The 56,496-nt window shown below is 73.5% G+C and carries 52 protein-coding genes and 2 pseudogenes; 20 read left to right on the forward strand and 34 right to left on the reverse strand.

The window, feature by feature from the left end:
• Both ACFQE5_RS16505 and ACFQE5_RS16510 read right to left on the reverse strand, forming a co-directional pair.
• The coding region (locus ACFQE5_RS16505; RefSeq protein ID WP_379586112.1) for a cbb3-type cytochrome c oxidase subunit I at positions 1 to 672 on the reverse strand (672 nt) is incomplete at its 3' end.
• Positions 673 to 804: 132 nt separating this feature from the next.
• Positions 805 to 1,203, reverse strand: coding sequence for an STAS domain-containing protein (locus ACFQE5_RS16510; RefSeq protein WP_379586114.1), 399 nt, complete (start codon positions 1,201 to 1,203; stop codon positions 805 to 807).
• Positions 1,204 to 1,346: 143 nt separating this feature from the next.
• Here ACFQE5_RS16510 and ACFQE5_RS16515 point away from each other — a divergent pair.
• From ACFQE5_RS16515 to galK, 3 genes and pseudogenes are all read left to right on the forward strand, one after another.
• Positions 1,347 to 1,577, forward strand: a pseudogene (locus ACFQE5_RS16515) (ChaB family protein); the annotation flags it as partial.
• 70 nt (positions 1,578 to 1,647) lie between these two features.
• Complete coding sequence (gene galT / locus ACFQE5_RS16520) at positions 1,648 to 2,691, forward strand: galactose-1-phosphate uridylyltransferase (RefSeq protein WP_379586116.1); 1,044 nt, start codon at positions 1,648 to 1,650, stop codon at positions 2,689 to 2,691.
• The gene (galK, locus tag ACFQE5_RS16525) at positions 2,691 to 3,863 is read left to right on the forward strand and encodes a galactokinase (RefSeq protein WP_379586118.1); all 1,173 of its coding nucleotides are present in this window, start codon (positions 2,691 to 2,693) and stop codon (positions 3,861 to 3,863) included. Before galT ends, galK begins: the two co-directional genes overlap by 1 nt.
• Before the next feature lie 53 nt (positions 3,864 to 3,916).
• Here the strand turns inward: galK and ACFQE5_RS16530 are convergent, their stop codons facing one another.
• The 8 genes and pseudogenes from ACFQE5_RS16530 to ACFQE5_RS16565 all read right to left on the reverse strand — a co-directional run bounded on the left by ACFQE5_RS16530 (position 3,917) and on the right by ACFQE5_RS16565 (position 12,855).
• A complete protein-coding gene (locus ACFQE5_RS16530) occupies positions 3,917 to 4,105 on the reverse strand; it encodes a DUF1918 domain-containing protein (protein ID WP_379586120.1) in 189 nt (62 codons plus the stop codon).
• Between the two features lie 132 nt (positions 4,106 to 4,237).
• Complete coding sequence (locus ACFQE5_RS16535) at positions 4,238 to 5,347, reverse strand: sigma-70 family RNA polymerase sigma factor (protein WP_379586283.1); 1,110 nt, start codon at positions 5,345 to 5,347, stop codon at positions 4,238 to 4,240.
• 171 nt (positions 5,348 to 5,518) lie between these two features.
• Positions 5,519 to 5,872 (reverse strand): annotated as a pseudogene (locus tag ACFQE5_RS16540) (phosphotransferase enzyme family protein); the annotation flags it as partial.
• A gap of 176 nt (positions 5,873 to 6,048) precedes the next feature.
• Positions 6,049 to 8,322 (reverse strand): bifunctional salicylyl-CoA 5-hydroxylase/oxidoreductase, encoded by a 2,274-nt coding sequence (locus tag ACFQE5_RS16545; RefSeq protein WP_379586122.1) that lies wholly within the window; start codon positions 8,320 to 8,322, stop codon positions 6,049 to 6,051.
• A 4-nt stretch (positions 8,323 to 8,326) separates the two neighbouring features.
• Positions 8,327 to 9,976: an AMP-binding protein gene (locus ACFQE5_RS16550; RefSeq protein ID WP_379586124.1), complete on the reverse strand. Its 1,650-nt coding sequence runs from the start codon at positions 9,974 to 9,976 to the stop codon at positions 8,327 to 8,329.
• Between the two features lie 188 nt (positions 9,977 to 10,164).
• Positions 10,165 to 10,734 carry a class I SAM-dependent methyltransferase gene (locus ACFQE5_RS16555; RefSeq protein WP_379586126.1) on the reverse strand — a complete coding sequence of 190 codons (570 nt, stop codon included), beginning with the start codon at positions 10,732 to 10,734 and terminating at the stop codon, positions 10,165 to 10,167.
• Between the two features lie 70 nt (positions 10,735 to 10,804).
• Entirely contained in the window at positions 10,805 to 11,488 is a 684-nt protein-coding gene (locus tag ACFQE5_RS16560; protein WP_379586284.1) for an ArsR/SmtB family transcription factor, read from the reverse strand.
• A gap of 113 nt (positions 11,489 to 11,601) precedes the next feature.
• A complete protein-coding gene (locus tag ACFQE5_RS16565; RefSeq protein WP_379586129.1) occupies positions 11,602 to 12,855 on the reverse strand; it encodes an MFS transporter in 1,254 nt (417 codons plus the stop codon).
• Between the two features lie 212 nt (positions 12,856 to 13,067).
• Here ACFQE5_RS16565 and ACFQE5_RS16570 point away from each other — a divergent pair, with 212 nt between their 5' ends.
• From ACFQE5_RS16570 to ACFQE5_RS16595, 6 genes are read left to right on the forward strand one after another with little or no spacing between them, the layout of a single operon-like run.
• Complete coding sequence (locus ACFQE5_RS16570) at positions 13,068 to 14,618, forward strand: ABC transporter substrate-binding protein (RefSeq protein ID WP_379586131.1); 1,551 nt, start codon at positions 13,068 to 13,070, stop codon at positions 14,616 to 14,618.
• A gap of 6 nt (positions 14,619 to 14,624) precedes the next feature.
• Positions 14,625 to 15,593, forward strand: coding sequence for an ABC transporter permease (locus ACFQE5_RS16575; protein ID WP_379586133.1), 969 nt, complete (start codon positions 14,625 to 14,627; stop codon positions 15,591 to 15,593).
• The gene (locus ACFQE5_RS16580) at positions 15,590 to 16,462 is read left to right on the forward strand and encodes an ABC transporter permease (RefSeq protein ID WP_379586135.1); all 873 of its coding nucleotides are present in this window, start codon (positions 15,590 to 15,592) and stop codon (positions 16,460 to 16,462) included. The genes ACFQE5_RS16575 and ACFQE5_RS16580 overlap by 4 nt, the downstream gene beginning before the upstream one ends.
• Positions 16,459 to 18,003: an ABC transporter ATP-binding protein gene (locus ACFQE5_RS16585; RefSeq protein WP_379586137.1), complete on the forward strand. Its 1,545-nt coding sequence runs from the start codon at positions 16,459 to 16,461 to the stop codon at positions 18,001 to 18,003. Before ACFQE5_RS16580 ends, ACFQE5_RS16585 begins: the two co-directional genes overlap by 4 nt.
• Before the next feature lie 29 nt (positions 18,004 to 18,032).
• The gene (locus tag ACFQE5_RS16590; RefSeq protein ID WP_379586139.1) at positions 18,033 to 18,602 is read left to right on the forward strand and encodes a GNAT family N-acetyltransferase; all 570 of its coding nucleotides are present in this window, start codon (positions 18,033 to 18,035) and stop codon (positions 18,600 to 18,602) included.
• Entirely contained in the window at positions 18,599 to 19,861 is a 1,263-nt protein-coding gene (locus ACFQE5_RS16595; protein ID WP_379586141.1) for an MFS transporter, read from the forward strand. Before ACFQE5_RS16590 ends, ACFQE5_RS16595 begins: the two co-directional genes overlap by 4 nt.
• A 12-nt stretch (positions 19,862 to 19,873) precedes the next feature.
• On the opposite strand, the gene ACFQE5_RS16600 is transcribed toward ACFQE5_RS16595, so the two are convergent.
• Together ACFQE5_RS16600 and ACFQE5_RS16605 are read right to left on the reverse strand one after the other, a co-directional pair.
• Complete coding sequence (locus ACFQE5_RS16600; RefSeq protein ID WP_379586286.1) at positions 19,874 to 20,266, reverse strand: RidA family protein; 393 nt, start codon at positions 20,264 to 20,266, stop codon at positions 19,874 to 19,876.
• 92 nt (positions 20,267 to 20,358) lie between these two features.
• On the reverse strand, positions 20,359 to 20,835 hold the full coding sequence (locus tag ACFQE5_RS16605; RefSeq protein ID WP_379586143.1) for a hypothetical protein: 477 nt from the start codon (positions 20,833 to 20,835) through the stop codon (positions 20,359 to 20,361).
• Between the two features lie 290 nt (positions 20,836 to 21,125).
• On the opposite strand from ACFQE5_RS16605, the gene ACFQE5_RS16610 reads away from it, so the two are divergent.
• The gene (locus tag ACFQE5_RS16610) at positions 21,126 to 23,774 is read left to right on the forward strand and encodes a LuxR C-terminal-related transcriptional regulator (protein ID WP_379586145.1); all 2,649 of its coding nucleotides are present in this window, start codon (positions 21,126 to 21,128) and stop codon (positions 23,772 to 23,774) included.
• Here ACFQE5_RS16610 and ACFQE5_RS16615 read toward each other — a convergent pair.
• Positions 23,735 to 24,469, reverse strand: a complete 735-nt coding sequence (locus tag ACFQE5_RS16615) for an SDR family NAD(P)-dependent oxidoreductase (RefSeq protein ID WP_379586147.1) — start codon at positions 24,467 to 24,469, stop codon at positions 23,735 to 23,737. The two genes, ACFQE5_RS16610 and ACFQE5_RS16615, sit on opposite strands and share 40 nt — an antisense overlap.
• A gap of 214 nt (positions 24,470 to 24,683) precedes the next feature.
• Here ACFQE5_RS16615 and ACFQE5_RS16620 point away from each other — a divergent pair, with 214 nt between their 5' ends.
• Positions 24,684 to 25,052 carry a CDC27 family protein gene (locus ACFQE5_RS16620; RefSeq protein ID WP_379586149.1) on the forward strand — a complete coding sequence of 123 codons (369 nt, stop codon included), beginning with the start codon at positions 24,684 to 24,686 and terminating at the stop codon, positions 25,050 to 25,052.
• A gap of 6 nt (positions 25,053 to 25,058) precedes the next feature.
• Here the strand turns inward: ACFQE5_RS16620 and ACFQE5_RS16625 are convergent, their stop codons facing one another.
• The 4 genes from ACFQE5_RS16625 to ACFQE5_RS16640 form a co-directional block, all read right to left on the reverse strand.
• Entirely contained in the window at positions 25,059 to 25,568 is a 510-nt protein-coding gene (locus tag ACFQE5_RS16625) for a mycothiol transferase (RefSeq protein ID WP_379586151.1), read from the reverse strand.
• 22 nt (positions 25,569 to 25,590) lie between these two features.
• Positions 25,591 to 26,121, reverse strand: a complete 531-nt coding sequence (locus ACFQE5_RS16630) for a copper chaperone PCu(A)C (protein ID WP_379586153.1) — start codon at positions 26,119 to 26,121, stop codon at positions 25,591 to 25,593.
• 123 nt (positions 26,122 to 26,244) lie between these two features.
• The gene (locus ACFQE5_RS16635; protein ID WP_379586155.1) at positions 26,245 to 26,577 is read right to left on the reverse strand and encodes a hypothetical protein; all 333 of its coding nucleotides are present in this window, start codon (positions 26,575 to 26,577) and stop codon (positions 26,245 to 26,247) included.
• A gap of 96 nt (positions 26,578 to 26,673) precedes the next feature.
• Entirely contained in the window at positions 26,674 to 26,952 is a 279-nt protein-coding gene (locus ACFQE5_RS16640) for a hypothetical protein (protein ID WP_379586157.1), read from the reverse strand.
• Between the two features lie 337 nt (positions 26,953 to 27,289).
• Here ACFQE5_RS16640 and ACFQE5_RS16645 point away from each other — a divergent pair, with 337 nt between their 5' ends.
• Complete coding sequence (locus ACFQE5_RS16645; RefSeq protein ID WP_379586288.1) at positions 27,290 to 27,712, forward strand: STAS domain-containing protein; 423 nt, start codon at positions 27,290 to 27,292, stop codon at positions 27,710 to 27,712.
• A 42-nt stretch (positions 27,713 to 27,754) separates the two neighbouring features.
• Here ACFQE5_RS16645 and hppD read toward each other — a convergent pair whose 3' ends face one another.
• The gene (gene hppD / locus ACFQE5_RS16650; RefSeq protein ID WP_379586159.1) at positions 27,755 to 28,942 is read right to left on the reverse strand and encodes a 4-hydroxyphenylpyruvate dioxygenase; all 1,188 of its coding nucleotides are present in this window, start codon (positions 28,940 to 28,942) and stop codon (positions 27,755 to 27,757) included.
• 228 nt (positions 28,943 to 29,170) lie between these two features.
• Between hppD and ACFQE5_RS16655 the strand changes: the two genes are divergently transcribed.
• Complete coding sequence (locus ACFQE5_RS16655; protein ID WP_379586161.1) at positions 29,171 to 29,926, forward strand: VOC family protein; 756 nt, start codon at positions 29,171 to 29,173, stop codon at positions 29,924 to 29,926.
• 15 nt (positions 29,927 to 29,941) lie between these two features.
• Here ACFQE5_RS16655 and ACFQE5_RS16660 read toward each other — a convergent pair whose 3' ends face one another.
• The 3 genes from ACFQE5_RS16660 to pgm all read right to left on the reverse strand — a co-directional run bounded on the left by ACFQE5_RS16660 (position 29,942) and on the right by pgm (position 33,732).
• Positions 29,942 to 31,231, reverse strand: coding sequence for a sensor histidine kinase (locus tag ACFQE5_RS16660; RefSeq protein WP_379586163.1), 1,290 nt, complete (start codon positions 31,229 to 31,231; stop codon positions 29,942 to 29,944).
• A gap of 108 nt (positions 31,232 to 31,339) precedes the next feature.
• Entirely contained in the window at positions 31,340 to 32,095 is a 756-nt protein-coding gene (gene ppgK / locus ACFQE5_RS16665) for a polyphosphate--glucose phosphotransferase (RefSeq protein ID WP_379586165.1), read from the reverse strand.
• A complete protein-coding gene (gene pgm / locus ACFQE5_RS16670) occupies positions 32,092 to 33,732 on the reverse strand; it encodes a phosphoglucomutase (alpha-D-glucose-1,6-bisphosphate-dependent) (protein ID WP_379586167.1) in 1,641 nt (546 codons plus the stop codon). Before pgm ends, ppgK begins: the two co-directional genes overlap by 4 nt.
• A gap of 217 nt (positions 33,733 to 33,949) precedes the next feature.
• Between pgm and ACFQE5_RS16675 the strand changes: the two genes are divergently transcribed.
• From ACFQE5_RS16675 to ACFQE5_RS16685, 3 genes are read left to right on the forward strand one after another with little or no spacing between them, the layout of a single operon-like run.
• Positions 33,950 to 34,861: an alpha/beta hydrolase gene (locus ACFQE5_RS16675; protein ID WP_379586169.1), complete on the forward strand. Its 912-nt coding sequence runs from the start codon at positions 33,950 to 33,952 to the stop codon at positions 34,859 to 34,861.
• 34 nt (positions 34,862 to 34,895) lie between these two features.
• Positions 34,896 to 35,273: a hypothetical protein gene (locus tag ACFQE5_RS16680; RefSeq protein ID WP_379586171.1), complete on the forward strand. Its 378-nt coding sequence runs from the start codon at positions 34,896 to 34,898 to the stop codon at positions 35,271 to 35,273.
• A 38-nt stretch (positions 35,274 to 35,311) separates the two neighbouring features.
• Positions 35,312 to 36,271, forward strand: coding sequence for a ribonuclease Z (locus tag ACFQE5_RS16685; protein ID WP_379586173.1), 960 nt, complete (start codon positions 35,312 to 35,314; stop codon positions 36,269 to 36,271).
• Between the two features lie 19 nt (positions 36,272 to 36,290).
• On the opposite strand, the gene ACFQE5_RS16690 is transcribed toward ACFQE5_RS16685, so the two are convergent.
• The 8 genes from ACFQE5_RS16690 to ACFQE5_RS16725 form a co-directional block, all read right to left on the reverse strand.
• Positions 36,291 to 37,256 (reverse strand): hypothetical protein, encoded by a 966-nt coding sequence (locus ACFQE5_RS16690; protein ID WP_379586175.1) that lies wholly within the window; start codon positions 37,254 to 37,256, stop codon positions 36,291 to 36,293.
• 181 nt (positions 37,257 to 37,437) lie between these two features.
• Entirely contained in the window at positions 37,438 to 37,971 is a 534-nt protein-coding gene (locus ACFQE5_RS16695; RefSeq protein WP_379586177.1) for a YbhB/YbcL family Raf kinase inhibitor-like protein, read from the reverse strand.
• A 106-nt stretch (positions 37,972 to 38,077) separates the two neighbouring features.
• The gene (locus tag ACFQE5_RS16700; RefSeq protein ID WP_379586179.1) at positions 38,078 to 39,766 is read right to left on the reverse strand and encodes a formate--tetrahydrofolate ligase; all 1,689 of its coding nucleotides are present in this window, start codon (positions 39,764 to 39,766) and stop codon (positions 38,078 to 38,080) included.
• A complete protein-coding gene (gene metK, locus ACFQE5_RS16705) occupies positions 39,763 to 40,992 on the reverse strand; it encodes a methionine adenosyltransferase (protein WP_379586181.1) in 1,230 nt (409 codons plus the stop codon). The genes ACFQE5_RS16700 and metK overlap by 4 nt, the downstream gene beginning before the upstream one ends.
• A complete protein-coding gene (locus ACFQE5_RS16710) occupies positions 40,989 to 42,053 on the reverse strand; it encodes a hypothetical protein (RefSeq protein WP_379586183.1) in 1,065 nt (354 codons plus the stop codon). The genes metK and ACFQE5_RS16710 overlap by 4 nt, the downstream gene beginning before the upstream one ends.
• A 2-nt stretch (positions 42,054 to 42,055) precedes the next feature.
• A complete protein-coding gene (locus ACFQE5_RS16715) occupies positions 42,056 to 43,537 on the reverse strand; it encodes an SAM-dependent methyltransferase (RefSeq protein ID WP_379586185.1) in 1,482 nt (493 codons plus the stop codon).
• Complete coding sequence (locus ACFQE5_RS16720; RefSeq protein ID WP_379586187.1) at positions 43,527 to 44,513, reverse strand: methylenetetrahydrofolate reductase; 987 nt, start codon at positions 44,511 to 44,513, stop codon at positions 43,527 to 43,529. Before ACFQE5_RS16720 ends, ACFQE5_RS16715 begins: the two co-directional genes overlap by 11 nt.
• Positions 44,510 to 45,022 carry a methylenetetrahydrofolate reductase C-terminal domain-containing protein gene (locus tag ACFQE5_RS16725; protein WP_379586189.1) on the reverse strand — a complete coding sequence of 171 codons (513 nt, stop codon included), beginning with the start codon at positions 45,020 to 45,022 and terminating at the stop codon, positions 44,510 to 44,512. The genes ACFQE5_RS16720 and ACFQE5_RS16725 overlap by 4 nt, the downstream gene beginning before the upstream one ends.
• 527 nt (positions 45,023 to 45,549) lie before the next feature.
• Here ACFQE5_RS16725 and ACFQE5_RS16730 point away from each other — a divergent pair.
• From ACFQE5_RS16730 to ACFQE5_RS16745, 4 genes are all read left to right on the forward strand, one after another.
• Complete coding sequence (locus ACFQE5_RS16730) at positions 45,550 to 46,725, forward strand: 5-methyltetrahydropteroyltriglutamate--homocysteine methyltransferase (protein ID WP_379586191.1); 1,176 nt, start codon at positions 45,550 to 45,552, stop codon at positions 46,723 to 46,725.
• Between the two features lie 85 nt (positions 46,726 to 46,810).
• On the forward strand, positions 46,811 to 47,374 hold the full coding sequence (locus ACFQE5_RS16735; RefSeq protein ID WP_379586193.1) for a cyclodeaminase/cyclohydrolase family protein: 564 nt from the start codon (positions 46,811 to 46,813) through the stop codon (positions 47,372 to 47,374).
• Between the two features lie 109 nt (positions 47,375 to 47,483).
• Complete coding sequence (gene fabG, locus ACFQE5_RS16740; protein WP_379586195.1) at positions 47,484 to 48,242, forward strand: 3-oxoacyl-ACP reductase FabG; 759 nt, start codon at positions 47,484 to 47,486, stop codon at positions 48,240 to 48,242.
• Positions 48,243 to 48,297: 55 nt separating this feature from the next.
• Entirely contained in the window at positions 48,298 to 48,969 is a 672-nt protein-coding gene (locus ACFQE5_RS16745) for a helix-turn-helix domain-containing protein (protein ID WP_379586197.1), read from the forward strand.
• 16 nt (positions 48,970 to 48,985) lie between these two features.
• On the opposite strand, the gene ACFQE5_RS16750 is transcribed toward ACFQE5_RS16745, so the two are convergent.
• The 5 genes from ACFQE5_RS16750 to ACFQE5_RS16770 all read right to left on the reverse strand — a co-directional run bounded on the left by ACFQE5_RS16750 (position 48,986) and on the right by ACFQE5_RS16770 (position 56,470).
• A complete protein-coding gene (locus tag ACFQE5_RS16750; RefSeq protein WP_379586199.1) occupies positions 48,986 to 50,353 on the reverse strand; it encodes a hypothetical protein in 1,368 nt (455 codons plus the stop codon).
• 161 nt (positions 50,354 to 50,514) lie between these two features.
• A complete protein-coding gene (gene cydC / locus ACFQE5_RS16755) occupies positions 50,515 to 52,272 on the reverse strand; it encodes a thiol reductant ABC exporter subunit CydC (RefSeq protein WP_379586201.1) in 1,758 nt (585 codons plus the stop codon).
• Positions 52,265 to 53,944 (reverse strand): thiol reductant ABC exporter subunit CydD, encoded by a 1,680-nt coding sequence (gene cydD, locus ACFQE5_RS16760; protein ID WP_379586203.1) that lies wholly within the window; start codon positions 53,942 to 53,944, stop codon positions 52,265 to 52,267. Before cydD ends, cydC begins: the two co-directional genes overlap by 8 nt.
• 7 nt (positions 53,945 to 53,951) lie before the next feature.
• A complete protein-coding gene (gene cydB, locus ACFQE5_RS16765; RefSeq protein WP_379586205.1) occupies positions 53,952 to 54,995 on the reverse strand; it encodes a cytochrome d ubiquinol oxidase subunit II in 1,044 nt (347 codons plus the stop codon).
• An 8-nt stretch (positions 54,996 to 55,003) separates the two neighbouring features.
• Complete coding sequence (locus tag ACFQE5_RS16770) at positions 55,004 to 56,470, reverse strand: cytochrome ubiquinol oxidase subunit I (protein ID WP_379586207.1); 1,467 nt, start codon at positions 56,468 to 56,470, stop codon at positions 55,004 to 55,006.
• Positions 56,471 to 56,496 lie beyond the last annotated feature (26 nt).

The following is a 56,496-nucleotide window of genomic DNA, read 5'->3' on the forward strand; positions in this document are numbered from 1 at the left end:
CAGTGGCGGGAAGGCCAGTAGCACCAGGAACCCGGTGACCAGGATGTTCCAGGTGAAGATCGGCATCCGGAACATGGTCATCCCGGGCGCGCGCAGACAGACGATCGTGGTGATGAAGTTGACCGCGCCCAGGATCGTGCCCAGCCCGGCGATGATCAGGCCCATGGCCCACAGGTCGCCACCCACCCCGGGGGAATGGGTTGCGTCGTTCAACGGGGCGTAGGCCGTCCAGCCGAAGTCCGCGGCCCCACCCGGAGTGGCGAACCCTGAGATCACCATCAGCCCGCCGAACAGGAACAACCAGTAGGAGAACGCGTTCAGTCGTGGGAACGCCACGTCCGGGGCGCCGATCTGCAGCGGCACGATGTAGTTGGCGAAACCGAACAAAATGGGCGTCGCGTACAGCAGCAGCATGATGGTGCCGTGCTCGGTGAACAGTTGGTTGTACTGTTCGTTCGACAGGAACTGCAGTCCGGGTACGGCGAGTTCGGCGCGCATCAGCATCGCCATCAGCCCGCCGGCCATGAAGAACCCGAACGACGTGACCAGGTACAGGATCGCGATGTCCTTGGGGTCGGTCGTTCCTAACATCCACAGCAACCGGCTGCCCTTGCGCACCGGCCGGGCCGGGTACGGGCGGGTGGTGATCGGCTTCGGTGCGACTGCCGTCATGAGCGCCCTCCTCGCGGAGAAAAGCGGGTCGACCATTCGCGGGCGGCCCGCACGGGGATTGTTTCACCCCGTTGATTCGCTCGCCAGAGTGCGCGAAACCGTCCGGCGCGTCGCGGATACCATTCGCGTCGATCAGCCCGCTGAGGGGGACGCGCCATCGTCGCGACAGACGACGCTGCGCGCCAGCTCCCGCACGGCGAGGGCCCGCGAGGGCAGGCAGGGGACCACCGCGCTCAACCCGCATATCCGCAGCACGGTCTCGGTGGCGGGACCGGTCACGACGGCGAGCCTGCGCCCGCGCGCCTGCGGCTCGAGGAGCACACCGACACCTGCCGAGGCCAGAAACGTCAGCTCGGCGAGATCGACGACGACGTCGGGGCCCAGGTCGAACGCGGCGTCGAGGTAGCCGCGTAGCTGGGCGGCGTTGCTCATGTCCACCTCGCCGCGCACGGCGCAGATCACCGTCCCGGACGCGTCGGTGATCAGCTCGGCGGCGAGCATCTCGCCGCCGGCACTCGCTGCGGGACACACGCGGCCGACCCTACAACCCTTCGGAGCGGTCCGAGGGCGCCAACTCGGGGACAACCGGGCCAGGGCGGATTCCGGAGAGGGTGGCAGGCGCGGACCGGTGGGTGCCCGCGGGTAGCCGCGGCCGGGTGCGGGTATTCACCGACATGCCTGCACGCGAAGAGCTACCCGGCACGCTCACCCGCTCCGACGAGAAGGCCCAGCGCACCTGGCTGAAGGCGCACGACTCCGCCGTGGAGACCTATGGTGAAGGTCAGCGTGCCCACCGCACCGCCTACGCCGCGCTCAAGCACACCCATGAGAAGGTTGGCGATCACTGGGAGCCCAAGGACCGGCCCGGACCACCGCGAAGAGCCGCTCGGGGCGAGCGGGCTAGGCTGCCCACAGCCGTTCACCCGCCGGTCCGGCGGTACGACGGGAGGTCGGGAGCGCCGGGGTGACGTCGCGGTGAAGCGGACCGAGGGTGTGCTGTCGGACGGTCGACGCATCATCTGGTTCGACGAGAGCGACGACGCGGCCCGCGACGCGGTCGATCGGCGCGGTCTGCCCCGGCTGGTCTCGGCGTCGCAGCTGCGGTTCGACCCGCTGCTCGGCGAATGGGTCGCCATCGCCACGCATCGGCAGGACCGCACCTTTCTGCCACCGGCCGAGGAATGTCCGCTGTGTCCCACCGTCGCGGGCCGGCACTCGGAAATCCCCACCTCCGATTACGACGTCGTCGTGTTCGAGAACAGGTTCCCCGCGTTCGGCGGGGCCGACGCCGCGGGCGGGCGCTGCGAGGTCGTCTGCTTCACCAGCGACCACTCCTCGTCGTTCGGCGCGCTCAGCCCCGCCCGCGTACGGCTGGTCGTCGACGTGTGGGCCGACCGGACCGCGGAGCTGGGCGAGTTGCCCGGTGTGCGGTACGTGTTCCCGTTCGAGAACCGGGGCGCCGAGATCGGTGTGACCGTGCCTCACCCGCACGGCCAGATCTACGCGTACCCGTACGTGCCGCCGCTGCCCGCCCGGATGCTCGCCATGGCCAGGGCGCACGCCGAGGCCACCGGCCGCAACCTGTTCGCCGACGTACTCAGCGCGGAGCGGGAGGCGGGGGAGCGGGTGGTGCTCGCCGGGCGGTACTGGACGGCGTTCGTCCCGCGGGCCGCCCGCTGGCCGGTGGAGGTGCATCTCTACCCGAACCGGCGAGTCCCGGATCTGGCGGCGCTCCAGGACGCCGAACGCGACGAGTTCGCCGATCTCTACCTCGATGTGCTCGGCCGCCTCGACGCGCTGTACGACGCTGCGCTGCCCTACGTGGCGGCGTGGCAGCAGGCCCCGGCTCGTCCGGACCGCGACGGCGACCGAGAACTGGCCCATCTGCATCTGCGGGTGTTCTCCATCCGGCGCGCGCCGGACAGGCTCAAGTACCTCGCCGGGTCGGAGAGTGGCGCCGGGGCGTTCATCAGCGACGTGCTGCCCGAGGCGGTCGCGCAGCGTCTGCGCGGCGCGTGATGAGCGGGGCCGTCCCGCTGTTCCGGCGCTGTTTCGGCACCGATCCGCAGGTCGGGTGGCGCGCGCCGGGCCGGGTGAACCTCATCGGCGAGCACACCGACTACAACGACGGATACGTACTGCCGATCGCGCTGTCGCTCGGCGTCACGGTCGCCCTGGCGCGCAACGGGTCCGATCGGCTGCGCCTGGTCTCGGCGCAGCACGGCCAGGACGTGGCGACCGTCGCGCTCGACGCCCTGGAGCCCGGCGCGCTATCGGACTGGACGGCCTATCCGGCCGGCGTCGTGTGGCAGCTGCGGCGCAGCGGCCTGGACGTCGGGCGGCACGGCGGCGGCCTGGACATCGCGGTCGACGGCGACCTGCCCGGTGGGGCCGGCCTGTCCTCCTCGGCCGCGCTCGAATGCGCGGCGGCGATGGCGCTGGACGAGCTGCTGCACCTCGGCCTGACCCGCCCGCAGGTCGCCGCCCACGCGCGGGCCGCGGAGCACGACTTCGTCGGCATGCCGTGCGGGGTGATGGACCAGTACGCGTCGCTGCTGTGCACCCAGGGGCACGCGCTGTTCCTCGATACCCGCACGATGACCACCGAGCAGGTTCCACTCGACTTCGCCGCGGCGGGCCTGCACCTGCAGCTCATCGACACCCGCGCCCCGCACCGGCTGGTCGAGGGCCACTACGCCGAGCGCCGCCGCAGCTGCGCCGAGGCCGCCGCGGCGCTGGGCGTCCCGGCGTTGCGCGATATCGACCGGGCCGCGCTCGGGGGCGCGCTGGCCCGCCTGAGCGACGCGACGGCGCGGCGCCGGACCCGTCACGTCGTCACCGAGAACATCAGGGTGCTGGAGACGGTTCGCCTGCTGCGTGACGGCAGACCGGACCGGATCGGCCCCCTGCTCACCGCGTCGCACGCCTCGCTGCGCGACGACTACGAGGTCAGCTGCCCCGAACTCGATCTCGCGGTGGACGCCGCCCTGGGCGCCGGAGCCCTGGGGGCGAGGATGACCGGGGGTGGCTTCGGTGGGAGCGTGATCGCACTCAGCGTTGCCGAGGACGCCGACGCCATCGCGGCTGCGGTGTGCGAAGCCTTCGCCGAGCACGGGTTCGCCGCCCCGATCCGGCTGGACGCCCACCCTGCCGCGGGCGCCGCGCGGATCACGGTCCCGCCCAGGCGATGACCGGGACCGATCCGGCGCACCGTCCGGTACCGCCCGGGATGCGGGACGAGCGGCTAGGTGTCGTGCGGTACGACCTGAGAGTCCGGGCCGGGGTAGTAGATCGACTCGTGTCCGTCCTGCCAGCGCACGCGGTAGTGCGCCGTATCAGCCGAGCCGAGCACCTCGAGGACCTCACCCCGGCGCGGAGGCACATCGAGAACCGAGGTGTTGATCACGATGTGGTCGCCGACGTCGGCATGCATCTGCTCGCTCCTCTCGACAGCGGGGGCTTCCGCCGCTTCCTGCGTCCGGCGGCCCTCCAGGCTACCGGCGCGCGAAGATCAGCGGCAGGGCCGGAAGCCTCCGGGCGCGGTCGTTCGGCGCGTCGGCCGGGCTCAGCCGTCGAGATGCGGCGGCAGCCCGAACAACGCGAACAGCTCGCCGCCGAGAAAGTGGGTGATGCCGGTGATCCGGCCGTCGGCGATCTCCGGGAGCTGGATCGCGAACGGCTCGCGTCGCCCATCCGGCCCGCTGGGCCTGTAGGACGCGAACCCCATCGCTCCGTTCACCGCGACCGGCAGCAGCCGGGAGCCGCGGCATCCGCTGCCCGGGCCGAGCATCCAGGCGCCGATGTCGTCGCGGCCGCGCAGCCACAGCTCGTACGGCGGCATGGTCTGCACCGCGTCCTCGTGCAGCAGGGCGACGAGCGACTCGACATCGAACCGTTCGAAGGCGTCGACGTACCGGTCGAGCAGCGCGCGGTGCTCCTCGTCGAGCGGGTCGGCCGGGCGGCCGGCCCCCAGGTCGCGGGCCGCGAGCGTGGCGCGGGCCCGCTGCAACGCGCTGTTGACGGACGCGACCGAGGTGTCGAGCAGTTCGGCGCTCTCGCTCGCCGACCAGCACAGCACGTCGCGCAGGATCAGCACGGCGCGCTGCCGTGGCGGCAGGTGCTGCAGCGCGGCCACGAACGCCAGCCGGACCGACTCGCGGGCCACGGCCGTCTCGGCCGGGTCGCCGGGGCCGGGCAGCACCCGGTCGTCCTGGATCGGCTCCACCCAGGCGCGGCCCTCCAGCGGGGCGCCGAGGGCGGCCTCGGTAGGCGCGCCCGAGGGCGAGAGGTCCATCGGAAGGGCCCGCCGCGTGCGGCCCTTGAGCATGTCCAGGCAGACGTTCGTGGCGATGCGGTAGAGCCACGAGCGCAGTGACGAGCGGCCGGCGAAGCCGTCGAGGCCGCGCCAGGCGCGGATCATCGTCTCCTGCACCGCGTCGTCGGTCTCGAACGCCGACCCGAGCATCCGGTAGCAGTACCCGGCCAGCTCCCTGCGGTGTTGCTCCAGCCGCGGGTCCAGCTCCGCGGTGCGCGCAGTCGTGGTTCCTCCGACAAGACCGGTCATCAGGGTCCCCCCTCGGCGGCGGTTCAGGTGCCCGGCGAACCGGACGCGGGCCAGGATAGGGAGCCGCACCGACAGTTCGCGAAGCGTCGCTCGCGACCGGGCGACGCGCATCGCGCGAACGTAGCGGCTCGCCGCTGTCGCCGTCACGTCGACGATCTGCGCCACGGACTCCGGGAGCGGCACACCTGGGTGGGTGGCCGACCAGCCGAGCAGCAGCAGCCGTCGCAGCAGGACGAAATCGTGCAGGTGCTCGAGGTCGAGCGAGGTGAGGTCGGCTTCGCGCCGGTAACCGTGCACCCACGCGTCGACCAGCTCGTCGGTCGCGTCACCGTCCGGCACGAACTGCAGCGGTGCCCCGATGTCGAACATCAGCCAGCTGTACCCACAGTCGTCGTAGTCGATGGACCAGAGGTCGTCTCCGTCGCGCATGAGGTTGAGCAGGTGGAGGTCACCATGGATGAGTCCGTGTCGCCCGCCGGAGCGGTCGTAGGCACGCAGTCGACGTATCAGCCGCTGCTCGGCGTTCAGCAGCGCTCGGGCCTCCGGGGGGCGCAGGTCGGGGTGGTGCCGCCATTGGCCGAACCGGGCCCGCTCGCCGAGGATGTCGGGCAGATACCAGTCGAAACGGCGAAAACCCGGGGGAAGCTCACAGAACCGGCGAGGACCGAGGCCGCCCGGACAGGGTCACGATCGACGGTTGCTCGGTGTCGAGGTGCCCGCCCGCGGGCTGCGCACTCCCAGCGAACTGCCTGCTCAGCACCCACCGTGAGTGCGTAACAGTGTTCTAACACTGTTACGCACTCACGGGTGCGTCAGCGCGGCCGGCCGGTCTGCGGGGGCCTGCTGCCGGCGGCGAACGGGTCGGGCCAGACCGCTCCGGGGCCGCTGTACCCCTGCTCGGCCGCGGCGTGCAGCGTCCACTGCGGGTCGTAGAGGTGCGGGCGGCCCAGGGCGCACAGGTCGGCCCGCCCGGCCAGCAGGATCGAGTTGACGTCGTCCCACGACGAGATCGCCCCGACCGCGATCACTGCGACGCCGAGCTCGCGGCCGACCTCGTTGCGGATCCGGTCGGCGTACGGCGTCTGGTAGCTGCGCCCGAACTCCGGCCGCTCGGCCTTGACCACCTGCCCCGTCGAGACGTCGATGCCCGCGGCCCCGTGCTGGGCGAACGCCCGCGCCACCTCGACGGCGTCGTCGACGTCGGTGCCGCCCTCGTACCAGTCCGTGGCCGAGATCCGCACGGTGATCGGCCGCCCCGCCGGCCACGCCGCCCGCACCGCGTCGAAGACCTCCAACGGATAGCGCAGCCGGTTCGCCAGGCACCCGCCGTATCGGTCGGTGCGGGTGTTGGACAGCGGGGAGATGAACGAGGAGAGCAGGTAGCCGTGCGCGCAGTGCAGTTCCAGGACGTCGAACCCGGCACGGGCGGCCCGCCGCGCGGCGGCGGCGAACTGCTCCTTGATGGTGGCCATCTCCTCGACGGTGAGTTCGCGGGGCACCTGGTTGGCAGGGGAGTAGGGGATCGGCGAGGGCCCGACCACCTCCCAGCCGCCCGCGGGCAGCGGATCGTCCATGCCCTCCCACATCAGCCTCGTGGAGCCCTTGCGGCCGGAATGCCCGAGCTGGACACCGATCCTCGCGCCGGTGTGGCCGTGCACGAACTCCACGATCCGGGCCCACCCGGCCTCCTGCTCCGCCGTATACAGCCCGGTGCAGCCCGGGGTGATCCGCCCGGTGGGCGAGACGCAGACCATCTCGGTCATCACCAGCCCGGCCCCGCCCAGGGCCTTACTGCCCAGATGCACCAGGTGAAAGTCGGTGGGCAGCCCGTCCCGGGCGCGGTACATGTCCATCGCCGAGACGATGACCCGGTTGCGCAGCGGTAGCCCGCCGAGGCGGAACGGCTGGAACATCGGTGGGCACCGCTCGTGGTTCCCGGTGAACCAGGTCTCCACCCGGGCGACGAACCCGGGGTCGCGCAGTCGCAGGTTGTCGTAGGTGACCCGGCGACTCCGGGTGATGATGTTGAACGCGAACTGGACCGGGTCCTGGTGGGTGTAGTGACCGATGTCCTCGAACCAGGTCTGGCTGGCCGTGGCCGCCCGCTGGGTGGAGGCCACCAGCGGGCGCCGCTGCTGTTCGTAGGCGGTGAGCGCCGCGTCGAGGCCGGGCTGTTCGTGCAGGCACGCGGCCAGCGCCAGGGCGTCCTCCATCGCGAGCTTGGTGCCCGAACCGATCGAGAAGTGAGCGGTGTGCGCGGCGTCGCCGAGGAGCACCAGGTTGCCGTGCCGCCAGGACTCGGTGCGCACGGTCGGAAAACTCAGCCATCTCGAGTTGTTGCCGATCAGCTGGTGGCCGTCGAGCAGGTCGGCGAACATCTCGCGCACGAGCGCGATCGACTTGTCGTCGTTCTCCCCGGGCGCCCGCCCGAGGTCGGCGATGTCGGCGAACCCGCGCTGCCAGACGTCCTCGTGCATCTCGACGATGACCGTGCTGTGCCGCTCGTCGTACGGGTAGCCGTGCAGCTGGACGACCCCGTGCTCGGTCCGGCGGACGTCGAAGGTGAACGAGCCGAGCACCAGGTCGGTGCCGAGCCACATGTAGCGGCACCGGCCGGTCTGCACGCTCGGCCGGAAGACCTGGGGGTAGGTGCCGCGGGTGCGGGAGTGGGCGCCGTCCGCGGCCACCACGAGGTCGTAGGACGCCCGCAGCAGCTCGGGATCCGGGGCCGGGGCGCGGAAGTGCACCGTGACGCCGAGGTCGGCGCAGCGCCGCTGCAGGATCGCCAGCAGTTCCTTGCGGCTCATCGCCGCGAAGCCGTGCCCGCCCGAGGTCAGCACCGTGCCCCGGTAGTGCACGTCGATGTCGTCCCAGCGGGCGAACCGCCGCTGCATGGCCCGGTACACCTCGGGGTCGGCGTGTTCGATGCCGCCGAGGGTCTCGTCGGAGAACACGACGCCGAAGCCGAACGTGTCGTCCGGCGCGTTCTGCTCCCACACGGTGACCTCGTGCGCCGGGTCGATGCCGCGCACCAGCGCGGCGAGGTACAGCCCGCCCGGCCCACCGCCGATCACGGCGATGCGCACCCCGTCACCCCCGAGCCAGGTCCGCGGGCGGCCGTGCGCCGGGCTGGCGCAGCCGGAACCGCTGCAGCTTGCCGGTGCTGGTGCGCGGCAGGCGGTCCACGAACCGCACGGCGCGCGGGTACTTGTAGGGCGCGATCGTCTGTTTGACGTGGTCCTGCAGCCGATGCACCTCGTCCTCGTCGCCCGGCACGCCCGCGCGCAGCACCACGAAGGCGGTCACGAGCATGCCCCGCTGTTCGTCGGGCAGGCCGACGACGGCGCAGTCGACCACGTCGGGATGCCCGACCAGCGCCTGCTCGACCTCGGGGCCGGCGATGTTGTAGCCCGAGGAGATGATCATGTCGTCGCTGCGGGCCTGGTACCAGAAGTAGCCGTCGGCGTCGCGGATGTAGGTGTCGCCGGTGATGTTCCAGCCGTCCCGGACGTAGTTCCCCTGCCGGTCGCCGCCCAGGTACCGGCACCCGGTGGGCCCCTGCACGACGAGGTGACCGGGCCTGCCGTCCGGTACCGGCTGGCCGTCGTCGTCGACGACGGCGGCGCGGTAGCCGGGTACCGCTCGGCCGGTGGCGCCGGGCCGGATGTCGTCGTCGGCGGCGGAGATGAACACGTGCAACATCTCCGTCGAGCCGATTCCGTCGATGATCCGGAGTCCGGTGCGTTCGTGGAACTCGGTCCACACCGCGGCGGGCAGCGTCTCCCCGGCGGACATGCAGCGGCGAAGGCCGGCCAGCCGGTCGAGCCGCCCGGCGGCGAGCAGCGCCCGGTACATCGTGGGTGAGGTGTAGAGCGCGGTGATGCCGTACGCGGCGACCGCGTCGGCCAGCTCGTCGGGGGTCGTGTGCTCCAGCAGCACGGTCGACGCGCCCGCCCGCAGCGGGAAGACGAGCAGCCCGCCGAGGCCGTAGGTGAACCCCAGCGGCGGGGTCCCGGTGATGACGTCGTCGGGGCGGTGGCGCACGACGTGGCGGGCGAAGGTGTCGGCGATGGCCAACACGTCGCGGTGGAAGTGCATGGTCGCCTTCGGTCGCCCGGTGGTGCCGGAGGTGAAGGCGAGCAGCGCGACGTCGTCGGCGGCGGTGGGGACGTCGGCGAAAACGCCGCCGCCGGCTCCGAGGGTGCGGCACCGAACGGTCAGGTCGTCGGCGGTGTCGCCGCCGAAGGGCACCGGGCGCAGCCCGGGGATATCGGCCGCGAGCAGGTCGGGGAGGTCACGGGCGTCGCACAGGGCGATGGTCGGGCGGGCGAGCTCGCCGATCGTGGTGAGTTCACCCGCCCGCAGCATCGCCATCGTGGTCACGGCGACGCCGCCCGCCTTGAGCACCCCCAACCAGCACGCGGCCAGCCAGGCGCTGTTGGCCCCGCGCAGCAGCACCCGGTTGCCCGGAACGAGGCCGAGCTCGCCGGTGAGCACGGTGGCCACCTGGTTCGCGCGCTGCCGCAGCTGCCCGTAGGTCCAGGCGATGTCGCCACCGCGCACCCCCGGCCGGTCGGCCCCGAACCGGTCGATCGGCTCGTCGAGCAGTGCGCTCGCGCAGTTGAGCCGGTCGGGGTAGCGCAGCTCCGGCAGGTCGAACACCAGCCGCGGCCACCGGTGCGGCGGCGGCAGGTGATCGCGGCAGAAGGTGTCCTGGTGGGCGGACGGGCTGAGCCTCATACGGCACCTCCGGTGCGGCGCACGCTCAGCATCGAGTATGCCGTCACGATGACGACAGTCAAGACCACCGCATAGATCAACGGCTGGGGTGGGTGGTCAGGTCACCGCCGCCCCCACGCGACGAAGATCCCGATGGTGACGGCCGCCTCAGCGGCCTCTGCGACCTCGACCGAGGCCGGTGTGATCGTTCAAGTGGTGCCGAGCTCGGCGTAGCCGTGGTCGGTGAGCCCGGCCCGCTCGAACAGCTCGGCGATGGTCTCGGCGCTGAACCCGAGCCAGCGGTCGGCCTGCTGGGTGCGCATCCATTCGTGGTCGTGCTCGACGCAGTCGCTGATGACCACCGTCCCGCCGGGCCGGACCACCCGGGCCATCTCGGCGATCATGGCAGCCGGGTCGGGGGCGTGGTGCAGGACCATGTTGGCCACCGCGGCGTCGGCCGAGCGGTCCTTCAGAGGCAGCGCATCCACCGGTGCCTCGGTGAGCTCCACGTTGCCGATCCCGAGGCCGGTGAGGTTGTCCCGGGCCACGGCGAGCATCGCCGGTGACGAGTCCACCCCGATCACCCTCCGGACCCGCGGCGCGAGCCCGCCGGCGACGAACCCGGTGCCGGTGCCCACGTCGACGACGGTGCTGGCCTCGGTGAGCTGGGCGCGTTCGGCCAGCGCGTCGACGACCGTCTCGTCGTAGAAGCTCTGATGCATCTGGTCCCACTCGCCCGCGACCCGTTCGAAGAACTCCCTGACCTGGTTGCTGTCCACGCACGCCCTCCTGTGCTGACGTCGGATGGTCCGGGCGGATCGGCCCGGTCGTCGGGAACGGCCGGCGCCCTCAGGCGGCCGACGCGGCCACCGGCAGGCCGGCGAGGCGCCATTCGAGCATCCCGTCGGCGAGCCGGGCGGCGGGGTAGCCGCGGGCCCGCAGCAGCCGCACGGCGTCGTAGGCGAACACGCAGTAGCGCCCGCGGCAGTAGGCGACGATCGTGCGGTCGGCGGGCAGCTCGGCGAGCCGGTCGGGCAGCTCCTCGACGGGGATCGATACCGCCGCGGGAATGTGGCCGTTCGCGTACTCCGGGGCCGGGCGGACGTCGAGCAGCACCACCTGCTCGGCGCGGAGCCGCCGCAACAGTTCCTCGCGCCCGATCTCCTCGACGGCCGCGTCCGGCTCGGCGCCGGTCAGCCCGAGATGGACCCGCCGGGCGGCCTCGGTGTCGGGCAGGTGGGACTGCGCGACCGCGCGCAGCCCGACATACAGCAGGGCGACGTCGTCACCGGCCAGGGAGTAGTGGATCCGGGTGCCGGCCCGCCGCGTGCTCACCAGGTGTGCGCGCTTGAGGGTCTGCAGATGCGCGGACGCGGTGCTCAGCGGCAGGGACGCGGCGTCCGCGAGCTCCTCGACCGTCCGCTCGCCCTGGGCGAGCAGGTCCAGCAGCTCCAGCCGGGACGCGTTGCCGAGCGCCTTGCCGATGCGGGCGAACTGGTCGAACAGGGCCGTCTTCGCCGCGCGGTCCACCAGTTTCTCCATAGTTTCCGAGAATAGCGGAATATGGACGGTGACGAGGATTCTCGTGGGTTGCAGTCGGGGTCACGGCCACCGACGGGCCGCAGCAGGCCGCCGATGGTCGTCGGCTACGCGGGCTCCCGGGTGGTGCGGGCGGTGCTCCGTGGGGTGCCGGTGAACCCGCGTGTCGAGGGGACGAGCGCCGCCGCGGCGGGGGCGAGAACACAGACCAGCGCGCAGGCCAGCAGCGTCGGCGCCGCGCCGAACGCGGCCATCGCCGGGGCGATCAGCGCGAGACCGGCCGGGGCCAGCCCGTAGGAGACCAGGAAGTCCAGCGCCGACACCCGGGCCAGCAGGCGCGGGTCGATCTCGCGCTGGGCCGCGGTGAACCACGGCACGTTGAACAACTCGATGCCGATCCCCGCCGCGACGTAGGCGGCGACGACGGCGGCCGCGGGGACGGGGATCGCGAGGCTCAGCGGGGTGAGGCCGTAGAGGCCCAGGCCCACCAGCGCGGTCCAGCCCGGGGCGCGGGGCCGCCAGCGGGCGATGAGCAGCGCCCCGAGCAGCGCGCCGACGGTGTAGCCGGTGGTCGCGGCGGCCAGCACGACCTCGGTTCCGTACCGGTCGCGACTCACCAGGGGAAGGGCGACGCCGGTGGCGGAGTAGCCGGTGGCGATGACGGCGGTGAGGGCCGCGAGGCCGGCGAGGAACCAGGGGTGCCGTCGTGCCTCACGCAGGCCCTCGGCGAACTCGCCGACGAACGAGCGCCGGTCGGAGGCGGCCTCGCCGAGGGACCGTCCGGCGGGAGGCAGCAGCGCGGCCAGTAGCCACAGCACCCCGGTGCCCGCGACCAGCAGCGCGACGTCGGCCACCAGCGCCAGCAGCGCGGCGGCGCTCGGGGCGACGAGCACGCTCACCCGCACCGCGATGGTGATCGCGGCGTTGGCCTGCTGGCGCCGGGCCGGATCGACGACCTCGGCGGCAAGCGCCTGGAAGGCCGGGCGGCAGGCGCCCTGGCCAGCGCCGACGACGGCCGCGGCCACCGCCATGAGCAGGGCCGACCGTCCGAGGCCGAGCGCGACGAACGGGCTGGCCGCCGCCGCGGCCGCGCCGGACCAGCCGACCACCGCGCGGCGGGAGTAGCGGTCGGCGAGCACCCCGGCGAGCGGGACTGCGGCGAGGAAGCCGACCGTCCTGGCCGCGAGCACGACACCGAGGTCGATCGGGGACAGCGACCGCTCCAGCACCGCGAGGCCGAGCAGGAACGGGAGGGCCCAGGTGGCGAGCCCGGAGGCGGTGGTCCCGCCCCAGAGCCGCAGGAACGCGGGCTCGCGCAGGACCGACCGGGGCGCGGGCGGGGGATCGGGGTGGTCGCTCATCGGTGCCGGCACCCCGTCCGGCGCCGGGTGCGAGCGGGCATCCGCCCACCTCCTCGAATGATCGCAGGCCCCTGGACTGCAACCTAGTGGCTGTTACATTTAGGCGGCAATAGATCCCGGTGTGATCAGGAAGGGCGAGATTCGGACTATCAAAAATGACTATCGTTGTCGTTTAATCGGTCGACCCTTCCCTGATCGAACGGAGCCCGCCTGTGCCCCGAACACTGAGCGTGATCGCGGCTGTCCTGCTCGCCCTTCTCACCTCCTGCGGGGGCGTCCCGGATGCCGGCGGGACGGACGGCTCGCAGCTGAGGATGGCCGTCGCCCGGATCAGCGCGGCGCTCGACCCCGCCGTGGCCCTCAGCACGAGCTACCTGCGCGCCTACGGGGTGGGGGAGTCGCTGGCGAAGATCCGGCCGGACGGCACGGTCGCGCCCGAACTGGCCGAGTCGATCACGCAGACCGCGCCGCGGGAGTGGACGATCGGGCTACGCGAGGGGGTGTCCTTCCACAGCGGCGCGCCCGTCGACGCCACCGCCGTGCGGGCCTCGCTCGAGCGTTCCCGGGATCGCAACGCGCTCGCCAAGAACCTCATCGGGGACCTGACGATCACGGTCGCCGATCCGCGCACGCTGGTGGTACGTACCCCGGGACCATCCCCGTACCTGGCCTACACGCTCGCCCACTACGAGCTGCAGATCCACAACGCCGCCCGGTACGACGGGCTCGGCGGCCCGGCGACGCCCCAGGAGGCAGACCTGACCGGACCGTTCCGGGTCACCGGGTTCACCCCGGAGCAGGAACTGACCCTGGAGCGCAACCGGGCCTGGTGGGGTCCGGCACCGACCATCGAGCGGATCACCGTCACGCAGGTCGCCGATCCGGAGTCCCGCGCCCAGATCGCGCTCGCCGGACAGGCCGACATCGTCGACCTGCTGCCCAGCTCCGCGGTACCCCGGCTGCGCGAGGCAGACGGGATCACCCTGGTCGGCGCTCCCGCGGCCAACACCGTGACCGTCTACCTCAACCCGGCCTCGCCCGCCGCGCCCGCGCTCGCCGACCAACGGGTTCGCCAGGCGCTGGCATGGGGGATCAACCGTGCGGAGGTCGCCGAGATCGCCGGCGAGGGCCTCACCGAGCCGGCATCGAGCTGGCTGGCCTCCAACCCCGCCTACCCGCAGGCCGACCAGCAGGGCTACCCCCGCCATGACCCTCAGCTCGCCGCCCGCCTGCTCGACGAGGCCGGCTGGGTGCTCGGCCCGGACGGGCGCCGCGCCAAGGACGGTCGCCCGTTGACGATCCGGTTGCAGACCTGGGGCACGGAGGGCCCCACGGGCGAGGTACTTCAGTCGCAGTGGGACGCCCTCGGGGTGCGAGTCGAGCTCTCCCACGTCGACGACGCCCTGGTCCGGCAGGCCCGCGAGCGGGGTGACTGGGATGCGCAGACCGCCGCGTTCACCACGATGGGCAACGTGCCCAGCCTGTTCGCCGTCCAGCTGGGCCCGGATGGGTCGGGCAACTACGGGCGGTTCGACATCCCGCAGGTGGCGGGGCTGGTCGAACGGGCCAACGCGGCCGCCACCGAGGCGGAACGCGCCGAGGCCATCCTGGCGCTGAACGCTCTGCACGCCGAGATCGTCCCGGGCATCCCGGTGCATCCCCGCCCGCAGGCCACCGCGGTGGCCGACCGGGTCCGAGGGTTCGTGGCACATCCGCTGCAGTACGAGAACCTGGTGCAGCCCGACCTCGTGCTGGGCGGTTGAGCCGCGGTGCGCCCCGCGCTCCTGCGGTCCGCGGCGCGCGCCCTGGTGGGAGTCGCCGCCGTGCTCGCGGTCGCGTCCGTGCTGGTGTTCGCGCTGGTCCGGGTGGCACCGGGGGACCCGGTCGACAGGCAGTTGGGACAGCAGGGCGGCGTCGGGTTGACCCGGGCGGAGGAGGCCCGGATCCGCGCCGAGCGGCTCGCCGAGCTGGGCCTGGACCGACCGATCCCGGTGCAGTACGCCCAGTGGCTGGGCCGGATGCTCACCGGGGACTGGGGCGCCTCCTACCGCACCGGGCAGCCGGTCCGTACCGAGCTGCTCGACAGGCTGCCGGCGAGCCTCGTGCTGGGCGCCGCGGGCCTTGGCGTGGCGCTCGTGCTGGGCACAGCCGCGGCGCTGCTGGCCAGCAGGCGGCCCGGTGGCCCGGCCGACCAGGCGGTCCGGCTCGGGACCCTGCTCGCGGTCGCGGTGCCGTCGTTCCTGCTCGGCACGATCGCCCTGCAGGTCGCCACGGCCGCGCACGGCTACCGGATCGCCGGTCCGGCCTCCCCGGACCGGCTCTGGCTGCCCGCACTGGTGCTGGGCATCGCGGTGGCCCCGACCATGTCGCGGGTGCTGAGGGCCTCCCTGATCGCCGAACGCGGGCGGCTCTACGCGGTCGCCGCCCAGGCGCGGGGGAGCTCGGCGGGCCGCACCCTGGTGCGCCACGTCCTGCGCCCGGCACTGGGCCCGGTGCTCACCCTCGGTGGTCTCGCGTTCGCTTCACTGGTCACCGGGTCGATCATCACCGAGGCCGTGTTCACCTGGCCGGGGATCGGCGGCTACGCGGTCGAGGCGATCGCGGCGCAGGACTACCCGGTCGTGCAGGCCTACGTTCTGCTGGCGACCGCGGTCGTGGTGCTGGTCAACCGGGGCGTGGACCTCGTCGCGCGGATCGTGGACCCGCGCGCCGGTGCGCGGGCGGAGGCGGTGGCGTGACCTCCCTCGAGGTGGCCGAGGTGACCGGCCGGGCCCGGTCCGCGCTTCGCGGGCGGGGCCGCGGGCTGCTCGCGGTCGGGATCGTGCTGCTCGCCGTGGTGGTGCTCGCCTCGCTGGCCGCGCCGTGGCTCGCCGCGTTCGACCCCGCCGCGCAACGGGTGGGGCCGCGGCTGGCCGCGCCGGGCGGGGAGCATCTGCTGGGCACCGACCGGTTCGGCCGCGACCACGCCTCCCGGGTCCTGCACGGCGGCCGGCACACGCTGCTGCTCACCGGGGCGACCATGCTCGCGATCGTCGCGACCGGTGCGGTCGTCGGGGCGCTCGTCGGGCTCGCCGGCCCCCGGTGCGACGACCTGGGCCGCAAGGCGATCGACACGGTCGTCGCGTTCCCGGCGGTGATCGTGATCCTGGCCTTCGTCGGGCTCTACGGCCCGTCCCTGGTGACCGTGCTGGGCGGTGCGCTGCTGGTGTGGTGGGCGCCGTTCGCCCGGCTCGTCCGCACCCTGGTGCGTTCCGCGCTGGCCGAGCCCTCGGCGGTGGCAGCCCGGGCGCTGGGTGCGTCGCGGTGGCACCTGCTGCGCGCGGAGGTCCGGCCTCGGCTGATCGGGCCGCTGGCGGTGCTCACCGCGGTGGAGGCCGGCCAGCTGATCGCCACGGTCGCCGGGCTGAGCTTCCTCGGGTTGGGGGCGCAGCCACCGGCCGCGGAGTGGGGCGCGATGCTGGCCGACGCCCGCGGCGCCGCGCTGACCGACCCCCACCTGGTGCTCGGGCCGGGGATCGCGGTACTGGTCACGGTGTTCGCGCTGACCTGCGTCGGCGAGGGCCTGCGCGACGTGCTGGACCGCTCGGCGCAGGTGGTGACGGCGTGAGTCTGCTGACCGCGCGGGACCTCACCGTCGACTTCGGCGGCCGGGCCGTCCTGCACGGCGTCGACCTCGACGTGGCGCCCGGCGAGGCGCTGGTCGTGCTCGGTGGCAGCGGCTCGGGCAAGTCGACGCTGCTGCGCGCCCTGCTCGGGCTGGTACCCGCCCCGGGTCGGGTCCGGGCCGGCACGCTGGCGCTGCACACCGGCGGCGGGTGGGTCGACCTCACCCGGCGCGGGGCCTGGCGGCGCGTCCGCGGCCGTGAGATCGGCATGGTGTTCCAGGACCCGGCGCTCGCGCTGACCCCGTTGCGGCGGGTCGGTTCGCTGGTCGCCGAGGCCGCCAGCGAGCCGAACCGGGTCGAGCCGCTGCTCGCGGCCGGTGGGCTGGCCGATCCGGGGCGGGTGGCGGCACGGCGGGCGTGCGAGCTGTCCGGCGGGCAGGCCCAACGGGTCGGGCTGGTGCTTGCGGTCGCGGGTGGACCGCGCATGCTGCTCGCCGACGAACCCACCACGGCGCTGGACGGGCCTGCTCGTGATGCGCTGGTCGGGCGGCTGCGGGAACGCGCCGATGCCGGCACGGCGGTCGTGCTCGTCACCCATGACGTCAGCGTGGCCGCGGCGTTCGCCGACCGGATCATCGTGCTGGACGGCGGCCGGGTCGTCGAGCAGGGCCCACCGACCGGCGTGCTCGGTGATCCCGGGCACGCCGCCACCCGTGCCCTGGTTCGCGACGTGCCGTGGTCGCTGCCCGCGCGCACCCGCCCGGTTCCCCGGCCGGCGCGGCCACCCGTGGTACGGGTTCGCGGGCTGGCCAAGGCGTTCGCCGGGACCGGGCCCGTGCTCGCCGGTCTCGACCTTGACGTCGCCGACGGGGAGGTCGTCGGGATCATCGGCCGCAGCGGCGAGGGCAAGACGACGTTGCTGCGGTGTCTGCTCGGCCTGCAGCGGCCCGACGCCGGGGACCTGTTGCTCGGCGGGGTGGACCCGGCGGCCGCGGGATGGGCGGCGGTCCGCCGGGCCGTCTCGCTGGTCCCGCAGGATCCCCGGGCCTCGCTCAACCCGTGGCGCACCGCCGCTCAGCTCGTCGCCGACCCGCTGGACTTCCACCGGATCGGGGACCGCGCCTTCCGGCGGAAGCGAGCCCGTGACCTGCTCGCCGCGGTCGGGCTCGGCGAGATGGCCGATCGACGGCCGAACGCGCTGTCGACCGGGCAGTGCCAGCGGGTGAGCATCGCCCGCGCGCTGGCGGTGCGTCCCCGGCTGCTCGTCGCCGACGAACCCGCGTCCGCGCTGGACGTGACCCTCCAGGCCGAGGTGATCACGCTGCTGTCCCGGGTGGTGGCCGAACACGGGATGAGCGCCCTGGTCGTCTCGCACGATCTGCACGTGCTGGAACGGCTCTGCGACCGGATCGCCGTCCTCGACGACGGGCGGCTGGTGGAGGACCTGCCCGTCGACCGGCTGCGCGCCGACGCCACCCATCCGCGGACCCGCGCGCTGCTGGCCGCCTATCCGACCGATCCGCTGGCCGTCGCCGCCGGATGAACAGTACCCCGAGAAGAGGAGCCCGAGACGTGGGACAGGACCAGCCCGCCGAGTACACGATCCGCCGCGCCGCCACCGCCGACGACCTCGCCGGGGCCCGCGCGGTCGTGCTGCACACCGCCGAGGCCGATCTCGGCTACGGCTACGTCCCGCAGTGGCACTGGGACCTCGACCGGCCGGTCGAGACCTATGTGGACAACCCGCGGCAGGCGATGTTCGTGGCCGTCGACGATGCGGGCGTCGTCGTGTCGACGGCCGCGATCCGCGTCGGCGGCCCCAACGTCCCGCCCCATCCCGAGGAGCTCGGCCGCCGCTACGCCGACCGGCAGGCCGTCGCGCAGCTGCTGCGGGTCGCGACGATGCCCGAGCATCGCCGGGTCGGGCTGGGCAGGCGCCTGGTCGCCGCGTGCCAGGAGTTCGTCCGCGCGGACGGCGGGTTCCGGGTGATCTACCTGCACACCAACACCCGGGTACCCGCGGCCGAACCGTTCTGGCGGTCGCTGCCCGTGGTCGAGATCCGCGACGACCGCGGCGAGGAACGGGACCCGCGGTTCGCCACCGTCCACTTCGAACTCCCGCTCGACGTGCCGATCGCGTGACGCGGGTTTCGTTCCGTTCCCAGTTCGGCGGGCTGTCGCCGAGCGCGCGGCTGCTGGTGGTCAACCAGTTCGGGATCAACGTCGGCTTCTACATGGTGCTGCCGTTCCTGGCCACGTATCTCGTGGACGACCTCGGCTACGGCGCGGCGCTGGTCGGGCTCGTCCTCGGCGTGCGCACGCTGGCCCAGCAGGGGCTCTTCCTCGTCGGCGGCAGCGCGGCCGATCGCCTCGGCTGCCGGCCGATGATCATCCTCGGGTGTGGGCTGCGGGTCGTCGCGTTCGGGTTGTTCGCGCTGGTGAGCTCGCCCGCCGGGATCGTGGTCGCCGCCGCGCTCACCGGGGTGGCGGGTGCGTTGTTCAACCCTGCGGTGCGCACCTATCTCACCCACGAGGCGGCCGGATCCCGCGCCGAGGCGTTCGCCGTGTTCAACGTCGCCGCCCACGCCGGGGCGCTGGCCGGTCCACTGATCGGCACCGCGCTGCTGGCCGCCGACTTCCGGCTGGTCGCCGCGGTGGCCTGCGCGACCTTCCTGCTGCTGACCGTCGCGCAGGTGGTCGCCCTGCCCGGGCGGGCGGCCGCGACCCACCCCGAGGGGGTGTTCGGCAGCTGGTGGACGGTGCTGCGCAACCGCCGCTTCGTCGCGTTCACCCTGTTCGGCTCGGCCTACTTCGCGCTCTATAACCAGCTGTACCTGGTGCTGCCGCTGGAGGCGCAGCGGGTCACCGGGACGCCCGCGGCGGTCGCCGCGGTGTTCGTGGTGTCGACGCTGGTCGGGATCGTCCTGCAGGTGCGCCTCACCGCCTGGTGCCGGGATCGCTGGGCCCCGGGAAGCTGTGTGGCGGGCGGGCTCGCGCTGATGGGAGCGGGTTTCGTCCCGGTGGCGGTCTCGGCGCTGCTGCCCACCGCCGGAGGGGCCCCTGCCGGTCCCGCCGGCCTGGCTCCGGCGGTCCCGGTGCTGCTGGGCACGGTGGTGTTCACCGTCGGCATGGCCGTGACCAACCCCTTCACCATGCAGCTGCTGCCCGTGGTGGGCAGCGAACGGCTGGCCGGCACCTACTACGGCTTCTTCTACCTGGTCTCCGCGCTGCTCACCGCCGCGGTCGCGGCGGTCACCGGCGAGCTGCTGGACACGCCGGGGGCAGGCCCGCTGGCGTCCGCGGTGCTGCTCGCCGTCGGGCTGGCCGGGGCCGCCGGAGTGGGCACGATGCAGCGCCGGGGCCGGCTGGTTCCGGCACACGACGGGCGGGGCACCCGCTGACCTCGGCGCCGGTCAGGGCGGCAGCACCGCCGTCGCCTGCAGCTCCACCAGCGCCTCGACGTCCCACAGCCGGGCCACGCCGACCGCGCTGGTCGCCGGGTACCGGGTACCGGCCAGCCGCCGCCACACCGCGCCGATCTCGCGCGCGTGCGCCCGGTAGCCGTCCACGTCGACGATGTAGATCGTCAGGGCGGCCAGCTGCGCGGGCTCGCCGCCCGCGGCGCGCAGCGCGGTGAGCAGGTTGGACAGCGCCCGCTCGAACTGGGCGACGATCCCGCCGGGGACGATCCGGCCGTCCGCGTCGAGCGCGGTCTGGCCGGCGAGGAACACGGTGCGCCCGGTGCCGACGACGGCGTGGGCGAAGCCGCTGGGCCGGGCCAGCTCGGGCGGGTCGACCCGCCGCAGGGGAAACCCGTCATCCTCGGTCACGGACGCCTCCCGCCCGCGGGCCCGGCATCCCGGGGTGGCCCGCCGACCCGACTCTACGGCGTCGAGGGTCAGACGCGGCCGCGGACCAGACCGATCAGCCGGGCCGCCGCCTGCCGCTGGGGATCGCCGCGCAGGTCGGTGACGAGCTGGAGGTCGCAGGCGCGGCCGTCGAGCACGAACTCCGCGATGCCCCCTGGGGCGAAGCGGATACCGTCCGGTCCCGGCTCGGTCGGCCCGTAGTCCGACTCCGCGGGAAGCTGCCCGTCCGCCGCGGAGCCGCTGCGGCCGATGCTGACGCTGACCGACCAGTAGGTGTCCTCGTTCACCCAGGTGCACGAGCCCGCCATGAGGTTCGGTTGGGGGCTGACCCGGTGGTCGCCGATCAGCTCGGTCACCTCGGCGGTGGTGAGCAGTGCGCAGGCGTCGACCGGGGCCGGGTCCTTCGGTAACTGGGGCAGCGCACCGGGCTGGGCGAGGCCAGGCAGGTTCGGCGAGGGGTCCGCCGGTGCCGGTCCGCAGGCCACCAGGGCGGCCAGGCACGTCACCGCCAGCACCGTTCCCGGCGCACGCCGGACCCACCATGCGCTACGGCGTGTCGGACGCGGCGGGAAGCCGGTCTCGGCGCGGGTCCTGGGCGACGCCGATACTGCGAGCGGGCGGAACGTCAACGCGAGGCCTCCGGTGATCGTGGGCGGAACGCCAGGCTGGGTGATCACCGAGGGCGTGTCACGCGTAGTGGGCTACCTGTTCCGCGTGGGTGGTCCGGCACCCGAGCCCGAGCGGCGTGTCACCTCCCGCATTCCCACCTGGCCGAGGGGCTCGGCACACTCCTCACGTGCGAGGCGAGGCTCCCGGGGCGTGGCCGCTGACCGGGCGGGACAGCGAGCTGCGGGCGATCGGCCAGGCGCTGCGCGAGACCGGCGGGGTGCTGCTCGCCGGGGCGGCCGGGGTCGGCAAGACCCGGCTGGCCCGTGCCGCGGCGCTCGCCTGGGCCCACGCGGTGCGCTGGGTCTGTGCCAGCGAGTCGTCGCGGAGCATCCCGCTCGGTGCGTTCGTGCCGGTGCTCGGCGAGGATGCCCCGAACGCGGGGGGCGCGGGCCTGCTGGGCCACGCCCACCTCGCGCTGGGCAACGATCCCGACCTGCTCCTGGTCGTGGACGACGCGCACCTGCTCGACGCGGTGTCCGCGACGCTGCTGCACCAGCTCGTCGTGGCCGGGTGCCCGCGGGTGCTGCTCACCGTCCGGGACGGCGAGCGCGCCCCCGACGCGGTCACCGCGCTGTGGAAGGACGGTCTGGTCGGCCGGGTCGAGCTGGCCCCGCTGGCCCTCGACGAGGTCGGCGCGTTGCTCGACTCGGTGCTCGGCGGCCGCCTCGACCCCGACGGCCTGCGCAGGCTGCACGCCGCCACGGGGGGAAACGTGCTGTGGCTACGGCACCTGGTCGAGGGCGAGCGGGCCGCGGGCCGGTTGACCACCACCGACGGCGTATGGGGCTGGTCCGGCGAGCCGCGGCTCACCCCGGCGTTGACCGCGCTGATCGACGCCCGGCTCGGGGACCTGCCGGACCGGGTGCGCGCCGTGCTCGAGTTGCTGGCGGTCGGGGAGCCGATCGGGGTGCCGTTGTTGGTGCGGCTCGCCGGGGAGAACGAGCTCGACGAAGCCGCACACCGCGGCCTGGTCGTGGTCGAGGGCTCGTGCGGCCGCCTGCAGGCCCGGCTGGCCCACCCGCTCTACGGCGCGGCGGTGCGCGACCGCGCGGGCCCGTTCCGCGCGCGGAGGCTGCGGGGGATCCTCGCCGATGCGCTGGCCGCGACCGGGCCCGGCGGGGCCGGTGACACGCTTCGTCGCGCGGTGCTCGCGATCGAGAGCGATCGCGGGCCGGACGTCACCCTGATGTTCGACGCGGCCCTCGAGGCAGCGGTGCTCAGCGACCTGGGGCTGGCCGAACGCCTGGCTCGCGCGGCCTGTGTCCACGGTGGCGGGTTCGCGTCGCGGCTGCTGCTGGCGGTGCTGCTGGGCTGGCAGTTCCGCGGGCAGGACGCCGAGCGGGAGTTCGCGGCCGCGGCCGGCCTGGCCACCATCGGGGACGAACGGATCCGGGTGGCCACCGCCCGGGCCACCAACCTGTTCGTCCTGCTGGGCCGCCTCGACGATGCGTGGGCCGAGCTCGCCGCGGCCGAGCGGGACTCCGGTACCCCGCAGCGGGGACTGCGCGCCTTCCTCGCGGCCGCGGACAACCGGCTGGCCGAGGCGGAGCGGGAGGCGCGCCACGCGCTGGCGGCCCGGCCCGGGGCACCGGCCGAGGCCCAGGCCGCGTGGTCGCTGACCGCGGTGCTCGCCCTGCGGGGGCGCAGCGACCAGCTCGCCGATCTGGTGGTTCGTGGCGCGGCGGCGGCCACCCGGGCGCCGGAGACCGCCGTGGTGGTCGTGAACATCGCCTACTGGGAAATCCTCGGGCACGGTCTGGCGGGCTCCCCGGACCACGTCCAGGAGTGTCTCGGGCGGTGGAGCGGGCTACTCGCCGGGGTGTTCCCCTCGGCGTTCCGGCCCCAGCTCGAGGGATGGCTCGCGCTGGTGCGGGGCCAGACCGGCGCCGCGACGGAGCTGCTCGCGCGGTTCCGGCCGCATTTTCCCGGCCACGGCGGCGGCTGGACGACGTTGTTCGAGACCACTCTCGCCATGGCCTGTGCGATGTCCGGGGACGCCGCCGGAGCGACGGAGGCCGTCCGGCGCGCCGAGGCAGGCCGGCATCCCGGGATCACGGTCGGCGAGCCACTGCTGGCACTGGCCCGGGCCTGGACGGCCGCGGCCGAGGGCGCGGTGAGCGTGGGGACGGCGCTGGCCCGGCGCGCGGCGGCGCTCGCGGCCGCCTCCGGGCAGGCGGCGGTGGAGGTGCTGGCCCGGCACGCAGCCGTCGGCCTCGGTGACCGCAGCCAGGCGGGAGCGCTGCGGGAGCTCGCGGGCCGGGTCCACGGGCCGCGGGCGCCGGCCGCCGCCCGGCACGCCGAGGCGCTGGCCGCCGGGGACACGGCCGCTCTGCTGGCGTCGTCGAGCGCGTTCGAGGAAGCCGGGCTGCTTCTCCCCGCGGCCGAGGCCGCCGCCCAGGCCGTGGTCCAGCACCGGGCACGAGGCGAGCACCCGGCCGCGACGGCGGCCGCCCGGCGAGTGATGGAGCTGTCCGGGCGTTGTCCCGGCGCCGCGACGCCGGCGCTGGTGGCCGCGGCGCGCCCGCTCCCGATCACCGAACGGGAGCGCGAGATCGCCACCCTGGTGGCCGGCACGCTGTCGAACAGGCAAATCGCGTCGCGGCTGGGGATCTCGGTGCGCACGGTCGAGGGACATATCTACCGCGCCTGCACGAAGCTGGGTGTCACCGACCGGGCCGCGTTGGCCGCGGTGGTGGCGGGCCCGGCCCCCGGCCGGACACCCCCGGGGGGCCGATCTCATGCCTGCACCGCACCGCCGTCGACCTCGATCCCCTGACCGGTGATCGCCGCGCTGCCCACGCACAGCAGCACGGCGTCGGCCACCTCGTCGGCCGTGATCAACCGGCCGATCGGCTGGCGGCGCTCCAGCGCGGCCCGAGCCTGCTGAGGTGTCCGGCCGGTGCGGGCGGCGATCGCGGCGACGGTGGCATCGGTCATCGGGGTGTCGACGTAGCCGGGGCAGACGGCGTTGACGGTCACCCCGGTGCCCGCGAGCTCGGCGGCGGCGGACCGCACGAGCCCGAGCAGGCCGTGCTTGCTCGCCGAGTACGCCGCGACGAGCGGCTCGCCGCGGCGAGCCGCCACCGAGGCGATCGCCACGATCCGGCCCCACCCGGCGTCGACCATCGCGGGAACCGCGCGACGCAGCAACCGGAACGGGGCGGTCAGGTTGAGCTCGAGCATGCGCTGCCAGTCCGCGTCGCTGGTGTCGGCCAGCGGGGAGGCCACCCCGGCGCCCGCCGCGAGCACCAGCACCTCGACCGGCCCCCAGGCCCGCTCGACCGCGGAGCACAGCGCGTCGGCGGCCCCGGGGTCGGTGACGTCGGCCGGCAGCACGAGCGGCTCGCCGGGCACCGTGCCGGCCACCGATGCCAGCTCGGCCTCGGTGCGTGCGGACAGGGCCACCGCGTGCCCGGCGGCGGCGATCCGGCGGGCGACGGCCGCCCCGATGCCGCGTCCCGCGCCGGTCACGAGACAGCGTCGCGGGACCACCCGGCCAAGCCTCGCAGTGTTTGTGACGGCCGTCAACATCACGATATGTGGTCGGACCGGGTCGATCGTCTCGGAATGCCCCGTTGTTCGTCCGCCGCTGGGCCCCCGGTAATCTCGCCCGCCGTGCCCGGGGTCCGGGCACGCCCGGGGCACGGAGGGCGTCGGGGAGGGCACGGACAGACGGAGGGCCGTCATGGGTGAGGCCGAGTGCCTGCGCGTGGCACAGGCACGCCTCGAGGAGGGCGACCCGTTGGGGGCGCTGGAGGTGTTGCGGCGGCTGGGCCCAGGACCGCGATCCCGGGCAACCGCACAGCGCCTGCTCGGGCGTGCCTACTACCACTGCGCACAGCTCGACCGGGCCCTGGAGGCCCTGCGACTGGCCGTCGGGCTGGATCCGGCTGACACCCAGGCCCGCTTCGTGCTGGGCCAGACCCTGCACCGGCTGGGCCGCCCGCGGGAGGCGCTGAAGCATCTGCGGATCGCCGCGGCGATCTCCGGACGGCCGGACTACCAGCAGCGGGTGGACGCGCTCGTCGCCGCACGCGGATCCGCGGCCGCCTGACCGGGCTCACCGCCGCTGCACGATCCCCCGCAGGAACTCCGCCTGGCCGAGGTGCGCCACGTCGTCGCACAGCACGCTGACCAGCCGCACCCCGAGCGTGACCGGCGGGCTCCACGCCTCGTCGACGACCCGGTCGAGGTCGGCGTCGGCCAGGGCGCCCACCCAACGGACGGTGTGCTCGGCGACGGCGTCGTGGTAGTCGATCAGCAGCTCCGGTGACCCCACGCGGACCGCCGCCACCTCCTCGCTCGTGTGGCCGTATCCGATGGCCCCGGGATCGAACGGCAGCCCGAAGCGTCCGACCCAGCCCTGCGCGGTCCAGACCTGCTCGGTGCCCGCCACAGCGGCGACGTGGTCGTCCTGCACCCGGGTGAGGTGCCACACCAACCAGCCGATCGAGTTGGCCTGCTCATCGGCGCGATACGCCAGCTGCTCGGCGGAGAGGCCCTCGACCGCGCTGCGCACCCCCTCGCGGATCCGGCCGAACGCGTCACAGAGGACCTCTGCGGGTTTCACGGTGACCTCCGAGCGTGTGCGGTCAGGAACGTTCCGGCGGCGTCGGCGGGTTCTGCACGCCAAGCACGAGGTGGACCGCGCCCGCCTGCTCGAAGGTGAACGTGACCGGGTAGGTGAGCCCCGCCCGGACCGGCTCGGTCAGCTCGCTCAACGTGATCCGGATGCCCGCCGCGCCCGGCAGAAGGGCACTGGGGGAACCGGCGACGAGGCTCTCATCCGGGGCGAGCAGCGTCCTGCCGGTGATCCGCACCTGCCGCGCCACCGGGCTGGTCACCGCGGTCAGCCGGTCCGCGGTATCCCCGGAGTTGGCGATCGTCGTCTGCAGCTCGGCGTCCTGCCCGGGCTGGTAGACCGCGTCGCCCCGGACCGGGCCCGACCAGGCGATCTGCGCGTTCAGGACGCTGATGGGCCCGGCCGAGCCGCTGGACCCATCCGCGGTGGACACCATCTGGGCGGTCTGGGCGATCTGACCGGATCCGCAGCCGGCGAGCCCGGCCACCAGACCGAGGATCGCCACGGTACCGACGAGCCAACCCAGCACCCTGCCGCTCACCGCCGCCTCCCCAGCCGCCGCTTCGACCATGCGGACGGTCCGAGTATGCCCCTTCGGGGCCACCCGACCCAGCGCCGAACCGTTCGGAAACGACGGCGGGATCGCCGGGCCGGGCCGGCTCGTTCAGCGGGCGCCGTCGCGAGCACCCGATGCCGGCGGACCGCTCGGACCGCCGGCCTCGTCCGCCTCGGCCTCCGCCGTGGCGTTCTCCGTCTCCTCCTCGCGGGAGCGCGCCGGCTCCGGGTCGGGCAGACGCAGCCGGTCCGGAGCCTCCCGGTGGCCGGCGCCGGATCCGGGCCGGCGCAGCGGCGTCGCGTGCTCCTCGGGATCGTCGTCGGCGGGTGGCTCCGGACCGCCCCGCTCCGTGCGGTGCCCGCCCGCACCGGGCAGACCGCTCGGCCGTGCGGAAGGTGCGTCGTCGCGGCGCGGTCCGGGAGGGGCATTGCCTCGTTCCACGGTGTCCTCCGTCCGTCACTCGACGGGCCGTGCCACCGGCTACCCGCTACGGTCGGTGAGTATCCGCACCCCCCTCGGTTCGGTACCGGCGGACGGTCAGCGACCGCGCCCGGCGCGTTCGGCGCGTTCGGTCGCGCGCGCCACCCACCGGGCGGCGGCGGGGGAGAAGGCGCGGCGCGCCGGGTCCCAGTCGCCGGTGTCGGGTGGTTCTGCCGCGGACCGCCGCGCGGCGGGCGCGCCGCAGGGCGCGGTGTGCACGTGGCTGTAGCGCCAGGTGATGGAGCCGTCCCGGTGAGCGCGGTGGATGTGGGCGAAGGACACGTGGTCCTCGCCGCGTTCGATCGGGGTGTAGCAGCGCTCACAGAGGCGAATCATCCAGTGGTCTCCAACCCGGGGCGCGCCGCGATCCAGCCAGGACCGCCGACGAGGCAGAAGGGCGTCGCGTCGCGGGGAGCTGCGTCGCCGCCCGGTCGTGCCGAACCGGGCCCACCCAGTGTCACATCCGGCCATCATGATCCACATGTGTTGCCGCCCACCGCTGCCTGCGCGGATGCGACGGTTCGGTCCCGGTTTCCGCTTGCCGAAACGTGGGGGGTACGGAAGGGTCGTGCCTCAACTGGTCGGCGGCCGGCGCCATTCCTTCGCCGCTATCCGGGCCTCGACGGCTCCGGGCAGCCTGGCGGTATCTGCCGGGAGGCATGCGATGACCTCGATGTCGAACCCCGCGGTGGGCGGGCCTCTGGAGATCCGCGTTCACCATCCGGCTCCAGCGGTGGTGGTGGTTCGTCCCTTGGGGGCGCTCGATGCGGAAGCCGCTCCGCAGTTGATCACACGCGTGGAGTTCCATCTCGGCTGCGGCCGCCATGTGGTGATCGACCTGCAGGACCTGGGGTTCCTCGGTCCGAGCGGGCTGCACGCCCTGCTGGAGCTGTATGCGGTCGCCAAGGCCGCAGCCCTACGGCTGTACCTGACCGGCGTCGACGGCCCGGCGATCGCCGAGGCGCTGGCGTTCACCGGGCTGAGCCGGGTGCTGCCGGTGACCAGGCTGAGCACGGAGGAGCTGGTCGCGGCGCTGACCCATCCGCTGCGTCGCGACCGGCCCGCGGCCGGGGTGGACGCGATAGCCCTCAGCTGAGGACCGGCGACCGGCCCGAACCCCGGTCTAGAGGACACCGGCCTAGATGTTGCCGCGGCGCTCCTGCTCCCGCTCGATCGCCTCGAACAGAGCCTGGAAGTTGCCCTTCCCGAAGCCGAGCGAACCGTGTCGTTCGATGAGCTCGAAGAACACCGTCGGCCGGTCGCCCAACGGCTTGGTGAAGATCTGCAGCAGGTAGCCGTCCTCGTCGCGGTCGACCAGGATGCCACGGGCGGCCAGCTCCTGGATCGGCACCCGGACCTCGCCGATCCGGGCGCGCAGCGCCGGGTCGGTGTAGTAGGTGCCGGGGGTGTCGAGGAACTCGACACCCGCGGCCCGGAGCGCGTCGACGGACCGCACGATATCGCCGGTGGCCAGCGCCAGGTGCTGGACGCCTGGCCCGTCGTGGAACTGCAGGTATTCGTCGATCTGTGAGCGCCGCCGGCCGATCGCGGGTTCGTTGAGCGGGAACTTCACCAGGTGGTTACCGTTGGCGACCACCTTGCTCATCAACGCGGAGTACTCGGTGGCGATGTCGGCGCCGATGAACTCGGCCATGTTGGTGAAGCCCATGACCCGGTTGTAGAACCCGACCCAGCGGTCCATCTGCCCGAGCTCGACGTTGCCGACGACGTGGTCGAGGGCCTGGAACAGCGGGGACCGCCGCACGTCGGTGCAGGCGACGAAGCCGGGCAGATACGGTCCCCGGTAGCGGGACCGGTCGACGAGGGTGTGGCGGGTGTCCCCGTAGGTGGCGATCGCGGCCAGCCGAACGGTTCCGTGGGCGTCGGTGCGCTCGTGCGGTTCCTCGAGGATCGTCGCGCCGGCGGTGCGGGCGTGCGCGACGGCGCGGTCCACATCGGGAACCTCGAGGGCGATGTCGGCGATGCCGTCACCGTGGCGGCGGTGCCGGTCCAGCAGCGGGCTGGCCGGATCGACCCCACCGGTGAGCACGAACCGCACCGCCCCGCTCTGCAGCACGAAGGCCTTGTGGTCGCGGTTCCCGGTCTCCGGTCCGGTGTAGGCGACGAGCTGCATGCCGAACGCCGTGCGGTAGAAGTGCGCCGCCTGGGTGGCATTGCCGACGACCCAGACGACGGCGTCCCACCCGAGGACGGGGAAGGGGTCGGCGGTGGGGTCGTGCTCGATGAGCCCGACGAGCTGGCGCAGCTGGTCGTGGTCGAGGTGGGCGAGCCGCTCGCCCGAGGCGCGGGTCTGCTCGATCGGCATCTCGTCCCCTCCGGACCGGGATGACACGGCGTTCCAGGCCAGTGCAGCAACGCCCGCCGCGCTGCGCAACGGGGAGCATCGGTGGTGGGCGGAGACGGCAGATCGAGCGTCGCATCGGGGCACGAGCTACCCGGAATGCACAGCTGATCCGGTTGGTGCCTCCGGCCCTAGCGGTGCCGCCGTAAGTGAGCGACAGTGGAGATCGGACCCGGACCCGGGAGGTCGGCGATGGTCCACCAGCGTGCGCCCGCTCCCGGCACCGTCGCGTGGCTGGACCTGCTGGCCCCGGACGTCGAGTCCACCGCGCGGTTCTACGCCGCCGTGCTCGGCTGGACCTACAGCCTGGCCTGGACGCCGCTGGGCGACTACCGGGTCGTGCGCAACCAGGGCCGCGATGTGGCTGGACTGCTCTCGGGTGATCCCGTGCACCTGGCCTCGGCGCAGGCGGCATGGGAGGTGTTCGTGGAGGTCGAGTCCATCTCCACGACGCTGGCCGCGGTGTGCCGGTCCGGCGGCGCGGTGCTGCAGGAGCCGCTCGACGTCCCCGGCGGCGGCCGCGTCGGGGTGTTCGCCGACCCCACCGAGGCCGTGCTCGCCGTTGTCGAGTCCCCGCCGGGAGCAGCGCCACCGGCGGCCGGTGCACCCGGTGGTTTCGCCGGGGTGGAGCTGCGCTCGCAGCGACCCGCCAGCACGCATGCCTTCTACTGCGCCGTCCTGGGCTGGCGGGCGGTGGAGCGCTCCGGGCAGACCGTCTTCCTGGTCGGCCGACGGCAGGTGGCCGAGCTCGTGGCCGCCGCGGACGATGCGGAATCCTTGTGGCTGCCCCGGTTCGCGGTGCGCCGGATCGAGTCCGCGATCGAGACCGCGGTCCGGCACGACGGTGTCGTCCTGGCGGCGCCGGGCCCGTCGCCCGGGCGGCGGCGGACCCTGCTGCGCGATCCCGGCGGCGCCCGGTTCGTGCTCGTCGAGCATCCGGCCCTGTGACCGGACGGGCCGCAGTCAGTTCCGGGCCGCGGGTACCAGGAGGGTGAACACCGGAGGTGCCCGCCGCGTCAGCACCAGCCGCCCACCCTCCGCTTCGACCAGGCTGCGGGCAAGCGCCAGCCCGATCCCGTGGCCCGTGGCGGTGGCCGAGCGGCGGGCGAACAGCTCGGACTCCGGGGCGCTCACGCCCGATCCTTCGTCGGCGACGTCGAGGGCGAGCGCGCCGCCCGCGTCGCGCACCGCCACCCGCACCCGCCCGGCGCCGTGCCGAACCGCGTTGTCCACCAGCACCGTGAGCGCCTGGCGGAGCGCGGCGGTGGAGACCGGTGAGTCCGGCGCGCCGAGGTCGCGATCCAGGCTCAGGGTCCGGCCCGCGTCGGCCAGCGGGCCCGACCACTGGTCCCGGATCTCGGCGAGCAGGCCGTCCAGATCGAGCGGGCCGCGTGCGGGGTCGGTGTCGCGGGCGAGCGCCAGCAGGTCGTCGACGGTCTGTTCCAGCCGGTCCGCCGCCGAGATACCCGCCACGATCGCGGTGCGCTGGTCCTCCTGCGGCGCGTCGAGCGCCGCCTCCAGACTCAACCGCAGGCCGGAGAGCGGCGTGCGCAGTTGATGCGAGGCGTCGGAGGAGAAGGCCCGCTCACGGGCGAGCAGGTCGCCGAGGCGCTGCGCGGTGCGGGTCAGCGCGCCGGCCGCGGCATCGATCTCGGCGACGCCCGACGGCGCGGTGCGGACGGAGAAGTCACCCTCGCCGAGCCGTCCGGCCGCGGCGGCGAGGTCCTCCAGCGGCCGGGCCAGGCGTGCGGCGAGCCGCCGCGACACCGCCCAGACCAGCCCGAGCACCAGCACGCCCAGACCGGCCATCACCGTCCAGATCGCCAAGGCGCGGCTCAGCACCTGGGCGCGGGGGATGGCGGCCCGCACCGCCCAGGTGCCCTGGCTGTCGCCCCGCACCGGGACCGCGACGGCCAGGTCCGCGGCGTCGTCCGCGGTGGCGGCGGTGCCCGAGTCGGCGGCGTCACGCACCGCGAGGGACGCGGCGGGTGGCCCGTCGCCGAGCACCAGGCGACCGTGTGGGTCGTAGAGCGCGAGCAGCACACCACGGGGTGGCCCGGCGAGCGCGGCGGGCGGTCTGTCGTGGGCGAGGTCGAACGCGACGGTGAGCGCGGCGACGTCGGCGACGCGCTCCAGTTCCGCGCGCTGGTCGTCGAACAGGTTCTTCATCACCACCGCGGCCAGCGGTATCCCGAACAGGCCGACTGCCAGTACGGCCGCGAGCACCGTGAGCCTGACGATCCGCCGACGCACCCTCGCCTCCCGCTCAGGGGTCCGTCACCAGCATGCGCCGTGCGGGCGCCGGACGGGAAGAATCGGCGAAATGTTCGCCGCGTACCGGGGCCGTCCGGCCGGCGCCGGTCAGCGGCCCGCGGCCAGCACGGCGGCGCCGATGATCCCGGCATCGTTGAGCAGGGCGGCGGGGAGTATCGGGGTGCGGATGTGCACGTGCGGCAACCACTTCGCCGACTTCTTGCTCACCCCGCCGCCCACGACGATCAGGTCGGGCCACAGCAGCGCCTCGATCCGGGTGAAGTAGCTGGTCAGCCGCTGTGCCCAGGTCTGCCAGTCGAGGCCCTCGCGCTCGCGTGCGGCGTCGGCGGCGCGGGTCTCGGCGTCGAACCCGTCGATCTCCAGGTGCCCGAGCTCGGTGTTGGGCCACACGGTGCCGTTGAGCACCAGCGCCGATCCGATCCCGGTGCCCAGCGTGCTGACCAGCACCGCGCCGGAGTGGCCGTGAGCGGCCCCGAAACGCACCTCGGCGATGCCCGCGGCGTCGGCGTCGTTGACGACCAGCGCCGTGCGGCCGGTCTTGGACCGGAGCAGATCGTGGGCGTCGACCCCGATCCAGCGCTCGTCGAGGTTGGCCGCGGTGTGCACCACGCCGTGCCGGACGACGGCAGGCACGGTGCACCCGAACGGGCCGGCCCAGTCGAAGGAGTCGAGTATCTGCCCGATGACCCCGGCGACGGCCTCCGGGGTCGCCGGCTGCGGGGTGGGGATCCGCAGCCGGTCGGCGGCGAACCGGCCCCGTTCCAGGTCGACCGGGGCGCCTTTGATCCCGGATCCGCCGACGTCGATCCCGAAACCGAGGTCCTTGCGGTGCTTCTTGCTCACGTCCGGGCCCCCTCCAACGCGGTCGCCACCACCTCACGGGCCTCGGCCTGGATCCGTTCCAGATGCCCCGGGCCCCGGAAACTCTCCGCGTAGATCTTGTAGACGTCCTCGGTGCCGGAGGGCCGGGCGGCGAACCAGCCCGACGCGGTGGTCACCTTCAGCCCGCCGAGCGGCGCGCCGTTGCCGGGGGCGGTGGTGAGCCGGGCGATGATCGGCTCACCGGCGAGCTCGGTCGCGGTGACGTCGTCGGCGGACAGCGCGGCCAGTCGCCGTTTGGCCGCGGCGGTGGTGGCCACGTCCGAGCGGGCGTAGGCGGGGTCGCCGAAGCGGGCGGTGAGGCGCCGGTAGCGCTCGCTGGGGGTCTCGCCGGTGACGGCGGTGATCTCGGCGGCGAGCAGCGCCATGATGATCCCGTCCTTGTCGGTCGACCACGGGCGGCCGTCGTGGCGCAGGAACGACGCCCCGGCGCTCTCCTCGCCGCCGAACCCGAGCCGGCCGTCGCGCAGCCCCGAGACGAACCATTTGAAGCCGACCGGAACCTCGAGCAACGGACGGCCCAGGTCGGCGGTCACCAGGTCGATCATCGAGGAGCTCACCGCGGTCTTGCCCACCGCCGCGCCGTCCGGCCATCCCGGACGGTGCCGGAACAGGTAGTCGATCGCGACGCTCAGGTAGTGGTTGGGGTTCATCAGCCCGGCGTCGGCGGTGACGATGCCGTGCCGGTCGGCGTCGGCGTCGTTTCCGGTGGCGATCCGGAACTCGGTCCGGCGGCCGACCAGCGCGGCCATCGCATACGGCGAGGAGCAGTCCATCCGGATCGTGCCGTCCCAGTCCAGCGGCATGAACCCGAACGCCGGGTCGAGGTCCGGGTTGACGACGGTGAGGTCCAGCCGGTACCGCTGCGCGATCGCCGACCAGTAGCCGACCGAGGCCCCGCCGAGCGGGTCGGCCCCGATCCGGACCCCCGCCGCGGCGATCGCGTCGAGGTCGATCACCGCGGGCAGGTCCTCGACGTAGCGGGCGCAGAAGTCGTACCGGCCGGTCTCGGCGCGGGCGAGCGGCACCCGGCGCACCCCGGCGAGCCCGGTGGCCAGCAACTGGTTCGCGCGGGCGGCGATCCAGTTCGTCGCGTCGGTACCGGCCGGGCCGCCGTCCGGGGGGTTGTACTTGATGCCGCCGTCGGCGGGCGGGTTGTGCGACGGGGTGACGACGACCCCGTCGGCCAGCCCGCTCGTGCGCGCCGCGTTGTGCTGCAGGATCGCATGGGAGACAGCGGGGGTCGGGGTGACGCCGTCGGTCGCGTCGACGAGCACCGTGACGCCCGCGCCCGCGAACACCTCCACGGCGGTGGTCCACGCGGGCCGGGAGAGCGCGTGGGTGTCGCGGCCCAGGAACAGCGGCCCGTCGACGCCCCGCGTCGCGCGGTACTCCACGATCGCCTGGCTGATGGCGGCGATGTGGTCGTCGTTGAACGAGCGGGTGAACGCGGACCCGCGATGCCCGGACGTACCGAACGCCACCCGCTGCTGTGCGACCGCGGGGTCGGGGTGGTGGTCGTGGTAGGCCCGGTGCAGGCGCTCGATGTCGACCAGGTCCTCGGGACGCGCAGGGGTTCCGGCGCGCGGGTGGACGGACATGGCACCAGCCTGCCCCATCCGGGCGGTCACGCAACCGCTGCGCCGACGTCGCTCCACCGGTCCGCCACCCCGCCGGCGGGCCCGATCCCAGGGGCGAGGTCGCCGAGTTCTGCGGCACCCGGCCCGACCAACCCCGAGCCGGAGGTGTTGTGCAGGCGTCGTGGGCTCTACCGTGCTGGGTAGCGCCGCCACCTGGCCCTCTCGAGGGGGAGCACCGATGCCCAGCCGCGAATCCGACGCCCTGCGCGCCCAGTTCCAGGAGATGTCCGACATTCTTGCGGCGAACCCGCAGATGGACCTGGGGACCCTGCGCAACCTGTTCGAGACGCTTCATCTGCGGGCCGCGGAGCCGGCCGGGGTGACCTACGAGGAGGTCGACGCAGGCGGCGTCGCGGCGCTGTGGTGCCGGCCGGAGGGGGCCGTGACCGACGGCGCCCTCCTCTACACCCACGGCGGCGGGTTCGCCTGCAACTCGATGCACAGCCACCGCAAGCTGGCCGGGCATCTGGCCCGGGCGGCCGGGATGCCGGCACTGGTGATCGACTACCGGCTCGCCCCCGAGCACCCGTTCCCGGCCCAGCTCGCCGACGCGGTGACCGCCTATCGCTGGCTGCTCGACCAGGGCGTTCCTGCGGGCCGGATCGCCACCGCCGGCGACTCCGCCGGGGGCAACCTCGCCACCGCGGTGGTGCTCAAGCTGCGGGAGGAGGGCGTGGCGCTGCCGGGTGCGATCGTCGGCCTCTCGCCCTGGTACGACATGGAGCACAAAGGCAAGACCCTGGAGAGCAACGCCGCCACCGACGCCCTCGTGCAGTTGCCGATCCTTCAGGGTATGTCCGCGATGTTCCTCGGTGAGCAGGGTTCGCCGACCGATCCGCTGGCCAACCCGCTGCACGCCGACGTCACCGGACTGCCGCCGATCTACCTGACCGCCGGGGGTCACGAGACGCTGTTGGACGACACCGAGCGGTTCGCCGACAAGGCCCGCGCCGCGGGGGTCGTCGTGACCGTGCGGATCGAACCCGGCCAGCAGCACGTCTACCCGTTCATGGCGGGCCGTGCTCCGGAGGCCGACGCGGCGATCGCCGATATCGGAGCGTGGCTCAGGGTCGCGCTCGAAGCCGGCTGAGCCGCGGACCGCACCGCGCCCAGGAGCGTGTCTGATGATGGTCGAATCCCGACGGTCGCCGGTCCAGCCGCTCGCGGACAGCCTGCGCGACCTACTGGTGGCGCTTCTCCGGCGGGCCGCGCTGGCGGGGCTGGAGAAACTCGACGCCCTTGCGGACAACCTGGAGGAGTTCGCGGCCCGCGGCGGCGTCGTCCGGTCCGCGGCGTTCGGCGGCGGTCGTGCGCTGGTGGCCGGCAAGAACCCCGTGTGGGGAGCGATCAAGGCCGGCGTCGCGGCGCTTCCGGCCGGAATCGCGGCGTTCCTGGCCCTGGCCCTGATCCTGGTGCTGGCCCTCGGTCCGGTGCTGCTGCTGGTCCTGCTGGTCCTGCTGCTCGTCTGGGCCGTCGTCGCGGCGATCCGGTCGGCCCGCTGAACGCGACCGGGGTGGGCGGGCCCGCTACGGTCGGCGGTGTGTCGGTGCGGGAGCTGGTCGTGCTGGGTACCGCCAGCCAGGCGCCGACCCGGCACCGCAACCACAACGGGTACCTGCTGCGCTGGGACGGCCACGGTCTGCTGTTCGACCCGGGTGAGGGCACCCAGCGCCAGATGCTGCTGGCCGGTGTGCCCAGCAGCGCGATCAGCCGGATCTGCCTGACCCACTTCCACGGCGATCACTGCCTCGGGGTTCCCGGGGTCGTCCAGCGCCTCTCGCTGGACCGGGTCGCGCATCCGGTCCACGCCCACTACCCGGCCTCGGGCAGGCACTTCTTCGCGCGGCTGCGCCATGCCAGTGTCTTCCGGGAGGTCGCCGACCTGCGCGAGGAGCCGATCGAGCGCGACGGGGTGGTCGCCGAGGACCGGTTCGGGACCCTGGAGGCGCGGCGGCTCGACCATCCGGTGGAGTCGTTCGGCTACCGGCTCGTCGAGCCGGACGGGCGGCGGATGCGGCCCGAGTGGCTGGCCCGGTTCGGCATCGAGGGACCGGCCGTGGGGCGGCTGCTGCGGGCGCGCGCGCTGGAGGTGGATGGCCGGACCGTCTCGCTGGAGCAGGTCAGCGATCCCCGGCCGGGCCAGCGCTTCGCCTTCATCATGGACACCCGGCTGTGTCCGGCGGTGTTCGAGCTGGCGGCGGACGTCGACCTGCTGGTGATCGAATCCACCTTCCTCGGCGCGGACGCGGACCTGGCCCACGAGTACGGCCATCTCACCGCGGGGCAGGCGGCCACGGTGGCCCGCGACGCCGGGGTGCGCAGGCTGGTCCTGACGCATTTCTCCCAGCGCTATGCCGATCCGGCCCGGTTCCACGAGGAGGCCGCCGCGGTGTTCGACGGGGAGATCGTCGTGGCGCAGGACCTTGCCCGTATCCCGGTCCCGCCTCGCCGGACCGTCGGGCTCGACGACGCGAGCAGCCCCGGGGCGCAGGCCCGCTGACGTCCGGTTCCGTGGACGGTCAGGGTGGTGCCAGGGTGGCCAGCCTGGCCTCCGCGCGGGAGAGCTCGGCGGCCGCGGCGCGGGCCGAGCTCGCGGACCGGCGCGCCGCCGCGGCCGCCGATCGCTCCGCCTCCGCGGCCGCGCGCTGCTGGCCACGCGCCTCCTCGAGGGCGGCGGTCAGCTCCGTCACCCGGTTGCCCGCCTCGATGTGGCGCTGCTCGGCCTCCGCGAGTGCCGCCCGATCGGTGCGTTCCCGATCGCGGGCCGCCCGCGCGGCGGCCCAGGCCTGCGCCACGTCCTGCTCCGCCTCGGCACGTTCCCGCCGCCGGCGCTCGCGCTCGGCGGCGGCCGCCGCCCTGGCGTCGGCATCCGGCTGTGCGTCTGCGGCGGGCCCGGTTTCCCCGGTGGGCCCGGTCTCCCCGGTGGGCCGGGTTGGTCCGGGTGGTGCCGTGCGGATGGACCGCACAACCGGTCGCGGCGGCCAGTCCGTTGCCTCGGGCCCGAACCCGGAGTAGCTGACCGTGCGGTGCAGCCGTCCGGACCGCACCTCGGCGGCGATGTCCGGGTCGGCGAGCGCCGCGTCGAGAATGCCGCGCAGGTCGCGTTCGGTGCCGTCCGGCACCCGGTGTCCGTCGCGGGCCGCGATCCGGCGGGCCTCCCGGGCCATCGCGGCGACGAGCTTGTGCCGCTGCGCCGACAGCTCCCGCAGCGCGGCGCCGTCGAGGCCGCGCTGTGCGTCGAGGAGCTCCCCGGCGAGCTCGAAGAGGACATCGAGCTGCTCGGCGCGCCGGCGGGCGAGCAGGTTGGCCAGCCAGGCGGCCTGGGTCGGCTTGCGCAGCCGCGAGATGGCCCGGGCCGCGGCGCGGTCGCCATCCGCCCGCGCGGCGGCCACGAGGTCGTCGCGGGCCGCGACGAACTCCTCGGGCGCCAGGCCGTAGAGCTGCTCGGCGGCCGCGGTCACACGGTCAGGCTCGGCGTCGCTCACCGGTCCTCCGGACCCACCTCCGGCGCATCCTCATGTCGGGAGACGGTATCGGCATCGCCGCGTCCCCACAGTGCGTCACGGTGCCCCGACGCTCCCAGCCCGCGGCCCCCACCCGAGAACACCGGGTTCGCGAGGGTGCGGCCTCGCACGTCGGATCCCCGCCGGTGGCCGATGGCGGGGATTAGCTCTTGTTCTCGTAGACCGGAACGATCATCGCTCGGCCCAGCGTGTGGCCGAACAGGTTGAAGGCGAACAGGGCCGGGGTGGCGTCCCGGGGGATGTCCAGGCTCGGCACGTCGACCGCATGCACGACGGTGAAGTAGCGGTGCGGGCCGTGCCCGGGAGGCGGGGCGGCGCCGAGATAGCGGCGCAGGCCGGCGTCGTTCGCGAGCTGGAACGCCCCGGACGGCAGCCCGGCGCCGTCCTCGTCACCGGCGCCGGAGTCGAGCGAGGTCACCGAGCCCGGGATGTTCACGACCGCCCAGTGCCAGAACCCGGAGACGGTCGGCGCGTCGGGGTCGTAGACGGTGACCGCATAGGACTGCGTCCCCTCCGGCGCTCCGCTCCACGACAGCTGCGGTGACCGGTCCTCGCCGCCCGCCCCGAAGATGCCGCTGCGCTGGGGTGTCGGCAGGGTCTCGCCGTCGGCGATGTCGGTGCTCGTGACGGTGAACGTGGCCACCCGGGGCAGCTCGTCGTACGGGTTGCGGCTCATCGCAGCTCCTCTCCGCGGCGGGACGGGGCCGCCGCTGTGGCGACGTGCGGTCACGATCACCGTAGCCGCTGGCCCGCCGGGACGGCGGCACGGCTCGCAGCGCTCCTCAGGCGAGGTTGACGATGTTCCCCTCGGCGTCGATGTCGATGCGGTGCGCGGCGGGATGCGCCCCCAACCCCGGCATGGTCCGCATATCACCGCAGATCAGGTAGATGAACCCGGCCCCGACCGAGGCGCGCGCCTCGCGCACCGGCAGCCGCCAGCCGGTCGGGGCACCCCGCAGGGACGGGTCGGAGGAGATCGACAGGTGCGTCTTGGCGATGCACACCGGAAGGGTCCCGAAGCCGTTGCGCTCGTAGACGTCGAGCTGCCGGGCCGCCGCCGGCGCGTAGTCGACGCCGTCGGCCCCGTACACCCGCCGCGCGATGGTCTCGATCTTCTCCCGCAGCGGCGCCGAGTCCGGGTACAGGAAACGGAACGCCGTCGGTGTCTCGGCCGCCTCCGCGACGGCCTCGGCCAGCTCGGTCGCACCGGCCCCGCCGTCGGCGAAGTTCGTGCACACCGCCCACCGCGCACCCATCTCCTCGGCGATCCGGGCGATCACCGCGTGCTCGGACGGGTGGTCCTGCGGGAACGCGTTGATCGCCACGACGGGGGCGACCCCGTGCAGCCGGATGTTCTCGATCTGCTTGCGCAGGTTCGCTCCGCCCGCCGCCACCTCCTGCGGGTTCTCGGCCAGCAGGGCGGGGGGCAGCGGCCTTCCCGCGACGATCGCGTGGTTGCCGGAATGCACCTTCAGCGCCCGCACCGTCGCCACGACGACCGCCGCGTCCGGGACCAGCCCCGAGGCCCGGCATTTGATGTTGAAGAACCGTTCGGCGCCCATGTCGGCGCCGAACCCGGCCTCGGTGATGAGGAAGTCACCGCCACGGATCCCGATGAGGTCGGCGATCACCGAGGAGTTCCCGTGCGCGATGTTGCCGAACGGTCCGGCGTGGACCAGGACCGGGGTGTTCTCCAGGGTCTGCAGCAGGTTGGGCTTGAGGGCCTCGCGCATGATCACGGCCATCGCGCCCGCGCCTCCGATGTCCTCGGCCGTCACCGGCTTCGAGTCGCGGGTGTAGCCGACGACGATGCGGCCCAGCCGCTCGCGCAGCTCCGGCAGCGACCGGGCGAGCGCGAAGATGGCCATCACCTCGCTCGCCGCGGTGATGTCGAACCCGGTCTGGCGCGGGATCCCGTCGGATCGCGAGCCGAGCCCGACGATCACGTTGCGCAGCACCCGGTCGTTGACGTCGAGGACGCGCCGCCAGGTGATGCTGTACGGGTCGATCCCGGCGTCGTTGCCGTGGTAGAGGTGGTTGTCCAGGATCGCGGAGAGCATGTTGTGCGCCGCGGTCACCGCGTGGAAGTCGCCGGTGAGGTGCAGGTTGAGCGTCTCCATCGGGACGACCTGTGAGTGGCCGCCGCCCGCGGCGCCGCCCTTGATCCCGAAGGTCGGGCCCATCGACGGCTGCCGGATCGCCACCGTGGCGCGCTTGCCGATCAGCCGCATTCCCTGGCCGAGCCCGACCGTCGTCGTGGTCTTGCCCTCCCCCAACGGGGTCGGGGTGATGGCGGAGACCACGACGTAGCGGGCCTTCGGCCGGTCGGCGAGCTCGTCCAGCGCGCTCAGCTTGATCTTCGCGACGTGCTCGCCATAGGGTTCGAGCAGATGTGGCGCGATGCCCATGCTCGCGGCGACGTCCGTCAACGGGGCGAGCCGCGCGGCCCGCGCGATGTCCAGGTCGGTCATGGCAGGCCCGCAGCCGCGCGCAGCTCGGTGGCCTTGTCGGTCCGTTCCCAGGTGAAGTCGGCGTCGTCGCGGCCGAAATGCCCGTACGCCGCGGTCTTGGTGTAGATCGGGCGGTGCAGCCGCAGGTGGCGGCGCAGCGCCGCGGGCCGCAGGTCGAAATGCTCGTCGACCAGCTTGCGGATCGTGCTCAGCGGCACCTTCTCGGTCCCGAACGTCTCGACGAGCACGGACAGCGGCCTGGCCATCCCGATGGCGTACGCCACCTGCACCTCGGCCGTGTCGGCCAGCCCGGCGGCCACCAGGTTCTTCGCGACATAGCGGGCCATATAGGCCGCCGAACGGTCCACCTTGGACGGATCCTTGCCGGAGAACGCCCCGCCACCGTGGCGGGCGAACCCGCCGTAGGTGTCGACGATGATCTTGCGGCCGGTCAGCCCGGCGTCGCCGACGGGGCCCCCGACCACGAACCGGCCGGTCGGGTTGACGTAGTACTCCGCGCGCAGCGCGTCGGCGTCGACGAGCTCGGCGGGCAGCACCGGCAGCACCACAAGCGACCACAGGTCGGCGCGGATCCGTTCGCTGTCGACCTCCTCGGCGTGCTGAGTCGAGATCAGCACCTTCTCCACCGCCACCGGGAGGCCGTCGCGGTAGCGGACGGTGACCTGAGTCTTGCCGTCGGGGCGCAGGTAGGGCAGCAGCCGGTCCTTGCGCACCTGCGCCAGCCGGCGCGACAGCCGGTGCGCCAGCGCGATCGGCAGCGGCATCAGCTCCTCGGTCTCCCGGGTCGCGAAGCCGAACATCATGCCCTGGTCACCGGCGCCGGAGGAGTCGAGCTCGTCCGCGCGGCCGTGGCCGGGCTGCGGCTGCGCCCGGTTCTCGAAGGCGCGGTCCACCCCCTGGGCGATGTCCGGGGACTGCTTGTCCAACGCGATCATCACCGCGCAGTGCCTGCCGTCGAAGCCGAAGTCGCCGCAGTCGTAGCCGATGCGGCAGATGGTCTCCCGCACGATGTCGGTGACGTCGAGATGCGCCGTGGTGGTGATCTCGCCCGCGACGACCACGAGACCGGTCGTCACCAACGTCTCGCAGGCCACCCGGGACTCCGGGTCACCGGCGAGCGCGGCGTCGAGGACCGCATCCGAGATCTGGTCGGCGATCTTGTCGGGATGCCCCTCGGTGACGGACTCCGAGGTGAACATGTGCTCGTTGGCGGCGAGTGGGATCATGGCTGCCCTCCTTCGTCGGGCTCGTGCACGCAGCGTCGCGCCGGGGCATCACTCGCCGTGCGCAACAGGTTGTCGCGGGCTGTGACCATCGCGTGCAGCTTGGCCCGGGCGATCGGGCCGGGGACGTGGCGCAGCCCGCAGTCGGGGGAGACGAGCAGCCGCTGCGGCGGCACCGCCTCCAGTGCGCGGCGGATCCGCTGCTCCACGAGCTCGACCTCCTCGACCCGCTCCGTCTTCACATCGAGCACCCCGACGCCCAGCACCCGGTCCCAGTAGCGGCGGATCAGCGCCAGGTCGTCGTCGCCCTTGCGGGCGAACTCCAGCATCAGCTGGTCGATCGACGCGTCGAGGACGGCGGGGAACAGGAAGTCGTAGTGACCCTCCCACAGCGGGCGGGCATAGCGGTTGCCGTAGCAGATGTGCAGCGCCCAGGTCACCGGCACGTCCTTGGTGACGATGTTGATCGCCTCCATCGCGAGCCCGACCTGTTCGGGATAGCCCGCGAGAAACGGTTCGTCGATCTGCAGCAGCTCGGCCCCGGCGTCGGCGAGGGCGCGCGCCTCCGCGTTGAGCAGCCGCGCGAGCGCACGCACCAGGTCCGCCGGCTCGGGGTAGGCCTCGTTGCGCAGCCGCCGCGACAGCGAGAACGGCCCGGTCAGGGAGAACTTGACCCGGCGGTCGGTGTAGGCCAGGGCGAACTTCAGGTCCTCGGCGAGCCCCAGCGGGCCCGGGCCCTCGGGGTCGGGCAGCTTCTCGGTGACGACGAGGTCGAGGTAGTCGAAGTAGAAGACCTTGACCGGGTCGAGGACCGTGACCCCGGGGACCCGCGCGAGGGTGTAGTCGACGTCGTTCTCGCGGCGCAGCTCTCCGTCGGAGACGACGTCGATCCCGGCGACCTCCTGGTCCTTCAACGCCGCCTTGATCGCCATGTCGTGCATCTCGGCGAGCTGCGAACGGCTCACCGTGCCCTGATGCACCCCGGTCTTGGCTCGCTCCAGCCAGTCCGGGACCGGCCACGAACCGACCACGGTCGTCAGCACGTCCTGCGCTTTCTCACCCATGTTCAGTCCCTCACGTGCACCCTCATCGTGATGATGTTGCTTCCGATGCGGTGGGCGAACGGCTCGAACGTGACGTCGAAGCCCTTGCGGGTGCCGATGTGCGCGAGCAGCGGTCCGTTCACCCAGTTGACCACCGACCCGTCGTACTTGCCGGGGCCGCGGAACCCGGTGCGGTAGTCCTCGACGCCGGTGACGAACAGGTCGTGACAGTGCAGCCGGCCGTAGGGGTGCAGCAGCGGCAACGTCTCGGCGAAGCTCGCGGCGGCCCCGTTGGCGGCGTGCATCCGCACGTCGCGGCCGGTGGCGACGAGCGGACGCAGCAGCTCCCCACTGATCCCCGGTGCGATGTCGTAGGTGTCCAGCCCGTGCAGCGGGACGTAGCGTTCGGCCAGCCGCACCGCCTGCCAGCAGGCCCGCCAGAACGCCACGGCGGCCTCGACGTCGGCGAAATGCTCCGGCGCGGCCTCGGCCAGCAGCACCGGGCCGAGCTTGAGCAGCCGGGTGACCAGCCGGCCCAGCCCGGACGGCTCGGTGCCGGCGCACCGGGCGATCTGCTCGGCTCGGTCGGCCGGCAGGTAGGCGCGGACCTGCACGAGATGCTCACGGTGGCCGATCGTGGCGATCTCGTCGGTGGGCAGGTTGTCGTACACATTGGAGATGTAGACGAGGAACGCCTTGAACCGCAGGAAACCCAGCGTCGTCATCGGGTGCATGGCGTCGAGCACGAACGAGCTGACGTGCGCCGCGTGGTCGGCGACACTCGCGCGCGCCAGCTCCAGCACGTGGGGGGAGTAGTCGCACATGAGGTAGTGCAGCCGCCGGTAGTAGTCGCGGCCGTGCGCCCGGTCGAGCTCGACGAACGTGTCCAGCCAGGTGCGGGCGTGGCTGCCGTTGCCCACCCCGAGCTCGACGATGTAGAGCTCCTCGGGCAGCGCTCGGCGTTCGGCGAGCTCGTCCCACGCCGCGAACAGCTCGCGGATGATCTCCCGGATCGACTCGATGTTGCGGGCGTCGGACTGACCGCCCGGCAGCGCCGACTCGTATCCCCGCCCGGTCGCCTGCTCCCACAGCTGCAGGTGCTGCCAGTACAGCGTGTTGAACGACCAGATCAGGCTCTGGCTGGTGGGAACCCAGTCCTCGAGCGTGAGGCGCCCCGCGTCGTCGCCGCCGCGGTGCTCGCGCAGCGCGGCCGCGGTGACCGCGCCGAGGTCCGGACCGGCCCGGCGCAGGTCCACGGCGAGCTCCAGGGCCGGGGACGGTCCGTTGCGCCGGCCGCCGAGGACGGGTCGTAGCTGGAGGGCCTCCCGGAAGTTGTCCCGGTACTGGACCCAGTCGCAGACCACGCGCAGCCGGGCCAACTCGTCGGGACCCTGCGCGTCGGCGATGGCGGCCCGCAGCACCGGATCGAGGGCCACGGTGAGATCGACGGGATCGCGCCCGCTCATCCTCAGCAGCCTGGCCACCGGCCGCACCTCAACGAGCACCGCCGCCACCTCCCACCGCATGCTGCCCGGCCCGGTCGCGGGCCAGGCCCGCGCGCTCCAGGATCTCCGGCACGCCTCGTTCGAAGCCGAACGCCATCACGTGCACGCCCGCGACGCCCGGGACCGTCCGCAGCGCCTCGATCGTCTCCGCGCACAGTCGCACGCCCTCGCCCGCGACCCGGTCGCCGGGTACCCCGCGCAGCCGCCGGACGACCTCGTCGGGCACGTACACGCCGGGCACCTTGGACCGGATGAACTCCAGCGCGGCCAGCGAGCGGACGGGGCCGACTCCGGCGATCACCGCGCACCGCCGGTCGAGGCCGAGGTCGCGGACGCCGGTCATGAAGCGCTCGAAGCCCGGCAGGTCGAACACGAACTGGGTCTGCACGAAATCGGCCCCGGCCGCGACCTTCTTGCCCAGCCGCGCGGCGCGGAACCGGGTGGGCGGGGCGAACGGGTTCTCCACGGCGCCGATCAGGAACTCCGGCCGGGGGCTCAGGGCGCGACCGGACAGCAGGCGCCCCTCGTCGCGCAGGGTTCTGGCGGTCCAGACCAACTGGACGCTGTCGAGGTCGAAGACCGGCTTGGCGTCCGGGTGGTCGCCGAAGCACGGGTGGTCGCCGGTGAGCAGCAGGACGTTCGGGATGCCCAGCGCGGCCGCGGAGAGCAGGTCGGACTGCAGGGCGATCCGATTGCGGTCGCGGCAGGTCAGCTGCATCACCGGCGCCACGCCCGCGCGCGCCACCAGCAGGCTCCCGGCGAGGCTGGACATCCGCACGTGCGCGCCCTGGTTGTCGGTGATGTTCGCGGCGTCCACCCAGCCGTGCAGCAGCGCGGCCTTCTCGGTGACGGCGGCCGGGTCGGCGCCGCGGGGTGGCCCGATCTCGGCGGTGACGGCGAAGCGGCCCTCCCGCAGCGCGGTGCGCAGGCCCCGGGCCGCCGGGGGGAGGCTGCCCGCCGATGCCGGCGCGGTCACGGCCGATGCACCGCGACCGGGCGGTCGAGCCCGTCATCGCCGGTCCAGAGGTGCTCGTCGCGGCCCTGCCAGTAGCCCAGCCAGGAGCTCGCCCCGGCGAGCCGGTGGTCCACCGGGCGTTGCAGCAGGGTCAGGTCGCGGGCGTGCCCGGCCTGCTCCGCGCGTTCGTAGGCGATCACCCAGACGCAGCGGTCGCCGGGGTACACCTCGCAGTCGCCGTTGGGGGCGACCCCGCCGCACGGGCCGTTGCGCAGCTGTTTGGGGCAGCTCATCGGACAGGCGTAGCCGGTCGCCGGCAGCGCGCACTGACCGCACATCCGGCAACCGAACAGGCGCTCCTTGCTGCGCCGCTCCGCCGCGGTGAACCAGCGGCGCAGCCGGGGCCGGGCCTCGATCCGGCCGGCGAGCCACCGATAGGCCCGGTTGGGGGCCAGCACCCGGCCGAGCCGGTAGCCGGTTGCGGCGGCGATCCACGGCCTCGTGGGACGCGGCCCTTCTGACGCGGACATGTCCATCGACCTCCTCGCCGGGAATCATCATCCCAGAGTTCCGGTGATCGGCATCTCCGTGACATCGCCCGGTCCGGCGTGGGCAGTGCGGGTCCGGTGATGGCCACCCCGCTGCATCGTGGCTGATCCCGCCCCCGCACGGGGCCCATCTGGGTGGTGACACAAAGTCGAAGGGGCGACATCCGGGCGGCACCACAAATGATCCATCCCGCGGCGGGTGGGCGCGCACCGCCCGAACGCCAAAGGGTCTGCCGCGCCGAGCCCGGTCCCGCCGCGGCCCAGGTCGCCGCCGCCCGGCGAGCGGGGAATCGCCGGGCATTGACGTGATATTGATCACAGCAGTAGGTTCCACTCGCTGCGTCAGCCGCAGCCCCGTCACCACGGTGATCTCGACGGCGACGCCTGGTCTCGTCCGCACCTCTCGACTCGAGAGGCTGTCGAGGGGCGCGGCCACGGGCCCTGTGCCCGCCGGCGTCAACACCTCTGGCGGTTCACGGAAAGATCCACCACACCGAGGAGATCGCCCGATGAGCGCCTTCGACCCGAGGTCGGCAACCGGAATCCCGACCGAGCCCGTGGGGTCGCTTCCCCGGCCCTCGTCCCTGCAGGCGATGTATGCCCGCTTCGATGCGGGACACGCCACCCGTGAGGAGCTCGAGGCCGAGCAGGACAGGGCGACCATGGACTCGATCGCGCGCGGCGAGGCCACCGGGGCCCCGATCATCTCCGACGGCGAGCAGCGTCGCTCCAGCTTCGCGACCTACCCACTCGCCGTGACGCTGGCGGGTACCGGGCTCGCCCCGAACCTGGCCCCGGACAACGGCCAGTACTTCGCGATCTTCGCCGATGGCCACCATCGGCAGCTTCCGCGGCTGACCGGTGGCCCGTTCCGCTACGGGTCCTACGCCGCCGACACGCTGCGCACGTCCATCGCCATGGCGAACAAGCCGCTCAAGCAGGCGGTGATCGCCCCGTCGATGCTCGCGCTGCTCTACCCGCTGAGCGGCGAGGTCGCCGGATACTCGCGCGAGGAGTTCGAGGCCGACCTGATCGATGAATGCGAGAAGGACATCCGGCAGGCCTTCGCGGCGGGCGCGGCCCGGGTGTCCATCGACTTCACCGAGGGACGCCTGGCGACCAGGGCGGACCCGCGCAACCCGTGGACGGGCGCGGGGATGCTGCCGCATTTCATCGAGCTCAACAACCGGGTGCTCGAGCGGTTCAGCGCGCAGGAACGGGTGCACATCGGCGTCCACACCTGCCCCGGCGGGGACCGGGACTCGGTGCATTCGGCCGACGTGCCGTACCCCAACCTGCTGGGCACGATGTTCGACATCAACGCCGGATACTTCCTGATGCAGCTGGCCAGCGAGCGGGACAAGGACCCGGTCTACGAGTGCATCGGCACGCACCTGCGCGCGGACGCCGACGGGGTGGCCCAGATGGCCTACATCGGGGTCATCGACCCGCTCAACCCGCGGGTCGAGGGGCCTCAGGAGGTTGCCGACGCGCTGATCCGCGCGGCGAACTTCATCCCGAGGGAGCGGCTCGGTTCGACCGATGACTGCGGCTTCTCCCCGTTCAGCATCGACGAGAAGCCGAGCCACGGCTCCCCGGACTACGCTCGGGAGGTCGCCTTCCAGAAGATCAAGAATCGGGTGGAGGGCACGCGGATGGCCGCCGAGAAGCTCAACGTGTCCTGACCGACCCCGTCCCCCGCCGCCGGCTCCCCGCTGGGGCCGGCGGCGTCGTGTCACGCCCCGGAGGTGCCCCATCGACAGCCCGCCGTTGTTCGAGCATCGCGTCGCCGACCTGCTCGAGTCGGTCGCCGCCCGCACCCCCGCCCCGGGCGGCGGGGCCAGCGCGGCGCTCGTCACCGCGCTGGCCGCCGCGCTCACCGCGATGTCCGCCCGGTTCACCGATCCCGAGGTGGCCGGCGGGACCGCCGAGCGGGCCGAGGCCGTGCGCGCGGCCGCGCCCGCCCTCGCCGACGCCGACGTCGCCGCCTACGGCCGCTACCTGGCCGTGCTGCGCAGCCCGCGCACCACCGAGCCCGCTCTGCGGGCGGCGCGGCTGCGCGAGGCCCTCGACGAGGCCGTCGACATCCCGCTGACCATCGCCGAGGCCGCGGCGGAGGTCGCGGCGCTGGCCGCGAGGCTGGCCCGCGACGGCAACCCCCGGCTGCGGGGCGACGCGGCGACCGGCGCGCTGCTGGCCGCCGCCGCCGCCGCGGCGGCGGCATTCCTCGTCACCGAGAACCTGGCGAACGATCCGCAGGACCCGCGGGCCGGCCGGGCCCGCGGCGCAGCGGCGGCGGCACGGCGTGCCGCGGACGGGCTGGCGCAGTGGTGAGATCGATCCCATCGGGTGGTGGCGGCGCGCCCAGGTGCGACGATCGGGACGACTGCCGCATCGGCACCCGCTGGGTGCCAGAGGAAGCCAGCTGAAGGAGAACATGAGTATGAGCGAGTCCCCTCGAGTCGCGATCGTCACCGGTGCCGCGCGTGGGATCGGCGCGGCCACGGCGCTGCGGCTGGCCCGCGACGGGTTCGCCGTTGCCGTTCTCGATCTGGAGGAGTCGGCGGCCAAGGGCACGGTGGAGGCGATCGAGGCCGCCGGTGGCCGTGGCCTGGCCGTCGGTGCCGACGTCGGCGACGCCGCGCAGGTCGAGGCGGCCGTCGCCCGCGTCGCCGACGAGCTCGGGGCTCCCGTGGTACTGATCAACAACGCCGGCGTCACCCGGGACAACCTGCTGTTCAAGATGACCGAGGACGACTGGGACACCGTGATGAACGTGCACCTGCGCGGGTCGTTCCTGATGAGCCGGGCGGTCCAGAAGTACATGGTCGAGATGAAGTACGGGCGTATCGTGAACCTCTCGTCGACCTCGGCGCTGGGCAACCGCGGGCAGAGCAACTACTCCACGGCCAAGGCGGGCCTGCAGGGGTTCACCAAGACGCTGGCCATCGAGCTGGGCAAGTTCGGGGTGACCGTGAACTGCATCGCCCCCGGGTTCATTGCCAGCGACATGACCAAGGCGACCGCCGAGCGGCTCGGGGTGGGCTGGGACGACTTCATGGCCGCGCGCGCCGCGGAGGTCCCGGTGCAGCGCGCGGGACAGCCCGAGGACATCGCGCATGCGGTGTCGTTCCTGGTCAGCGAGGGTGCCGGGTTCGTGTCCGGACAGGTCATCTACGTCGCAGGCGGACCGAAGGCCTGATCGGCGCGGGCCACGGCCGCGCCGCTCGCGGCAGCCCTGCCGGTAGTCTGCGCTCGTGGATCGGCTGGTAAACGGACAGGACACGCGCTCGCGGCTCCTCTCCGCCGCCGAGGCGCTCTTCGCCGAGCGCGGCAGCGAGGCGGTCTCGCTGCGCGAGATCGGGCGCGCCGCAGGTGCGCGCAACGTCATCGCCGCCCAGTACTGGTTCACCGACCGCGACGGGCTGATCCGGGCGCTGCTGGCCCGGCACCGGCCCGAGATCGAGTCGCGCAGGAATGCGCTGCTCGACGCGTACGAGGCCGTGGGCCGGGGCGACGTCGCGGCCGATGTGCACACGCTGGCCGGGGCGCTGGTGCGGCCGCTGGCGGTGAAGCTGGAGCAGGGCAGCAGCGGCGCGGGCTACCTGCGCACCATGGCCGATCTGCTCACCCGCCCGGTGCCCTCGATGGAGCCGCTGGCCCTCGACGATCCGAACAGCAGCATCGTCCGCTGGCGGCGGCTGCTCGAACCACTGCTCGAACCCGCCGCCGTCGAGCTGCACCGGCGGTTCCACACGGTGCGCTTCGTCGTCGTCGAGTTCGCGCTGCGGGCCCGTGCCGGTCGGACCGACCACCGGCTGTTCGTCAGCCAGCTCGTCGACGCCGCGGCGGGTCTGCTCTCGGCCGGGGTGTCCGCGGAGACCCGCCGGTTGCAGGCGAGCCGCCGCGTCGCGGGCGAGGCCAGGTGAGCCGGCCCGGCCGGGCTCAGGCCTTGCGCAGCGCGATACCCCACCCCGGCACCGGCTCGTGCCCGGGGACCGGGACGTCCTCGCCGGTCAGGTTCACGATCACGGCGCCGTCGTCGGTGCGGAACGCGAGCAGTGGCTGCGTCGTCGACCGGCCGATCTCGACGCCGCCCTTCGCGAGCCGGGGCACCAGCCAGGTCCACGCTCTGGTCAGCGGGGTGGGCGTGCCGCCCTCGGGTTCGGTGCTGTCGGTCCACAGCGCCGAGTACTCCAGGCTGCTGCCCTGCGGGCCCCACAGCAGAGCGACGGACACGCCGGAGCCGGCGAACGCCGCGACCGTGGCAAGCGTGGCGGCGGCGCTCGCCGGGCTCGCCGCACCGCCCGTGGCGCCCGGTGCGGGGTCGGCGTAGAACTCGGCCCACCAGACGGCGAGCGGGGTGCGCTCCCGGATCCACGCGGTGACAGCGGCGAACTTCTGGGCACCGACGTCGATCTGCTCGGGGGCGCCCCCGTTGCGGGTCGCGGTGGACCCGTCGACGGCGATGAAGTCCGCGCCGACGTTGTGCGCGAGCCAGTACTCGAGGATGGCCAGCGCCCGCTTGTCGACCGCGCCCCAGGGTCCGGCGAGGTCCGAGGCGTTCTCGGTGCCGGGCCTGAGGCTGGTCATCACCGCGTACGGGCCGCCGATCTGCACATCGGGCCGCACCGCCTTCACCGCGGTGTAGACCTTGTTGTACAGCTCGGTGTAGCCCTCGTAGTCCCAGCGGTTCTCGTCCTTGTGGTAGAAGCCCTTGAGCTCGTTCCAGACCAGCACCCGCTCGATCTGCGGGTAGCGCTGCACGGCCGCCGCCGACAGCTGCGCGAAGTCGTCGAAATGATCGGGGTCGGGCGCCTTCTCCAGCTTCGACCAGTCCGTCTGTCCGGCGGACCCGCCCTTCATCCAGTCCGGGGCGCAGCACAGCGTCAGCACGGTGCGGCCATGGGTGTCCTTGATCAGCTGCATCCGCCGGTCGAGGCTGTCCCAGTTGAAGTCGCCGGGGGACGGCTCCGGGTTGAGAGCGCCGAAGCCCATCAGATGCTGGTTCTGCCAGATCCCGCTGTCGTCGGCGAGGATCCTCTCGCCGCGGGCGCGGGCGTCGGCGGGCTCCGAGCTGTCCAGGCTGTGCTGGGTGTGCGTCACGCCCAGTTCGAGGCGGTTGACCTGGGGCCGCCAGGTCCAGCCGTTGTCGAGGTCGATCGCGCCGGCGCTGGCGTCGACGACGGTGGACGGTTTGGTGTCCGGAGCGGGCCCGGAGCAGCCGGCGACGATCGCCGTGATGAGCGCGAACAGGAGTGCGCCCAGGACCGCGGGCCGGGGGCGAGGAGGGCGAGCCGGAGCTGTTACCACGTGAGGACCTATCGAGATCTGGTGAGACCGGACGAGCGCGCAGCGAACCAGGAGCGTTGCGGCGCAGCATGGGCAGAGCCTGGCAGGCGATCACTGAAACCTAGCTGAGAGGGTTCGCACCGCCTGCGGCCCATTGTGGGGCAGCGCGCTCCGGCCGGAGCTCACACGGACGCCGACGCCGCCGGCAGCCGGTGAGCCCTGCGGTACCAGCCATCCTGGGCGAGCAGCCCGGCGTGGGTTCCGTGCTGCACGACCCGGCCGCCGACGACGACGTACACGGCGTCCATCTCCGCGAGCCGATCGAGATCGTGGGTGACCAGCAGGACCGCCCGGTCGCCCGCGGCGGTGAGCAGGTCGTCGAGCACGGCGTTGCGGGAGTCCGGGTCCAGGTGAGTGGTGGGCTCGTCGAGGACCAGCAGCCGGGCGTCGGTGAGCAGGGCGCGGGCCAGCGCCAGTCGCTGGCGCATACCGCCGCTGAACCGGGCGCCGTGCACCCCGACGTCGGTGTCGAGCCCGGCGGGCATCGCGGCGACGTCGGCGGCGAGCCGGACCCGCTCCAGCACGTCCCACAGCTGCGCGTCGGTCGCCTCCGGCCGGGCCAGCCGCAGGTTCTCCCGCACGGTGCTGTCGAACAGGTGCGGATCCTGCGGCACCCCACTGATCATTCGCCGGGCGGCGTCGGGGGAGACCGCGGTGAGGTCGGTGCCGCCGATCCGGACCGTGCCCGCGTCAGGGTCACGGAACCGGAACAGCACCGCCGCCAGGGTGCTCTTGCCCGACCCGCTGGGCCCGACGACGGCGACCCGGGCGCCGGGCGCAAGGTCGAGGTCGAGGCCGTCGAGCGCCCATGGCTCCCCGGGGCCGTAGCGGACCCGCAGGTCACGGACCTGCAACGGCCCCGGGGTGAGGTGCCCCCGACCCGCGGGATCGCGCACCGCGGGCGGGGTGTCCAGGACGTCGAAGAGCCGGGCACCGGATGCCCGGATCGCGCCGAGCCGGGCCGCGGCGGCCGGCAGCGGGGCGACGATCTCGAAGGCGGCCAGCGCGGTGAGCACGAGCACGGCCAGCGGCACCGGGCCGAGCGAGCCGTCCTCGACGGCGGCCACCCCGAGCAGCAGGGTTGCCCACAGGGTCGCCCCGGCGACCAGCGCGGTACCCGCCGCGCCGAGCCCGAGCAGGCCGGCGTCGCGTCGAGCGGCGCGGGTGAGCGCCGCATCGGCGCGCTCCACCCGGGCGACGGCGCGGTCCATCGCGCCGTAGGCGACGAGGTCGGGGGCACCGTGCAGGGCATCGACCAGCGCGGCCGACAGCTCTCCGCGGGCGGCGGTCTGCCGTCGCCCGGTGGCCCGCCCGAGGAGGGCGGCCACGACCGGGACGGCGAGTCCCGCGAGCAGGAGCCCCGCGGCCAGGGCCAGCCCGCCCGGGACGAGCAGCGCGACGCCGAGCGTGATCACGCCTGCCCCGGTGAGCAGCGCGGACAGCGGAGGGGCGAGCCCACGGACGAGCAGGTCCTGGGTGGCGTCGGTGTCGCTGACCAGCCGGGTGACCAGGTCGCCCGAGCGGAACCGGCGGATCGGCTCGATGCGGGCGAGCCGTTCATAGACCTGCACCCGCACCTGCGCGAGGGTGCGCAGCGCCGCGTCGTGGGTGATCAACCGTTCCAGGTAGCGGGCGACCCCCCGGGTGACGCCCAGCGCGCGGGTGAGCACGACCGCGACCCCGAGCGCGGCGACCGGGGGATGGGTCGCGGCCGTCGCGATGAGCCACGCGGCCAGGCTGAGCAGCCCGGTCCCCGCGGCGGTCGCGACGGCGCCGGCCAGCACCCCGAGCGCGAACCGTGAACCCCGCGGCCGGGCCAGCCCCAGCAGCCGCCGAACCGGCCCGTGAGTGGGTAACGGTGTTCCTGCACTGTTAGGCACTCACAACCCCCAGTGAGCTGCGGGTACGGCCGTTCTCCACGGTGACGACGTGATCGACGATCTCCGCCCATCCCGCGTCGTGTGCGACAACGATCCCGGTCCGCCCCCGCAGCAGCCGGGCGACCGCGGTGCGGATCTTCGCCGCGTTGTCCGGGTCGAGGTGCGCCGTGGGCTCGTCGAGCAGCACGAGCTCCGGATCCCGCAGGAACGCCCTCGCCAGCGCGAGCCGTTGGCGCTGGCCCGCCGACAGCCGGGTGCCGCGTTCGCCGAGCCGGGTCGCGTAGCCGTCCGGCAGCGCCGTCACGACCTCGTGCAGTTCGGCCGCGCGGGCGGCCCGCTCGACGGCGGCGTCGCTGGCATCGGGATCGCCGAGCCGGATGTTGCCGGCCACGCTGTCGTCGAACAGATGCGGGTGCTGGGGAACCCAGGCGATCCGGCGCCGCCACGCGTCGGCGTCGAGGTCGTGCAGCGGGCGCCCGTCGATCCGGACCTCGCCGTGGTCGGGATCCAGGAACCGCAGCAGCACAGCCAGCAGGGTGCTCTTACCCGACCCGCTCGGCCCGTCCACGAGGACGCTGTGCCCGGCGGGAACCTCCAGCCACACGTCGTCGAGAGTGGGCAGCTCGCGGCCCGGGTACCGCAAGCTCAGGCCGTTGACCTGCACGTGCACGCCTCGGCCCGGCCGCGCGGGAAGCCGGCCGGCGCCCCGGGGCGGCTCCCCGGTGGAACTCTCGAGCACCGCGAAGACCTGCTCGGCGGCGGCGATGCCCTCCATGCTCGCGTGGAACCGGGCGCCGACCTCGCGCAGCGGCAGGTACGCCTCGGGCGCGAGGATGAGCACGAGGAGGGCGGTTTCCAGGTTGAGCTCCCCGTAGAGCAACCGCAGGCCCACCTCGACGGCGACGAGGGCGACGGCCAGGGTGGCGAGCACCTCCAGGACGAACGCCGAGAGGAACGCGACGCGCAGCGTCCCCATCGTGGCCCGGCGGTGGTCGTCGCTGACCCGCCGGACCAGTTCGGCCTCGGCCTTCGCCCGGCGGAACAGAGCGAGCGTCGGCAGGCCCTCGACAACGTCGAGGAAATGCCCGCCGAGCCGGTGCAGCAGCCGCCACTGACGGCGGGTCCGAGCCTGGGTGTGCCAGCCGACCAGCGCCATGAACAGCGGGATCAGCGGCAGCGTGACACCGATGATCAGCGCGGAGATCCAGTCGGCCCGCGCGATGACGACGAGCACGGCCAGCGGCACCAGCGCCGCGAGCACGAGTTGCGGCAGGTAACGGGCGATGTAGTCGTCGAGGGCGTCCAGGCCGCGGGTGGTGAGCGTCGCCAGCTCGCCCGCGCTACGCCCGGCGATGTCCGGTGGCCCGGCCGTCACATGTCCGACGAGGCGGCGTCGCAGCTGCGATTTCACCCGGGCGGCGCTGCGCAGCGCCGCGGTCTCGGCGCCGTAGGCGAGTCCGGCCCTGGCGAGTGCGACGACGCCGACCGCGGCGATGGCGGCGCCGAGATCGGCGAGGCCGAGTCCCTCCGTCGCGCCGGCGATGACCCGAGCGACCAGCCAGGCCTGCAGCAGGATCAGTCCGGTCAGCGCGAGCCCACCCCCCACGGTGACGGCGAGGTACCCGCGCACGGCGTCCGCCGTGCGCAGCAGCCGTGGGTCGAGGGGCTTCACCGCGGGATCACCCCGACTCGGTCGCGGAAATACCGCGACTCGCGGGGGTGCGACTCGCGGGGGTGGTGGGCGGCGGACCGACCCGCTTGCGGAAGACCCAGTACGACCACGCCTGGTAGCCGATCACCAGCGGCAGGAACACGAGGGCGATCCAGCTCATCACCGTCAGCGTGTAGGGCGCCGAGGCCGCGGCGGCGACGGTCAGCGAGAACGCCGGATCGACGGTCGAGCGCAGCACGATCGGGAACATCGAGCCGAACACCACCACCGCGAGCCCGGCGACCGTGACCGCGGTCGCGGTGAACGCCCAGCCCTCCCGGCCGCGCGCGACCAGCCCCGATCCGAGAACCAGCGCCACGACGGCGGCGAGGGCCACCGGCAGCGTCCATCCGGTGCCGTGTTCGGCCTGCGTCCAGCCCAGGAACGCCACGGCCACCGGGACGGCGACCAGAGCCAGCCTGCCCGCGGTGCGGCGGGCGGCCAGCCGTACCGGACCGTCGGTCTTGAGCGCGAGGAAGACCGCGCCGTGCAGGGCGAACAGGCCCAGCGTCAGCACCCCGCCGAGCAGCGCATACGGGTTGAACACATCGGTGAACCCGGCCCGCACGACGTGCTCGGCGTCCATCGGCACCCCGCGCACGAAATCGGCGAGCAGCACGCCCCACAGGAACGCGGGTGTGGCGCTGCCGGCGACGATCGCGACGTCCCAGCGCCGCCGCCAGCGCGCGTCGTCGACCTTGCCGCGGTACTCGAACGCGACGCCGCGGACGATCAGTGCCAGCAGGATCACCAGCATCGGCAGGTAGAAGCCGGACAGCATCGAGCCGTACCAGGCGGGGAACGCGGCGAACGTCGCGCCGACGGCCGTGATCAGCCAGACCTCGTTGCCGTCCCACACGGGGCCGATCGCGTTGATCATCACACGCCGGTCGAGGTCGTTGCGGCCGAGCACCGGCAGCAGGGTCCCGACGCCGAAGTCGAAGCCCTCCAACACGAAGTAGCCGGTCCACAGCACGGCGATGGCCACGAACCAGATGGTGGGCAGGTCCATCTCGTCTCCTAGTAGATGAGCGCGGGGACGCGCTCATCGGTCGTGTCGGGTTCGGCGGGCGTGGGCGCGGTGTCGCTGCCGTCGGGCGGGTAGGGAACGACGTGTCCGGGACCTGCCTTGATGTACCGCCACAACAGCCCGGCCTCGACGACGGCGAGCACGCCGTAGATCGCGGTGAACGCGGTCAGCGAGATGGCGACCTGGGTGAGGCTCACGCCGGGGGACACGCTGTTGGCGGTGAGCAGCTCGCCCACGACGGTCCAGGGCTGGCGGCCCATCTCGGTGAGCACCCAGCCGAAGATGTTCGCGAGCAGCGCCGCGGGCAGCGCGGCGATCGCCGCGCGGTACATCCACCGCCGGCCGGGCAGCCGACCGCGCCGGGTGAGCCACAGCCCGGCCACCGAGATCGCCACCCCGGCCAGGCCCAGTCCCATCATCAGCCGGAACGACCAGTACAGGACGCCGATGTTGGGCCGGTAGTCGCCGGGCCCGAAGACGGCCTCGTAGCGGGCCTGGACGTCGTTGATGCCCTGAACGTTGCCGTCGAAGTCCCCGGTCGCCAGGAAGCTGAGCACCTTCGGGATCTGGAGGTTGATGTGGTTGCGGCCGTTCTGGATGTCCCCGACGGCGAACAGCGAGAACCCGGCGCCGTCCTCGTCGCTCCACAGCGCCTCGGCCGAGGCGAGCTTCATCGGCTCGTATTCGGCCATGAGCTTGGCCTGGTGGTCACCGGAGAGCACGACGACGAGGCCGGCCAGCGCGGTGACGACGAAACCGAGGCGCATGGTCTTGCGGAACAGGTCGCGCTCGCTGGCGTGCGGCCGGTCGGCTCCGGCCCGCGGCCAGCGCTCGCGCATCAGTTTCACCGCGCTGACCGCGACGACGAACAACCCGGCCGCGATGAACGCCCCGGCCACGACGTGCAGGTAGGTCGACCAGGCCTGCGGGTTGGTGAGCACCGCGCCGATGTCGCTGAGCCGGGCCCGGCCGGTCACCGGGTCGACCTCGTAGCCCACCGGGTGACGCATCCACGCGTTCGCCGCGATGATGAAGTACGCGGACAGGTTCGTGCCGATCGCGACGATCCAGATGCAGGCCAGGTGCACCCGCCGGGGGAGCCGGTCCCAGCCGAAGATCCACAGCCCGATGAAGGTCGACTCGAGGAAGAACGCGAGGAGCGCCTCCATCGCCAGCGGGGCGCCGAAGACGTCGCCGACGAAGGTGGAGTAGTCGCTCCAGTTCATCCCGAACTGGAACTCCTGCACGATGCCGGTGACCACACCCATCGCGAAGTTGATCAGAAAGAGTTTCCCGAAGAACTTGGTGGCGCGCAGGTACTCCGGCTTGCCCGTGCGGTGCCAGGCGGTCTGCAGCAGCGCGACGATCGCCGAGAGTCCGATGGTCAGCGGGACGAAGAGGAAGTGGTAGATCGTCGTGATCCCGAATTGCCACCGCGCGAGGTCCAACGCCTCCATGCCACCCCTCCAGCCAACTTCTACGT

The organism is Pseudonocardia hispaniensis (assembly GCF_042658695.1).
GTDB lineage: Bacteria > Actinomycetota > Actinomycetes > Mycobacteriales > Pseudonocardiaceae > Pseudonocardia > Pseudonocardia hispaniensis.

What these genes read in the sequence shown, in the direction of transcription:
- galK (WP_379586118.1), top strand. Translation starts at nt 2,691, where the DNA reads ATGAGCGGGGCCGTCCCGCTGTTCCGGCGCTGTTTCGGCACCGATCCG.
- ACFQE5_RS16530 (WP_379586120.1), bottom strand. Translation starts at nt 4,105, where the DNA reads ATGCATGCCGACGTCGGCGACCACATCGTGATCAACACCTCGGTTCTC.
- ACFQE5_RS16535 (WP_379586283.1), bottom strand. Translation starts at nt 5,347, where the DNA reads ATGCGCGTCGCCCGGTCGCGAGCGACGCTTCGCGAACTGTCGGTGCGG.
- ACFQE5_RS16550 (WP_379586124.1), bottom strand. Translation starts at nt 9,976, where the DNA reads ATGAGGCTCAGCCCGTCCGCCCACCAGGACACCTTCTGCCGCGATCAC.
- ACFQE5_RS16565 (WP_379586129.1), bottom strand. Translation starts at nt 12,855, where the DNA reads ATGAGCGACCACCCCGATCCCCCGCCCGCGCCCCGGTCGGTCCTGCGC.
- ACFQE5_RS16620 (WP_379586149.1), top strand. Translation starts at nt 24,684, where the DNA reads ATGGGTGAGGCCGAGTGCCTGCGCGTGGCACAGGCACGCCTCGAGGAG.
- ACFQE5_RS16640 (WP_379586157.1), bottom strand. Translation starts at nt 26,952, where the DNA reads ATGATTCGCCTCTGTGAGCGCTGCTACACCCCGATCGAACGCGGCGAG.
- ACFQE5_RS16645 (WP_379586288.1), top strand. Translation starts at nt 27,290, where the DNA reads ATGTCGAACCCCGCGGTGGGCGGGCCTCTGGAGATCCGCGTTCACCAT.
- hppD (WP_379586159.1), bottom strand. Translation starts at nt 28,942, where the DNA reads ATGCCGATCGAGCAGACCCGCGCCTCGGGCGAGCGGCTCGCCCACCTC.
- ACFQE5_RS16655 (WP_379586161.1), top strand. Translation starts at nt 29,171, where the DNA reads ATGGTCCACCAGCGTGCGCCCGCTCCCGGCACCGTCGCGTGGCTGGAC.
- pgm (WP_379586167.1), bottom strand. Translation starts at nt 33,732, where the DNA reads ATGTCCGTCCACCCGCGCGCCGGAACCCCTGCGCGTCCCGAGGACCTG.
- ACFQE5_RS16675 (WP_379586169.1), top strand. Translation starts at nt 33,950, where the DNA reads ATGCCCAGCCGCGAATCCGACGCCCTGCGCGCCCAGTTCCAGGAGATG.
- ACFQE5_RS16680 (WP_379586171.1), top strand. Translation starts at nt 34,896, where the DNA reads ATGATGGTCGAATCCCGACGGTCGCCGGTCCAGCCGCTCGCGGACAGC.
- ACFQE5_RS16695 (WP_379586177.1), bottom strand. Translation starts at nt 37,971, where the DNA reads ATGAGCCGCAACCCGTACGACGAGCTGCCCCGGGTGGCCACGTTCACC.
- ACFQE5_RS16700 (WP_379586179.1), bottom strand. Translation starts at nt 39,766, where the DNA reads ATGACCGACCTGGACATCGCGCGGGCCGCGCGGCTCGCCCCGTTGACG.
- metK (WP_379586181.1), bottom strand. Translation starts at nt 40,992, where the DNA reads ATGATCCCACTCGCCGCCAACGAGCACATGTTCACCTCGGAGTCCGTC.
- ACFQE5_RS16710 (WP_379586183.1), bottom strand. Translation starts at nt 42,053, where the DNA reads ATGGGTGAGAAAGCGCAGGACGTGCTGACGACCGTGGTCGGTTCGTGG.
- ACFQE5_RS16725 (WP_379586189.1), bottom strand. Translation starts at nt 45,022, where the DNA reads ATGTCCGCGTCAGAAGGGCCGCGTCCCACGAGGCCGTGGATCGCCGCC.
- ACFQE5_RS16730 (WP_379586191.1), top strand. Translation starts at nt 45,550, where the DNA reads ATGAGCGCCTTCGACCCGAGGTCGGCAACCGGAATCCCGACCGAGCCC.
- fabG (WP_379586195.1), top strand. Translation starts at nt 47,484, where the DNA reads ATGAGCGAGTCCCCTCGAGTCGCGATCGTCACCGGTGCCGCGCGTGGG.
- cydB (WP_379586205.1), bottom strand. Translation starts at nt 54,995, where the DNA reads ATGGACCTGCCCACCATCTGGTTCGTGGCCATCGCCGTGCTGTGGACC.
- ACFQE5_RS16770 (WP_379586207.1), bottom strand. Translation starts at nt 56,470, where the DNA reads ATGGAGGCGTTGGACCTCGCGCGGTGGCAATTCGGGATCACGACGATC.